The 56,905-nt window shown below is 70.6% G+C and carries 55 protein-coding genes (1 of these 55 cut by a window edge); 19 read left to right on the top strand and 36 right to left on the bottom strand.

Annotated elements, in window-relative coordinates; all coding sequences use genetic code 11:
• Positions 1-304, bottom strand: the beginning of a protein-coding gene (locus AB0B68_RS26585; protein ID WP_357263480.1) for an acetoin utilization protein AcuC. 878 nt of this gene lie to the left of the window's left edge; 304 of the gene's 1,182 nt are visible here — the first part of the coding sequence; the start codon lies at positions 302-304; the stop codon falls past the left edge of the window.
• 48 nt (positions 305-352) lie between these two features.
• Entirely contained in the window at positions 353-1,213 is an 861-nt protein-coding gene (locus AB0B68_RS26580; RefSeq protein ID WP_357263477.1) for a sulfurtransferase, read from the bottom strand.
• A gap of 100 nt (positions 1,214-1,313) precedes the next feature.
• Here AB0B68_RS26580 and AB0B68_RS26575 point away from each other — a divergent pair, with 100 nt between their 5' ends.
• On the top strand, positions 1,314-2,003 hold the full coding sequence (locus tag AB0B68_RS26575; protein WP_355009892.1) for a metal-dependent transcriptional regulator: 690 nt from the start codon (positions 1,314-1,316) through the stop codon (positions 2,001-2,003).
• A 19-nt stretch (positions 2,004-2,022) separates the two neighbouring features.
• Here AB0B68_RS26575 and AB0B68_RS26570 read toward each other — a convergent pair whose 3' ends face one another.
• Both AB0B68_RS26570 and AB0B68_RS26565 read right to left on the bottom strand, forming a co-directional pair.
• Positions 2,023-2,571, bottom strand: a complete 549-nt coding sequence (locus AB0B68_RS26570) for a hypothetical protein (RefSeq protein WP_357263474.1) — start codon at positions 2,569-2,571, stop codon at positions 2,023-2,025.
• Between the two features lie 98 nt (positions 2,572-2,669).
• Positions 2,670-2,924, bottom strand: a complete 255-nt coding sequence (locus AB0B68_RS26565) for a DUF5522 domain-containing protein (RefSeq protein WP_355009894.1) — start codon at positions 2,922-2,924, stop codon at positions 2,670-2,672.
• A gap of 139 nt (positions 2,925-3,063) precedes the next feature.
• On the opposite strand from AB0B68_RS26565, the gene AB0B68_RS26560 reads away from it, so the two are divergent.
• From AB0B68_RS26560 to AB0B68_RS26550, 3 genes are read left to right on the top strand one after another with little or no spacing between them, the layout of a single operon-like run.
• A complete protein-coding gene (locus AB0B68_RS26560; RefSeq protein WP_357263470.1) occupies positions 3,064-3,627 on the top strand; it encodes a dihydrofolate reductase family protein in 564 nt (187 codons plus the stop codon).
• Positions 3,628-3,630: 3 nt separating this feature from the next.
• Positions 3,631-4,488 (top strand): alpha/beta hydrolase, encoded by an 858-nt coding sequence (locus AB0B68_RS26555; RefSeq protein WP_357263467.1) that lies wholly within the window; start codon positions 3,631-3,633, stop codon positions 4,486-4,488.
• Between the two features lie 33 nt (positions 4,489-4,521).
• Positions 4,522-5,463: a MerR family transcriptional regulator gene (locus tag AB0B68_RS26550; protein ID WP_357263463.1), complete on the top strand. Its 942-nt coding sequence runs from the start codon at positions 4,522-4,524 to the stop codon at positions 5,461-5,463.
• Positions 5,464-5,511: 48 nt separating this feature from the next.
• Here the strand turns inward: AB0B68_RS26550 and AB0B68_RS26545 are convergent, their stop codons facing one another.
• Entirely contained in the window at positions 5,512-6,447 is a 936-nt protein-coding gene (locus AB0B68_RS26545) for a DUF2332 domain-containing protein (protein WP_357263460.1), read from the bottom strand.
• 144 nt (positions 6,448-6,591) lie between these two features.
• Here AB0B68_RS26545 and AB0B68_RS26540 point away from each other — a divergent pair, with 144 nt between their 5' ends.
• On the top strand, positions 6,592-7,704 hold the full coding sequence (locus tag AB0B68_RS26540; RefSeq protein WP_357263457.1) for an FAD-dependent monooxygenase: 1,113 nt from the start codon (positions 6,592-6,594) through the stop codon (positions 7,702-7,704).
• Between the two features lie 23 nt (positions 7,705-7,727).
• On the opposite strand, the gene AB0B68_RS26535 is transcribed toward AB0B68_RS26540, so the two are convergent.
• Entirely contained in the window at positions 7,728-8,693 is a 966-nt protein-coding gene (locus AB0B68_RS26535; RefSeq protein ID WP_357263454.1) for a CU044_5270 family protein, read from the bottom strand.
• A 15-nt stretch (positions 8,694-8,708) separates the two neighbouring features.
• Entirely contained in the window at positions 8,709-9,278 is a 570-nt protein-coding gene (locus tag AB0B68_RS26530) for a sigma-70 family RNA polymerase sigma factor (RefSeq protein ID WP_357263451.1), read from the bottom strand.
• 280 nt (positions 9,279-9,558) lie between these two features.
• Between AB0B68_RS26530 and AB0B68_RS26525 the strand changes: the two genes are divergently transcribed.
• Complete coding sequence (locus tag AB0B68_RS26525) at positions 9,559-10,458, top strand: bifunctional 5,10-methylenetetrahydrofolate dehydrogenase/5,10-methenyltetrahydrofolate cyclohydrolase (protein ID WP_357263448.1); 900 nt, start codon at positions 9,559-9,561, stop codon at positions 10,456-10,458.
• Between the two features lie 61 nt (positions 10,459-10,519).
• Here AB0B68_RS26525 and AB0B68_RS26520 read toward each other — a convergent pair whose 3' ends face one another.
• Positions 10,520-10,702 carry a hypothetical protein gene (locus AB0B68_RS26520; protein WP_357197090.1) on the bottom strand — a complete coding sequence of 61 codons (183 nt, stop codon included), beginning with the start codon at positions 10,700-10,702 and terminating at the stop codon, positions 10,520-10,522.
• Between the two features lie 211 nt (positions 10,703-10,913).
• Complete coding sequence (locus tag AB0B68_RS26515) at positions 10,914-11,093, bottom strand: hypothetical protein (protein ID WP_357263445.1); 180 nt, start codon at positions 11,091-11,093, stop codon at positions 10,914-10,916.
• Positions 11,094-11,401: 308 nt separating this feature from the next.
• Here AB0B68_RS26515 and AB0B68_RS26510 point away from each other — a divergent pair, with 308 nt between their 5' ends.
• The 3 genes from AB0B68_RS26510 (at position 11,402) to AB0B68_RS26500 (ending at position 12,775) form a co-directional block, all read left to right on the top strand.
• A complete protein-coding gene (locus AB0B68_RS26510) occupies positions 11,402-12,259 on the top strand; it encodes a DUF5753 domain-containing protein (protein ID WP_357263442.1) in 858 nt (285 codons plus the stop codon).
• Positions 12,260-12,269: 10 nt separating this feature from the next.
• Entirely contained in the window at positions 12,270-12,452 is a 183-nt protein-coding gene (locus tag AB0B68_RS26505; RefSeq protein ID WP_357263440.1) for a DUF397 domain-containing protein, read from the top strand.
• Between the two features lie 113 nt (positions 12,453-12,565).
• Entirely contained in the window at positions 12,566-12,775 is a 210-nt protein-coding gene (locus tag AB0B68_RS26500; protein WP_357263437.1) for a DNA-binding protein, read from the top strand.
• Positions 12,776-13,054: 279 nt separating this feature from the next.
• On the opposite strand, the gene AB0B68_RS26495 is transcribed toward AB0B68_RS26500, so the two are convergent.
• Together AB0B68_RS26495 and nrdR are read right to left on the bottom strand one after the other, a co-directional pair.
• A complete protein-coding gene (locus AB0B68_RS26495; protein ID WP_357197075.1) occupies positions 13,055-15,961 on the bottom strand; it encodes a vitamin B12-dependent ribonucleotide reductase in 2,907 nt (968 codons plus the stop codon).
• Positions 15,962-15,996: 35 nt separating this feature from the next.
• Complete coding sequence (gene nrdR / locus AB0B68_RS26490) at positions 15,997-16,497, bottom strand: transcriptional regulator NrdR (RefSeq protein ID WP_124854399.1); 501 nt, start codon at positions 16,495-16,497, stop codon at positions 15,997-15,999.
• A gap of 538 nt (positions 16,498-17,035) precedes the next feature.
• Between nrdR and lexA the strand changes: the two genes are divergently transcribed.
• Positions 17,036-17,821 carry a transcriptional repressor LexA gene (lexA, locus tag AB0B68_RS26485; protein WP_091400540.1) on the top strand — a complete coding sequence of 262 codons (786 nt, stop codon included), beginning with the start codon at positions 17,036-17,038 and terminating at the stop codon, positions 17,819-17,821.
• Positions 17,822-17,894: 73 nt separating this feature from the next.
• Here the strand turns inward: lexA and AB0B68_RS26480 are convergent, their stop codons facing one another.
• Together AB0B68_RS26480 and hflX are read right to left on the bottom strand one after the other, a co-directional pair.
• Complete coding sequence (locus AB0B68_RS26480) at positions 17,895-19,637, bottom strand: hypothetical protein (RefSeq protein WP_357197071.1); 1,743 nt, start codon at positions 19,635-19,637, stop codon at positions 17,895-17,897.
• Between the two features lie 50 nt (positions 19,638-19,687).
• Complete coding sequence (hflX, locus tag AB0B68_RS26475) at positions 19,688-21,142, bottom strand: GTPase HflX (protein ID WP_357197068.1); 1,455 nt, start codon at positions 21,140-21,142, stop codon at positions 19,688-19,690.
• 183 nt (positions 21,143-21,325) lie between these two features.
• Between hflX and AB0B68_RS26470 the strand changes: the two genes are divergently transcribed.
• On the top strand, positions 21,326-22,792 hold the full coding sequence (locus tag AB0B68_RS26470; protein WP_357197065.1) for an NAD-dependent malic enzyme: 1,467 nt from the start codon (positions 21,326-21,328) through the stop codon (positions 22,790-22,792).
• A 138-nt stretch (positions 22,793-22,930) separates the two neighbouring features.
• Here the strand turns inward: AB0B68_RS26470 and dapF are convergent, their stop codons facing one another.
• Genes dapF through AB0B68_RS26455 form a run of 3 tightly spaced genes read right to left on the bottom strand, consistent with a single transcriptional unit; the run spans position 22,931 to position 25,450 of the window.
• The gene (gene dapF, locus AB0B68_RS26465) at positions 22,931-23,767 is read right to left on the bottom strand and encodes a diaminopimelate epimerase (protein ID WP_357197062.1); all 837 of its coding nucleotides are present in this window, start codon (positions 23,765-23,767) and stop codon (positions 22,931-22,933) included.
• Positions 23,768-23,774: 7 nt separating this feature from the next.
• Positions 23,775-24,677, bottom strand: a complete 903-nt coding sequence (miaA, locus tag AB0B68_RS26460) for a tRNA (adenosine(37)-N6)-dimethylallyltransferase MiaA (protein ID WP_357197133.1) — start codon at positions 24,675-24,677, stop codon at positions 23,775-23,777.
• A gap of 5 nt (positions 24,678-24,682) precedes the next feature.
• Positions 24,683-25,450, bottom strand: a complete 768-nt coding sequence (locus AB0B68_RS26455) for a hypothetical protein (RefSeq protein ID WP_357263434.1) — start codon at positions 25,448-25,450, stop codon at positions 24,683-24,685.
• A gap of 150 nt (positions 25,451-25,600) precedes the next feature.
• On the opposite strand from AB0B68_RS26455, the gene AB0B68_RS26450 reads away from it, so the two are divergent.
• From AB0B68_RS26450 to AB0B68_RS26440, 3 genes are all read left to right on the top strand, one after another.
• A complete protein-coding gene (locus tag AB0B68_RS26450) occupies positions 25,601-26,809 on the top strand; it encodes a DUF349 domain-containing protein (protein ID WP_355009914.1) in 1,209 nt (402 codons plus the stop codon).
• Between the two features lie 724 nt (positions 26,810-27,533).
• Positions 27,534-29,117: a cellulase family glycosylhydrolase gene (locus AB0B68_RS26445; protein WP_357263505.1), complete on the top strand. Its 1,584-nt coding sequence runs from the start codon at positions 27,534-27,536 to the stop codon at positions 29,115-29,117.
• Positions 29,118-29,423: 306 nt separating this feature from the next.
• Positions 29,424-30,770, top strand: a complete 1,347-nt coding sequence (locus AB0B68_RS26440) for a cellulose binding domain-containing protein (RefSeq protein WP_357263431.1) — start codon at positions 29,424-29,426, stop codon at positions 30,768-30,770.
• 40 nt (positions 30,771-30,810) lie between these two features.
• On the opposite strand, the gene miaB is transcribed toward AB0B68_RS26440, so the two are convergent.
• From miaB to AB0B68_RS26410, 6 genes are all read right to left on the bottom strand, one after another.
• A complete protein-coding gene (gene miaB / locus AB0B68_RS26435) occupies positions 30,811-32,304 on the bottom strand; it encodes a tRNA (N6-isopentenyl adenosine(37)-C2)-methylthiotransferase MiaB (protein ID WP_357263429.1) in 1,494 nt (497 codons plus the stop codon).
• 159 nt (positions 32,305-32,463) lie between these two features.
• Positions 32,464-36,330 carry an FxSxx-COOH system tetratricopeptide repeat protein gene (gene fxsT, locus AB0B68_RS26430; protein WP_357263426.1) on the bottom strand — a complete coding sequence of 1,289 codons (3,867 nt, stop codon included), beginning with the start codon at positions 36,328-36,330 and terminating at the stop codon, positions 32,464-32,466.
• Complete coding sequence (locus AB0B68_RS26425) at positions 36,327-37,598, bottom strand: TIR-like protein FxsC (protein ID WP_357263423.1); 1,272 nt, start codon at positions 37,596-37,598, stop codon at positions 36,327-36,329. The genes fxsT and AB0B68_RS26425 overlap by 4 nt, the downstream gene beginning before the upstream one ends.
• A gap of 123 nt (positions 37,599-37,721) precedes the next feature.
• Complete coding sequence (locus AB0B68_RS26420) at positions 37,722-38,546, bottom strand: AAC(3) family N-acetyltransferase (protein ID WP_357263420.1); 825 nt, start codon at positions 38,544-38,546, stop codon at positions 37,722-37,724.
• Entirely contained in the window at positions 38,530-40,836 is a 2,307-nt protein-coding gene (locus AB0B68_RS26415; RefSeq protein ID WP_357263417.1) for an FxsB family cyclophane-forming radical SAM/SPASM peptide maturase, read from the bottom strand. Before AB0B68_RS26415 ends, AB0B68_RS26420 begins: the two co-directional genes overlap by 17 nt.
• A gap of 63 nt (positions 40,837-40,899) precedes the next feature.
• Positions 40,900-41,088 (bottom strand): hypothetical protein, encoded by a 189-nt coding sequence (locus AB0B68_RS26410; protein ID WP_357207928.1) that lies wholly within the window; start codon positions 41,086-41,088, stop codon positions 40,900-40,902.
• 139 nt (positions 41,089-41,227) lie between these two features.
• Between AB0B68_RS26410 and AB0B68_RS26405 the strand changes: the two genes are divergently transcribed.
• Positions 41,228-41,464 carry a DUF2277 family protein gene (locus tag AB0B68_RS26405; protein WP_355009924.1) on the top strand — a complete coding sequence of 79 codons (237 nt, stop codon included), beginning with the start codon at positions 41,228-41,230 and terminating at the stop codon, positions 41,462-41,464.
• Positions 41,465-41,512: 48 nt separating this feature from the next.
• Here the strand turns inward: AB0B68_RS26405 and AB0B68_RS26400 are convergent, their stop codons facing one another.
• The 8 genes from AB0B68_RS26400 to AB0B68_RS26365 form a co-directional block, all read right to left on the bottom strand.
• A complete protein-coding gene (locus AB0B68_RS26400) occupies positions 41,513-41,992 on the bottom strand; it encodes a hypothetical protein (RefSeq protein WP_355009925.1) in 480 nt (159 codons plus the stop codon).
• 230 nt (positions 41,993-42,222) lie between these two features.
• A complete protein-coding gene (selD, locus tag AB0B68_RS26395; RefSeq protein WP_357263412.1) occupies positions 42,223-43,212 on the bottom strand; it encodes a selenide, water dikinase SelD in 990 nt (329 codons plus the stop codon).
• A gap of 79 nt (positions 43,213-43,291) precedes the next feature.
• Positions 43,292-43,585: a hypothetical protein gene (locus AB0B68_RS26390; protein ID WP_357207922.1), complete on the bottom strand. Its 294-nt coding sequence runs from the start codon at positions 43,583-43,585 to the stop codon at positions 43,292-43,294.
• A gap of 113 nt (positions 43,586-43,698) precedes the next feature.
• Positions 43,699-44,244 (bottom strand): hypothetical protein, encoded by a 546-nt coding sequence (locus AB0B68_RS26385; RefSeq protein ID WP_357207919.1) that lies wholly within the window; start codon positions 44,242-44,244, stop codon positions 43,699-43,701.
• A gap of 18 nt (positions 44,245-44,262) precedes the next feature.
• The gene (locus AB0B68_RS26380; RefSeq protein ID WP_357207917.1) at positions 44,263-44,403 is read right to left on the bottom strand and encodes a hypothetical protein; all 141 of its coding nucleotides are present in this window, start codon (positions 44,401-44,403) and stop codon (positions 44,263-44,265) included.
• 76 nt (positions 44,404-44,479) lie between these two features.
• The gene (locus AB0B68_RS26375) at positions 44,480-44,974 is read right to left on the bottom strand and encodes a hypothetical protein (RefSeq protein WP_357263409.1); all 495 of its coding nucleotides are present in this window, start codon (positions 44,972-44,974) and stop codon (positions 44,480-44,482) included.
• Positions 44,971-45,465 carry a hypothetical protein gene (locus AB0B68_RS26370; protein ID WP_357263406.1) on the bottom strand — a complete coding sequence of 165 codons (495 nt, stop codon included), beginning with the start codon at positions 45,463-45,465 and terminating at the stop codon, positions 44,971-44,973. The genes AB0B68_RS26375 and AB0B68_RS26370 overlap by 4 nt, the downstream gene beginning before the upstream one ends.
• 50 nt (positions 45,466-45,515) lie before the next feature.
• Positions 45,516-46,247 carry a hypothetical protein gene (locus AB0B68_RS26365; protein ID WP_357263403.1) on the bottom strand — a complete coding sequence of 244 codons (732 nt, stop codon included), beginning with the start codon at positions 46,245-46,247 and terminating at the stop codon, positions 45,516-45,518.
• A 371-nt stretch (positions 46,248-46,618) separates the two neighbouring features.
• Between AB0B68_RS26365 and AB0B68_RS26360 the strand changes: the two genes are divergently transcribed.
• The 4 genes from AB0B68_RS26360 to AB0B68_RS26345 are packed head-to-tail and all read left to right on the top strand — an operon-like array spanning position 46,619 to position 50,032.
• On the top strand, positions 46,619-47,374 hold the full coding sequence (locus tag AB0B68_RS26360) for an amino acid ABC transporter ATP-binding protein (protein WP_357208139.1): 756 nt from the start codon (positions 46,619-46,621) through the stop codon (positions 47,372-47,374).
• Between the two features lie 56 nt (positions 47,375-47,430).
• The gene (locus tag AB0B68_RS26355; RefSeq protein WP_357208137.1) at positions 47,431-48,306 is read left to right on the top strand and encodes a glutamate ABC transporter substrate-binding protein; all 876 of its coding nucleotides are present in this window, start codon (positions 47,431-47,433) and stop codon (positions 48,304-48,306) included.
• A gap of 41 nt (positions 48,307-48,347) precedes the next feature.
• On the top strand, positions 48,348-49,055 hold the full coding sequence (locus AB0B68_RS26350; protein ID WP_357208135.1) for an amino acid ABC transporter permease: 708 nt from the start codon (positions 48,348-48,350) through the stop codon (positions 49,053-49,055).
• Positions 49,052-50,032: an amino acid ABC transporter permease gene (locus tag AB0B68_RS26345; protein ID WP_357208133.1), complete on the top strand. Its 981-nt coding sequence runs from the start codon at positions 49,052-49,054 to the stop codon at positions 50,030-50,032. The genes AB0B68_RS26350 and AB0B68_RS26345 overlap by 4 nt, the downstream gene beginning before the upstream one ends.
• 102 nt (positions 50,033-50,134) lie before the next feature.
• On the opposite strand, the gene rny is transcribed toward AB0B68_RS26345, so the two are convergent.
• The 6 genes from rny to AB0B68_RS26315 form a co-directional block, all read right to left on the bottom strand.
• A complete protein-coding gene (gene rny, locus AB0B68_RS26340; RefSeq protein WP_357195141.1) occupies positions 50,135-51,901 on the bottom strand; it encodes a ribonuclease Y in 1,767 nt (588 codons plus the stop codon).
• A 554-nt stretch (positions 51,902-52,455) separates the two neighbouring features.
• Positions 52,456-53,160: a 3-keto-5-aminohexanoate cleavage protein gene (locus tag AB0B68_RS26335; protein ID WP_357195144.1), complete on the bottom strand. Its 705-nt coding sequence runs from the start codon at positions 53,158-53,160 to the stop codon at positions 52,456-52,458.
• Between the two features lie 37 nt (positions 53,161-53,197).
• Positions 53,198-53,896 (bottom strand): regulatory protein RecX, encoded by a 699-nt coding sequence (locus tag AB0B68_RS26330; RefSeq protein WP_357263399.1) that lies wholly within the window; start codon positions 53,894-53,896, stop codon positions 53,198-53,200.
• Positions 53,897-53,910: 14 nt separating this feature from the next.
• Positions 53,911-54,957, bottom strand: a complete 1,047-nt coding sequence (gene recA, locus AB0B68_RS26325) for a recombinase RecA (protein ID WP_124778261.1) — start codon at positions 54,955-54,957, stop codon at positions 53,911-53,913.
• Between the two features lie 184 nt (positions 54,958-55,141).
• Complete coding sequence (locus AB0B68_RS26320; RefSeq protein ID WP_030489422.1) at positions 55,142-55,342, bottom strand: DUF3046 domain-containing protein; 201 nt, start codon at positions 55,340-55,342, stop codon at positions 55,142-55,144.
• 5 nt (positions 55,343-55,347) lie between these two features.
• Positions 55,348-56,739, bottom strand: coding sequence for an MFS transporter (locus tag AB0B68_RS26315; RefSeq protein WP_357263396.1), 1,392 nt, complete (start codon positions 56,737-56,739; stop codon positions 55,348-55,350).
• Between the last annotated feature and the right edge of the window lie 166 nt (positions 56,740-56,905).

The raw sequence follows: 56,905 nt of genomic DNA, 5'->3' as shown, positions 1-56,905 counted from the left end.
GCGCGCTGGACTCGTGCATGCCCTCGAAGACCGGGTTGTCGGAGGTGCCCAGCCCGTACCCGGCGAAGAGCGGGTCGCGCGGCGCGTTGCGCACGGCGGCGAGGTAGGCCGGCGCGTGCACCCGGGTGAGCAGGGCGTCGTCGGCGGGCTCCGGCTTGACCATCCGCACCCCTGGCCGATTCAGGATGCCCAGCTCGCGGGCGAGCGCGATGGTCAGCTCCACCCGGACCGGGTCGAGTGGATGGTCACCCATGTCGTAGGCGAGCAGCGACTCGTCCCACACCACCACAGTGTCGTCGGACATGAGCCCATCGTCGCACGAGGATCGGCGCGGGCCCACCGCACGCGCTGGTCAGCGACCGGGTGTCGACCCCGAGGCGACCGGTCGGGCCGGGTCCGCCACCCAGTTGCTCCACGATCCAACGTAGAGCGCGGCGTCCGTCCGGCCGGCCAGGTGCAGCGCCAGCACCGCCTGGGCGGCGGTCACCCCCGAGCCGCAGTACGCCGCGACGGCCCGCCCCTCGGTCACCCCGGCGGCGGCGAACCGCTCACTCAGCACGTCGGCGGGCAGGAAACGTCCGTCCGGGCCGACGTACTCCCCGGCGGGCAGGTTCGCCGCTCCCGGCACGTGCCCGGCCACCGGGTCGATCGGCTCGACCTCGCCCCGGTAGCGGGGCGCCGCCCGTACGTCGAGCAGCACGGCATCGTCCGCGGCGGCCAACGCGGCGGCCTGCCCGGCGTCGAGCACCGGGAGATCCCCGGGGCGCACCACGATGTCACCGGGCGGTGGGGCGGGCGCGTCGGTGGAGACGGGTCGGCCGGCGGCGACCCAGGCCGGATAGCCACCGTGCAGCAGGCGCACCGGCCGGTGGCCGGCCCAGCGCAGCGTCCACCAGGCCCGCGAGGCGGCCATGCCGTCGCCGCCGTCGTACACCACCACGGGGTGACCGGCGCGGACGCCGGCGGCCCGCAGAGCCGCCTGCAACGCTGCCGGGTCGGGCAACGGGTGCCGGCCGCCGACGCCCGGCACCCCACAGAGCGCGGTGTCCAGGTCGACGAAGACGGCCCCCGGCAGGTGGCCGGCGAGGTAGTCGTCGTGCCCGGGCGGGCCGATGAGCCGCCAGCGGACGTCGAGCAGGGTGGGCGGGTCGACCTGGTCGAGCTCGGCGGCGAGCCGGTCGACCTCGACCAACGGCTCCTGGGTACCGGACATGGCGACATCCAACACCATTCGGCGGGACGGCATGCGGTTCGGCGACGGTCGTCGGCCGTTCACCCGAGGTACCATCGTGCACCGGAGGGCCGCTGACGTTATGAAGTCTCACGACCTGGTCGACACGACCGAAATGTACCTGCGCACCATCCTCGAACTCGAAGAGGAGGGGGTGCCGCCGCTGCGTGCCAGGATCGCCGAGCGGCTACGACAGAGCGGCCCCACAGTGAGCCAGACCGTCGCCCGGATGGAGCGCGACGGCCTGCTCACCGTCGAGGGTGACCGACACCTCACGCTCACCGCGCTGGGTCGCGGCTCGGCCGTTTCCGTGATGCGCAAGCACCGCCTCGCCGAGCTGCTGCTGGTCAACGTCATCGGGATGCCCTACGAGGAGGCCCACGAGGAGGCCTGCCGCTGGGAGCACGTGATGAGCGACGCGGTGGAGAAGCGGGTCTACGACCTGCTCAACCGGCCGACCCGCTCCCCGTACGGCAACCCGATCCCGGGTCTGGAGGAGCTGGGCTCCCCCGAGGCGGAAGCGACCGAGGCCGCCGAGGGTGAGCGCAACCTGGCCTTCCCCGGCCTCTCCGGGCCGGTGGTGGTCCGCCGGATCTGCGAGAGCGTGCAGACCGACGGCGACGTGCTGCGTCAGCTGCACGCCGCCGGTGTCGACCCGGGCGCCACTGTGACAGTGGCCCAGGAGCGCGACGGGGTGTCGATCGACCGCTCCGGTGACCGGGTGCGGCTGCCCCGCGAGGTCGCCTCCCGGGTCTTCGTCGCCGCCAACTGATCAACCGGGCATCCGGGCGTCACAACGCCCGGGTGTCCACCTTTTTCGCCAACGCGGTCAGGTCACCGGTCAGCTTCTCCGCCGCCGAGCGCTCACTGCCACGGGCCGTGGTCCAACTCACCGTGGCCAGCCTTCCGTCGCCGGCCAGCCAGCCGACTTCGGCGACCGGCCCGTGCCCGCTCGCCGCCGCGGTGGTCCGCTTGTACGCCTGCTGACCCAGCCCGGTGACCTTCGCCGCCTTGTCCGGCACCACGTCCGCGCCGAAGGTGGTCTTGTCGATCGTGGTCTCGGTCACGCTGAGCGCCAACTCCGGCAGGGTGGCACCCGCGGCCCGGACCACACAGGTGTGGGTGTCGCCCTGCTCGCTGGCCGCCGCCACGTCGAAGCGGACCTTCACCACCTGCTCGATCACCGCGAAGTCCAGCAGACGGCAGGCGCCGCCCGAGGAGGCCGCCGCCACGTCCACCGCGATCGGCACCGGCGGCGGCACCGCCACCGGCTCCGCCTCGTCGGCGCACCCGCTCACCAGCAGCCCGGCCAGCCCGGCGACCATGATCCGCCCGCGCACGTTCCACCCTCTCGCCGACCGACGGCGGAAGGCGCCCGCCAGGTGTCCGTCGGACACCGTACGGGGTGTCGGTGTCGGGCGAAAGCCCCCGCTGACGCCTATTCCGACGGTGGATCGTCCACGTACGGACAGTGCCGGCAGCCGCGCCCGCAGCACGTGCCACGACGGGCCAGGAAGCCGGCGCTGAGCACGAACAGCCCGCTCGCCGGGTCGAGGTAACCAGCCTCACCGGCGGCCAACGCGGCGGTGTGCGCGGCGAGGATCCGGGCCCGGTCGGGGTGCTCCGGGGACAGCCGGGAGGGGTGCGGCTCGGTGAGCGGCCGGCCGGCCAGGGGTTTCCGCTCTTCGCTCACCGCAGCAGTCTAGGGACGGTGCGGTGTCGGCCTCCCGCTGCCTGGAATCCGGCGACATGCCCCCGGCGTGGTCGCGTTTCGTCGTACGGTCCGACGACGATCGAGGTCGACAACCATCGGATCCTACGGAGGAGACGCGATGCGGAAGATCGTTGTGCAGATGAGCCTGTCGTTGGACGGGTTCTTCGAAGGCCCGGGTGGCGACATCAGTTGGCACCAGGTCGACGAGGAGTTGCACCAGCACTTCAACGACGTGATCGCCCCGATGGGCGGGTTCCTCAACGGCCGGGTCAGCTACGAGCTGATGGCCGCCTACTGGCCGACCGCCGATCAGGACCCGACCGCCAGCGGCCCGGAGCGCGAGTTCGCCCGGATCTGGCGGGACATGCCAAAGATCGTCTATTCGCGCACCCTCGACCACGCCGACTGGAACTCCACAGTCGTGCGCGAGGTCGACGTGGAGCAGGTCCGCAAACTCACCGCCGAACCGGGCGGCGACCTGGCGCTCGGTGGGGCCGACCTGGCCGCGACGTTCGCCCGACACGACCTGATCGACGAGTACCGGATCTACGTTCACCCGGTGCTTGTCGGTCGGGGCCGCCGACTCTTCCCCGACGCCGAGACCCCGACTGGTCTGCGGCTGGCGGAGAGCCGCGTCTTCGGCAACGGCGTGGTCCTGCTCCGCCACCAGCGGGTCCGCTGACCGATGATCAGCACCTTCGCCGGGATCGACGGAACCACCCTCGCGTACCGGACGGTCGGGGTTGGAGACCCGCTCGTCTGCCTGCCGGGCGGGCCGATGCGCGACGCCGCGTACCTCGGTGACCTCGGCGGTCTGGGCGCACACCGGACGCTTGTCATCCTCGATCCGCGGGGCACCGGCCGCTCGGAGGCCCCAGCGGACGTCTCGACCTACCGCTGCGACCGCATGGTCGACGATGTGGAGGCGCTACGCGGACACCTGGGCCTCGACCGGCTGGATCTGCTCGGGCACTCCGCCGGCGCCAACCTGGCTCTGCGATACCTGACCCGGCACCCCGATCGGGTGGGCCGACTCGCGCTCATCAACCCGAGCATCCGAGCGGTCGGGCTGGAGGTGACCGCTGCCCAGCGCCAGGAGGTCATCCAGCCCCGGGCCGACGAGCCGTGGTTTCCAGCGGCGGCAGCGGCGTTGGAGTCGGTCCTCTCAGGTCAGGCCGACCCGGACGCCCGGCAGGCAATCGCGCCGTTCCTCTACGGGCGGTGGGACGAGACGGCACGGGCGCATCAGGCGGCCGAGGATGGTCAGCGCAACGACGAGGCGGCAGGGGTCTTCAGCTCCGAAGGCGCCTTCGATCCGCCGGCCACTCGTACGGCGCTCGCCGCGCATCGAGGCCCGGTGCTGCTGCTCGCCGGTGCGGTCGACCTGGCCGCGCCGCCAGGACTGGTGGCCCGGTTCGCCGAGCTGAGTCCGCGCGCCACGCTGGTCGTCCAGCCGGGCGCCGGGCACTACCCGTGGCTCGACGACGCCGAGGTGTTCACCGCGACGGTCGCGGCATTCCTCGCCGGCTCGGATGGTGCTTGAGTCTCCACCGGGGGGAGGCGCGAGGGTGGGGGCATGAGCGGGGAGACGCGTCACACGATCGGCGAGCTGGCCCGACGAACCGGCCTGAGCGTCAAGACCATCCGGTACTACGCCGACAGCGGGATCGTGCCGCCGACCGATCGGAGCCCGGCCGGCTACCGGCGGTACGGCCCGGCGGCCGTGGCCCGGTTGGAGCTGGTCCGGACGTTGCGTGACCTGGGCCTGGACCTGGCCACCATCCGGCGGGTGGTCAATGACGAGGTGCCCCTGCACGAGGTGGCCGCCGCGCACGCCGAGGCGTTGGCCGTGCAGATCCGGGTGCTGCGGCTGCGCCAGGCGGTGCTCACCGTCGCGGCGAAACGCGGGTCGAGCCCGACCGAGGTGGATGAGCTGCACCGGCTGGCCCAGCTCAGCACCCGCGAACGCGGGCAGTTGGTGGCGGAGTTCCTGGACGGCGTATTCGCCGGCCTCGGCGACCAGACCGCGTACCAGGGTGTGATCGTCTCCATGACACCGGAGCTTCCCGACGACCCGAGCACTGAGCAGGTCGAGGCGTGGCTGGAGCTGGCCGAGTTGTGCCGGGACCGGGAGTTCCGGGCCCGGATGCGACGGCTCGCGCGGCAGCACGCCGCCGACCACGACATCCCGGGGCTGCCCCGCCCGGACGCCGTCGCGCTGGTCCGGGACGCGGTGGCACCCGCCCTCGCGGCCGGTCTCGACCCGACCAGCCCGGACGCCGGTCCGGTGGTCGCGGCCGTCACCAACCGGTACGCGAACCTGCACGGTCACTCCGACGAGGCCGACCTGCGTCAGCGGTTGCTCGACCGGCTGGTGCCTGCCAACGACCCCCGCCGGGACCGCTACCTCGACCTGTTGGCGGTGCTCAACGGCTGGTCGACAGGCGATGCGACGACGCCTGCGGTGGACTGGTTCATCCGGGCCCTTCGCCACCGGATGTCCGAGCCGGCCCGCTGAGCTGACCGGGTCGAACCAACGGCCTGGCCGCCGGTCGGCCCGGTGACGTCAGCCGAACCAGGTGAGCGACTGACCGTGGCCTCTGGTCCAGGCCAGCGGCTTTCCGTCGAGCGCGAGGACGTTGTGCAGCGCGTCGCTCGGCGGGGCGGGCAGCCCGTCGTACCGGAGCACCGTTGGCGCCTCGTTCGCCACCCAGTGCCCCGGCAGCTCGCCGACCAACCGGACGAACGCGTCCCGGCGCGGGGACGGCACCTGATAGAGCACGGACGTGTGGAAGACCACCAGCGTCGCATCGGTCGGCGCCCGCGCGGCCAGCGCCGGCAGATCGTCCACCAGGTCACCGCGGACCAACAACGGCGGGTCGGCCGCGGCCACCGCCGCCGCGGCGCGCAGCCGGGCCCGCCGATGGGCCTGTTCCGGCCAGATCAGCGCGTCCAACCAGGACACGTCGTCGCTGTCGGTCACGTCGAGCGGGTTGAGGTCGAGCCCGGCCCGCCACACCACCCGGGGTACGCCTGCCGGCGGCACCAACCCGCTGGCCGCGCAGTCGAGAAGCGGCTCACCCGAGCCGACCTGATGGTCGCCGTAGCGGTACGCGTACCGGTCGGGGTAGAGGCAGAGCCCGGCCGACGCACCGACCTCCAGCAGGGCGAGGGGCTGCGGTAGCGCGGCGAGCACCGGCAGCAGGACCGCGCATCGGCCCGCCTCGTTCGTCTGGGTCGCCCGGGTGAGCATCTGCGTCTCGATGGCCGGCCAGTGCGTCACCACGTAGTCGTGGAACGCGGCCGGGTCGTCGACCGGGCCACCGAGCCAACGGACGACGCCGAACAGCAGATTCGGCTGCCGCTTGGCCGGCGGCAGCCCGTCGAGCAGGGTGAGCAGGTCATCGTCGCGGGCGACCGCCTGCGACAGGCGCTCGTACGTGGGCGACACACCGCGCGCCTCGCGGCTGCCGAACTCGGCGTACGTCTCAGCGGTCGTCATGGCCTCATCGTCGCAGCCCATTCCTCGGTATTTCAGCCCCCGTTCCCGTGCGCCGGCTCACCCGCCTCGTAGAGTGCTGCCGCGGCTGGACCATTGAGCAGCAGCTCAGCGGGGTCGCGCAGGGGCAACGGGGAGGAATGTGTCGTGCGGGGTGACGGCGTCCGGGTACTGATCGTCGGCGGAGGTGTCGCCGGGCTTGCGGCGGTTGCCGCGCTGCGCGAGTGGGGTGCCACTGTCGACGTGGTCGAGCGGGCATCCGGGCCGACCGACTCCGGCACCGGGATCTACCTGACCGGCAACGCCACCCGGATGCTCGACGTACTCGGTCTGCGGGAGCCGGTCGCCGACGTCTCCGTGGAGATCACCCGGCAGCGCAGCGCCAACCAGCGCGGGCGTCGCCTCTTCGACATCGACGTGGCCGCGCTGTGGCGGGGCGTCGGGCCGTGCGTGTCGCTGCCGCGGGCACAACTGCACCGGGCGCTGCTCGCCGGCGTCGGCGACACCCCGGTCCGCTGGGGTCGCCAACCGGTCGCGCTCCTCGCGGAGGGCGACCAGGTCGCCGTCGAGTTCGACGACGGCGCCACCGAACGGTACGACCTGGTGCTCGGCGCGGACGGGGTGAACTCGACGGTCCGCCGGCTCGCCTTCGACGGGCAGGCGGCCCGCGACCTCAGCCAGTACGCGTATCGGTGGGTCGCTCCCCGCGTCGACGACGAGCCGGTCTGGTCGGTGCAGTTGGGGCGCGGCAGGCAGTTCCTGACCATCCCGATCAGCGCCGAGCAGACGTACTGCTACTACAACGACGGTCCGGTGGCCGACCGGCCCGGCTGGCGCGACGAGCTGGCCGAGACGTTCACCGAGCCGGTGGCCACCATGCTCAAGGCCCTCGACTACGACGACAGCACCCTGCACTCCGGGCCGAACCAGGAGGTCGTGCTCGACTCCTGGTCCCGGGGGCCGGTGCTGCTGATCGGCGACGCCGCCCACGCCACCTCACCGAACATGGCCCAGGGCGCGGCGATGGCCCTGGAGGACGCTTTCGTGCTCGCCTCCTCGTTGGCCACCGCCGGGTCCGTTGCCGAGGCCCTGCGCGGGTACGAGGCGCGGCGCCGCCCGCGTACCGACTGGGTGCTCAGCCAGACCCATCGCCGCGACAAGGCCACCGGGCTCCCACCCGCGCTGCGCGACCTGGTGATGCGCCGCCTCGGCGAGCAGATGTTCCGCTCGAACTACAGCCCCCTGTTCGCCCAGCCCTGACCGACCGGCCGTGACCGGCTCGCTCACGGCACCTGGCCCGGCCGGTCGACGATGGCGACCCGCAGGAGCGCGGCAGCCGACTCCAGTGACTCCTTGCCGTTGCGTATCACCGAGTGGCGGCGCCCGAGGAAGACGTGGGTGTCGCGGTCGAAGAGCAGGTCCACGTTGCCACCGATCACACCGGGCATCCGGATCGCCACCCCGTGCCGGCCTGCGGCGTCCACCACGTCGGCGGAGATGACTGTCGCGCCGGGCTCCCGGGCCAGCACTTCATACAGCGCCGCGAGCGCGCGGGGCGGCACGTAGCCGTCAAGCATCGACCGCGCGGTGGTGTACGCCATGCTCTCGTCCGCGTAGAGGGCCTCCTCGTCGGCCCCTTCGGGGAGATGCAGGTCGACCGGGTGTTCCCGAAGGTAGCGAAGCAGCTCGTCCGGGTCGGTGGGCAGGTCGCCGTGGTACGCCGGCGGCTGGAACGCGTCGAGCTCCTTCGTGGGATCGGCGGCATCGTCCATCCGGAGCTCCCTCAGCTCGCCCCACCCGTTCGGGTCGCTCTCCGGTCGGTAGCGTCCCTTCGTGTACGCGACTCCGCCAGCTGACTGCCACAGCTGGTTCCGGATGGTCTGGTAGGGCCCGCTGTCCGGCAGGTCCCGGATCGTCGCCAGGGTTTCGGTGAAGACGTACTGGTCGGGTCGGGCGGTGAGTTCCGGCTGTTGTCGAGCCGCGTCGGCCGCCAGGTGGAAGATCTCCGACGCGCTGGCAGTCGGCGGCGGCTGATCGCCCAGCCTCACGGTCTGGACCGCCAGCGCACCGGCGGTCAACGTCACCACCAGTCCGAGCGCTCCGACGAGACGCCAACCGCGCAGGAACTGGGTATGGCGTCCGGCGGGACGGACCGCCGACGCCTCCTCGGCCCGTTGGGCGACGTGTGCGGTCAGATCCCTGAGAAGCTGCTCCTCGAACCCCTGCGGCGACCGTTCGGTCTCGTTCATCGTCATCTCCGTCTCTCAGGCGAGGGTGGTGACCGGGCGGGCGAGCACGGCGCGGACGATGCGGCGGGCACGATGCAGGCGGACCCGAGCGGCCACCGGTGACATCCCCAGCACTGTCGCCGCCTCCGCGACGCTGAGGCCGTCCACGGCGACGAGTTCGACAAGCGTCCGGGTGCCCTCGGGCAGCTCGCTCAGCGCCCTGTGGGTGCGGCGGGCCGCCGACTCGGCGTCGATCCGCTCCTCGATGCGCGCGATGTCATCGGGGCCGAGGTCCCGTCGTCCGGCCAGTCGGCCGGTCACCCGCAGCCGTTGGGCAGCCCGACGCCGCTCGTCGCCGATGACGTTGCGGGCCACCCCGTACAGCCAGCCGATCTGGCTGCCCCGCTCCGGCCGGTAGCCCGCCGCCGATTCGATCACCGCCAGGAACACGTCGGCGGTCAGGTCGGCGGCGAGATGCGGGTCGTCGACCCGCCGCGCCACGAACCGGCCCACCGCCTCCAGGTGCCGGCGGTAGAACACCTCGAAAGCCACCGGATCGGCTCCGATGCCGGAGATGTCATCGTCGGCTCGGCTCGGCTCATTCACAGGCCGTCCTCCCTCGTAGCCTTCACACCCCTTCTTCGTCAGGCGGAGCACGAGTGTTACCGAACATCCGGCCGTAGGGTGACGGCGTGATCACCTGCGTCGTGCACTACACCATCGATCCCGCGCAGATCGAAGCGTTCGCTGCTGGTCCAACTGGGCAGTTGCCCTGGTGATGGGGCATGATCGAGGCACCGGCGACTGGCGGCACGGGGATGGTCAAAACCATCGGGGAGCCTCTCGCGGGCGTCGACCGCCTGGGCGCCTGCGTCGAGGAACCGTCATGACCACGACCAGCCCATCCGCCGAGCACCACACCTCATCGGGCGCGGCACGGCTCCTGCCGGGTGCACCCGTCGCCGAAGCCGTCCTGGCCGAGACCGCCGCCGCAGCCGCCCGGCTGCGCAGCCGCGGGATCACACCGAGCCTCGCCACCATCCTCGTCGGCGACGACGACGCCAGCGCCGGTTACATCGCCATCAAGCAGCGTCAGGCCGCCGCGCTCGGGTTCGCCTCCCCGCACGTGCATCTGCCGGCCACCGCCACCCAGGCCGAGCTGCACCAGGCCATTGCCCGATTCAACACCGATCCGGACGTACACGGGCTGCTCGTGCAGTACCCCGTGCCGGGGCATCTGGACTACGACGCGGCGTTGCAGACCATCGACCCGGACAAGGACGTCGACGGCATGCACCCACTGAACATGGGGCGTCTCGCCGTCGGCCTGCCCGGCCCGCTGCCGTGCACCCCTGCGGGCATCGAAGCCCTCCTGGCGTACTACGAGATCCCCGTCGCCGGCCGTGAGGTCGTCATCCTCGGCCGCGGCGCCACCCTGGGCCGCCCTCTGGCCATGCTGCTCGCCCAGAAGCGCCCGACAGCCAACGCCGCCGTCACCGTCGTCCACACCGGCGTGCCCGACTGGGATCGCTACACCCGCCGCGCCGACATCCTCGTGGCCGCCGCCGGCGTACCCGGGATCGTGAAGCCTGAGCACGTCAAGCCCGGCGCGGTCGTCATCGGCGCCGGCGTCCGCTACGACGGGCGGCGCCTCCTACCGGACGTGGACGAAGCGTGCGCCGAGGTGGCCGGCGCGATCACCCCCCGGGTCGGCGGGGTCGGCCCGACCACCGTCGCGATGCTGTTCCGCAACGCCGTACGCGCCGCCGAACGAGCAAACCAGTAGCCCGGTCCGCCCGACTCCAAGATCAAGTGATGAAAAGTAGGTCCCAGGGCCATCTTCAGACCTACTTCTCATCACTTGATCGAGGCGGCCTCCTGCGGTTGGAGATCTCCTCCAGGTGCTGGAGCTGGTGCTGGCGGACCATCTCGTCCCAGACCTCCTGGTCGTAGTCCGGGTTCGGCGGGATCCACTTGTGCGAGTTGTCGCTGTAGTGGAACCGCTCATCGCCTCGCCGGATCAGACTCACCGGACCCAACCCAGGAAACGTCGGTGCAGCATCCCGGCAGGCACCCAGGTCAGATCCTCGGCCGCCCAGACCAGGTAAGAGCCCATGTAGAGGGCCAATGACACGGGTGCACCCTCGAACTCGGCATGCAGCTCCGTTCGCCGAGTCCGGCAGGGCCAGGGCGCGGCGCAGCCGCCGCAGGTCCACACCGGAAGGACCGGGCCGTGGGTGGTCACGACAGACCATCCATGAAGCGCCAGGTGACCGACCGGGCGTGCCAGCGGGCCGCCCATTCCGCCTGATAGCAGAGGTACGGCGACAGCCGTGCCCACCACCAGCGACAGCCTGCGCAGAGCCCGTCGACGCCGGGAAGGTGCACGGACAAAATTCGTCCGGCCTGATCCTCGGTCACTCCTACTCCTCCCCCGGCCAGTGGCCTCGTCGGATCGGGATGCGGTGCCGGACTCGGCACGGCAGATCGGCCCCACACCGGCAGACCCACCGCCACCGCCGCCACGACCAGACCGGCCGATGCCGCCGAGCCAAGGTCAGCGCCACCGCCAGCAGGTAGTCGTCGTACGGCACGTGCGACCCCATGACACCCCAAACTTGGACTCCTATTTTGGAAGTACAACCACGCTAGAGTTGGACTCCTATTTTGGGAACCTCTTCGCGGCGTGTCGCGGTATCCAGCTAGGGCCACGCCGTAATCAGCCGGTGGTGAACCCGACGATCCAGCGACGGCGTCTCGGTCTTGCCCTCAAACGGGCTCGTGAAGGTGCAGGCAAGACGCAGGACGAAGCGGCTGCCGTCATCGACGCAGCAGCCAGCAAGATCAGCAGAGTCGAACTTGGACAGTCGGGCATCAAGCTCACCGACCTGAACCTGCTACTCGACCTCTACGGGATCCGGGGCGATGACGCCGAGCCGCTACGCGACCTTGCACGAGCAGGGCGGCAACGCGGGCGCTGGAGCACCTACCGAAACGCCGTGCCGGACTGGTTCCGCCAGTACCTGGACCTCGAAGGTGACGCGTCAGAGATCCGCTGGTATCAGCCTGAAGTTATCCCCGGAGTCCTTCAGATCGAGCCGTACATCCGCGCCATGAACGCGATCGCCCACCCACGCCCGCCGACTGACGAGGTCGACCGGCAGGTTGCCGTACGCATGGAACGGCAGTCGATTCTGCAGCAGGACGAGGGGCCTGACCTGAGCTTCATCCTCAGCGAGTCGGCGCTGCGCCGAAGCATCGGTGACGCGACGACGATGCGCAACCAACTCCTGCACCTGGCAGAGGTCAGCGAGCAGCCCAACGTCGCGCTTCAGGTGTTTCCGTTCAACGCACAGACCTACGAGACGGCGTCGTTCAGCTTCATCATCCTGCGCTTCGGGGACGACGCGGCATCGGACGTGATCTACGTCGAGACCTTCACCGACGCCGACTACCTTGACCGGCCGGACGCCGTACGGGCCTACACTCGACTGTGGGACCGACTCCGGGCAGCCGCTCTCGGGCCGGTAGAGTCGCGCAAGCTCATCCTGGGGATGGCGGACGACGTAGAGCGGCAACAGACCTGAGAGAGTGATCATGGAGACTTCGGATCGCCTGGTCTGGCGTAAGTCGAGCTACAGCGACAACAACGGCGGAGCCTGCGTCGAGGTAGCTGTCGTCGACGAGGGAATCGCAGTGCGTGACAGCAAGAATCCGAGAGAATCAACTCTTCGCTTCACGAGAGACGCATGGATGGGATTCGTTCGGAGGGTCCGCTAGCTCAGACCTGCAGACGCCCAGATCAGGAGAGGCGCCGCCGCCTCGCAATGGCGCGAGGGCACCCGTATAGGCAAGAGGAATAGGATGCTCCGCCGTCACCCGATGTCGAGCAGATGAAGCGACCGCGCTTGTACGGGCCCGGCGAGTTGGCCGCCCTGTTCAACGTGTCGCGCCAGCGGGTACTGCAGATCACCCGTCGCCCCGGCTTTCCTGAGCCGATGGCTCGCCTCATCGGGACGACCATCTGGGACGCGGACGAAGTGGACGATTGGGCGAAGCACAACCGCCCGCCTCGCCCGACCGAGGGCGACGACGACCGCTGACCCGGCGTCCTGTTCACGGCTCCCGGTCGCCAAGCAGCGGACCTACACCGACTTGCCGTCGTCGCATGCTTGATCCGGCGCAGACAGACCCTCCATGATCAAGTGATGAAAAGTAGGTCGAAGGGCCATCTCTGACCTACTTTTCATCACTTGATCATGCCCAACAGTGGAGGACCGGCTGGTCGTGCCGGAACGGCCAACTGGGTCTTGGACACCGGAAAAGCGGTGCTGCCCCGGCCTCCGTGGAGGAGGCCGGGGCAGCGCCGCGTTTCGCGTACGTCAGCTGCAGCCGCTGGTGGAGCCGCAGCCCTCGCAGACGTAGCAGCTACCGGCGGGGCGCATCTTCGTACCGCAGGTGAAGCAGAGCGGCGCGTCGGCGGCCTTGCCGATCACGGCCTCCAGCAGTTCGGTGCTGGAGCCCACGCTCGGAGCCGGCTTGGCGGCGGCCACGTCGGCCATCTCCTGGGCCGGCTGGGCGACAGCCTCCGGCTTGGCCGGGGTCTCCACCGGCGCGGACGACGCCATCGCGGTGAGGTCGGCACCGGTGACGGCGGCGGCCTCCGCGTCGGCCTCGGCCCGCAGCTGCGCGGCCCGCTCCGACGCGGTGAAGATGCCCAGCTCGGCGCGACGCTCGTAGGGCAGGAAGTCCAGTGCCAGGCGACGGAAGATGTAGTCCATCACCGAGGCTGCCATCCGCACGTCCGGGTCGTCGGTCATGCCGGCCGGCTCGAAGCGCATGTTGGTGAACTTGCTGACGAACGTCTCCAGGGGCACGCCGTACTGGAGGCCGATGCTGATGGCCACCGAGAAGGCGTCCATCACGCCGGCCAGGGTCGAGCCCTGCTTGGACATCTTCAGGAAGACCTCACCGAGGCCGTCGTCCGGGTAGGACGACGCGGTCAGGTAGCCCTCGGCGCCACCGACGGAGAAGCTGACCGTCTCGGACGGGCGCTTCTTCGGCAGGCGCTTACGCACCGGCCGGTACTCGATGACCTTCTCGACCGCGGCCGGCGCGGCCGTTGCGGTCTCGACGGCGGCCGGCTCGGTGGTCTTGTTGGACTTGGCCACCGACAGCGGCTGGCCGACCTTGCAGTTGTCCCGGTAGATCGCCAGCGCCTTGAGGCCGAGCTTCCAGCCCTCGAAGTAGATCTTCTCGACGTCCTCGACGGTGGCCGCCTCCGGCATGTTGACCGTCTTGGAGATCGCGCCGGACACGAACGGCTGGATGGCCGCCATCATCCGCACGTGACCCATCGGGGCGATCGTCCGCTCCCCCATGGCGCAGTCGAAGACCGGGTAGTGCTCCGGCTTGAGGCCGGGGGCGTCCACCACGTGGCCGTGGTCGGCGATGTGCTCGACGATCGCCTCGACCTGCTCCTCGGGGTAGCCGAGGCTGCGCAGGGCGCGCGGCACCGTCTGGTTGACGATCTGCATCGAGCCGCCGCCAACGAGCTTCTTGAACTTGACCAGCGCCAGGTCCGGCTCCACGCCGGTCGTGTCGCAGTCCATCATGAAGCCGATGGTGCCGGTCGGGGCGAGCACGCTGGCCTGCGCGTTACGCCACCCGTTCTTGTCGCCGATCTTGTTGCCCTGGGTCCACTGCTTGGTCGCCTCGCGGACGATCGCGGTGGCCACCGGGCTGGTCGGCTTGATCTCGTCGTTGGCCGCGGCGTGCTTGCGCATGACCCGCTTGTGCGGCTCAGCGTTGCGGGCGTAGCCGTCGTACGGGCCGACGACGCCGGCCAGCTCGGCGGAACGGCGGTAGGCGGTGCCGGTCATCAGCGACGTGATCGACGCGGCGACCGAGCGGCCCTGCTCCGAGTCGTACGGCAGGCCGGAGGCCATCAGCAGGGCGCCCAGGTTGGCGTAGCCGATGCCCAGCTGCCGGTAGGCGCGGGACGTCTCACCGATCTTCTCGGTCGGGAAGTCCGCGAAGCAGATCGAGATGTCCATCGCGGTGATGACGAACTCGACGGACTTGACGAACTTCTCCACCTCGAAGCCACCGTCGGCGCGGAGGAACTTCATCAGGTTGAGCGACGCCAGGTTGCACGACGAGTTGTCCAGGTGCAGGTACTCCGAGCACGGGTTCGACGCGGTGATCCGCCCGGTCTCCGGGCAGGTGTGCCAGTCGTTGATCGTGTCGTCGTACTGCAGACCGGGGTCGGCGCACTCCCAGGCTGCCTGGGAGATGGAGCGGAACAGGTTCTTGGCGTCGACGGTCTCGATCACCGAGCCGTCCAGCCGGCCGCGCAGGTCGAAGCCCTTGCCGTTCTCGACCGCCGACATGAACTCGTCGGAGACCCGGACCGAGTTGTTGGCGTTCTGGTACTGCACGCTGACGATGTCGGAGCCACCGAGGTCCATGTCGAACCCGGCGTCACGCAGCGCGCGGATCTTGTCCTCCTCGCGCGCCTTCGTGACCACGAACTCCTGGATGTCCGGGTGGTCCACGTCGATGATGACCATCTTGGCCGCCCGGCGGGTCGCGCCGCCGGACTTGATGGTGCCGGCGGAGGCGTCCGCGCCGCGCATGAAGCTGACCGGGCCGGAGGCGTTGCCGCCGGAGGAGAGCAGCTCACGGGACGAACGGATGCGCGACAGGTTGACCCCGGAGCCGGAGCCGCCCTTGAAGATCAGCCCCTCCTCCTTGTACCAGTCGAGGATCGAGTCCATCGAGTCGTCGACGGCCAGGATGAAGCAGGCGCTGACCTGCTGCGGCGACGGCGTGCCGACGTTGAACCAGACCGGCGAGTTGAAGCTGAACACCTGGTTCAGCAGCATCCAGGTCAGCTCGTGCGCGAAGACCTCGGCGTCGGCCGGGCTCGCGAAGTAGCCGTACTCCTCACCAGCGGTGCGGTAGGTGGTGACCACCCGGTCGATCAGCTGCCGGAGCGACCACTCGCGCTCCGGGGTCCCCACCGCTCCCCGGAAGTACTTGGTGGTGACGATGTTCGCGGCGTTGACGCTCCACGACTCCGGGAACTCCACCCCACGCTGCTCGAAGTTGATCGAGCCGTCCCGCCAGTTCGTCATCACGACGTCACGGCGCTCCCAGGAGAGCTCGTCGTACGGGTGGACCCCCTCCGTCGTCCACACCCGCTCGATCTTCAGCCCCGCGCCTGCCTTGTTTCGTGAACGGCTAGTTGTCACGCCGTCGCCCCCCTCGTCTGCGCGGTGCCCCACCGCGCGTCCCAATCTCTTTGAAAAACCGTGAAGACTCAGCTGGTACGGCCGGCGGTTTCCACCGCATCGGCCCGGCCCTGCTCCCGGGCTCGCGCCGCGGCCCGCAACGTCTCGATCTCGCGCTCGAAGTCGGCGAGCGAGTCGAACGAGCGGTAGACGCTGGCGAACCGCAGGTAGGCGATCTCGTCCAGGTCGCGTAGCGGACCCAGGATCGCCAGGCCCACGTCGTGGCTGGGGATCTCGGCGGCCCCCTTGGCCCGGACCGACTCCTCCACCCGCTGCGCGAGCAGCGCGAGGGAGTCGTCGTCCACCGGCCGGCCCTGGCACGCCTTACGCACCCCGCCGATGATCTTCGTGCGACTGAACGGCTCGGTCACCCCGCTGCGCTTGACGACAGCGAGGACCGCCTCCTCGACGGTGGTGAACCGCTTGCCGCACTCCGGGCAGGACCGCCGCCGTCGGATGAGCTGGCCGTCGTCGGCCTCCCGCGAGTCGACCACCCGGGAGTCAGCGTGCCGGCAGTACGGACACCGCATCGCCTACCTCCTAATCGTGATCAACCGCGTCGTACCGGGCACACCCGGGCACGACTCACCACGGCGATGTGATGCGCTCACAGCGCCCGCCGTGGTGAACCTTACGGGAGTGCGGTCGGTAGTCAGACCCAACCTGTAGGCAACTTACGCCCGTGTCACTACTACATCTAGGGGTCGACGGTATGTCGCTGCGGAAGCCGGGTCAAGTTGGTCGGCGTGTCCGGCGCGTCACGGACCATCCGGTCATCAACGCACCGCACAACGCCCGAAGACCCAACGTCACGATGCCGCCCGGGTTACCGGCCAGCGGGCCGGACCCAGCCGGAAAATGATGCAGGATCGAACACCAGTGCTACCTGACGTACCATTTATCAGAACATCCGTACGAGCGGAGCGCTTTTTCACCCCGACACGCCGGTGAGAGGTCGTACAGATGTTTGAAAATGACTGATCTCACCTATACGGTCATGAACAACGTGGCACCACCGCACGCACCACGAGCCGACGAGGCACCCAGCGCCGACCAGGGAGGACGGACGTGACCGAGGACCGGGCCAGCCGGCCGAAGAGCCCGCAGCAGATCACCGAGGCGGGCCCCCCGGCCACCCGACGCCGCAGCGCCGCGCGCAGCCGGACGGGTCAGCCCGCCGTGCGTCCGGTCACCCCGGTGGTCAGCGCCTTCCCCGACCCAGCGACGGTCGACCTGACCGCCCGCCAACGGCGCATCCTGGAGTTCATCCGCACCTGGGTGGAACGGCACGGCTACCCGCCGAGCGTCCGCGAGATCGGCGAGGCGGTCGGCCTGGTGTCGCCGTCCAGCGTCGCCTACCAGCTCAAGGAGCTGGAGAAGAAGGGCTTCCTGCGCCGCGACCCGAACCGGCCGCGCGCGGTGGACGTCCGCGCCCCCAGCGAGGCGATCGACGACGAGTTGTCGAGGGCACAGCGGCCCACCCCGGCGTACGTGCCGATGCTCGGTCGGATCGCCGCCGGTGGGCCGATCCTCGCCGAGCAGGCCGTGGAGGACATCTTCCCGCTCCCCCGCGAGCTGGTGGGTGAGGGCGAGGTCTTCATGCTCCAGGTCAAGGGCGACTCGATGCTCGACGCGGCGATCTGCGACGGCGACTGGGTGGTCGTCCGGCAGCAGCCGACCGCCGACTCCGGCGAGATCGTGGCCGCCATGCTCGACGGCGAGGCGACGGTGAAGACCTACCGGCGGCGCGACGGGCACGTCTGGCTGATGCCGCAGAACCCGGCCTTCGACCCGATCCCCGGCGACGACGCCACCATCATGGGTCGGGTCGTGGCGGTGCTACGCCGGATCTGACCGATCGGCGGGTGGGTGCCACCAGCGCTCACCCGCACCGCTCGTCAGACCGGGTGAGCGCTACAGCGTCCGATCAGTAACGGTCGCCCCGTGGGCCGCGACCGCCCCCGGGATACTGCCCGTACGGGTCGACGGGCGCGTCCTCGTCACGTCGCCGGCTGGGCCGCTGACCCCGGTAGTCGGGCTCCTGCCCACCGCGCCGGGGCGGCTCCGCGCGACCGGGCTGACCGCCGTCACCACCGCCGTACACGCCACCGCCAGGACGGCCACCGCCGCCCTGCGGACGACCACCGCCACCCTGGGGACGGCCACCGCCGCTGGCGGGGGGACGACCACCACCCCCGACCGGGGGACGACCACCGCCACCAGCGGGGGGACGACCACCACCGCCGTAAACGCCGGCACCGCCGCCGTCGGGTCGCGGCGCACCGTAGCCGCCGTCAGCCGAGGCCGGCCGGCCGCCACCGCCGTACACCCCACCGCCCGCCGGGGCCGGGCCACCGCGACCCGCGCCACCCGCCGGGGCCGGGCCGCCGCGACCCGCACCACCGCCGTAGACAGCGCCGCCGGCCGGTGCGCCGCCCCCGTACACACCACCCCTGCGGTCATCGTCGGCAGGGAACCCGTCAACGGCACGGCCGGCACGCGGGCCGAACGGCTCATCGTCCGGCTCCGACGGGTCGGACGCGTCAGCTGTCGGCGGCCGACGGCGAGCGCGAACGATGCCGAAGATTCCGGCGGCGACCAACAGCAGGCCGATCAGCCCGACGGCCCCCACCAGGTACGTGATGTCGTCGAGGCTCAGCCCGTCGGTCCAGGACTTCGAGGCGGCCGGTTTGGCACCGTCCTCGGCGGCCAGTGGCGCGGCCGTCGACGTGGACGGGGTGTAGCCGAGGATGTCGATCGGCTCGTCCTCGCTGAACCGGCCCGCGTCGGAGACGGTGAGGAACGACTTTCCGTCCGGGGTGTAGCTGATGGCCTCGCCGAACGGGTCGGCCAGCGGCGTGACCCGCGGCTTGCCGGTGGTGAGCGCACCCACGATGTCGCCACCGGTCACGTCGAACTCGAAGGCGTCCGCGTACGTGCGCAGAACCACCCGGGAGCCGTCCGGTGCCCGGGACGCGCCGGTGATGGCGATCCGGCCGAACGTGTTGAGGGTGTTCTCCGTCTGGGTCTTCGGCAGCGTGAGCTCGCCGGCCTTACGCATCGGCACCGGCTCGGTGTCGCCGCTCTTGAGGGCCGCCGACGGCGTGTAGATCTCGGCCTTGCCGCTGGTCACCTTGGTGATGATGAGCGGTTTTCCGTCGTCGCCGATGAGCAACGCCTCAGCGTCGTGCGGTTTGGCCTCGGGGTAGGAGAGCCGGTGCAGCGTCGGCTGCTTGGCGCCGGTGACCGGCATCGACCAGAGCGCGACGCGGCTGCGGCGCTCCTTCGAGTCGGGGTTGTCACCGGTGTCGGCGATCCAGAGGGTGCGGCCATCCTTGGACAGGGCGAGATCCTCGGTGTCGAACGGACCCTGCCCCGAGTAGCGGACCGGCTCCTTCGAGATCTTGCACTTGCTGTCGAGGAAGAAGACCCGCTTGCGCTCGGCGACGTCGGTGCCGTCGTTGATGACGATGTAGCCACTCTTGGTGGCAACCAGCCCGGACAGCTCCCGTAGGCGCTCGTCGGTGATCGTGCATCGCTTCTGGCCAGGGTTCGCGGCGGGCGGCCCGGACGCCCCAGGGGCGGGAGCCGCCGCGGCGGATCCGGCGAGCGCCACGGTTGCCCCGAGCAGGCCGAGGGCAACCGTGACCGAGGAAACAACGCGGCGCATTCGGCCAGTGTCGCATGCCGCGCGTTTCCGGGGGATGACGCCGTGGCCGCTCAGGATCGGCTGCCGGCCGCCTGCCCCTGCCGTTCCACGTCGAAGGCCGTCAGCTCCGCCGCCAGCTCCGCGCCGACCCGGACGTGCAGCAGAGTGCCCTCCGGCAGGTGCGACGTGCTGAGCACCTCACCCGTACGGTGCGCCCGAGCCACCAGGTCGCCCCGGTCGTACGGCAGCACGGCCCGGACCTCGACGGCCGGACTCGGCAGCCGCTCCTCGATCGCCGCGCGCAGCTCGTCCATGCCCCGCCCGGAGTGCGCGGACACGAAGATCGCGTCTGGCCAGAGCCGCTTGAGCCGCAGCAGAGTGTCCTCGTCAGCGGCGTCGGTCTTGTTGACCACCAACAGCTCGGGGAGCCGGTCCGCGCTGACCTCGGCAAGCACCGTGTGGACCGCCCGGACCTGCTCCTCCGGATCCGGGTGGGTGCCGTCCACGACGTGCACCACCAGATCCGCCTGCGCGACCTCCTCCAGCGTCGAGCGGAACGCCTCGACGATCTGGTGCGGGAGGTGTCGGACGAAGCCGACGGTGTCGGAGAGGGTGTAGAGCCGCCCGTCCGAGGTGGTGGCCTTGCGGGTCGTCGGGTCCAGCGTGGCGAACAGCGCGTTCTCCACCAGCACGCCCGCGCCGGTCAGGCGGTTGAGCAGGCTGGACTTGCCGGCGTTGGTGTAGCCGGCGATGGCCACCGCGGGGACGGAGTTGCGGGAACGGCGGGAACGCTTCGTCACGCGTACCGTCTTCATGCTCTTGATCTCGCGACGCAGCCGGGAGATGCGGTGCCGGATGCGCCGCCGGTCGGTCTCCAGCTTGGTCTCACCGGGACCACGGACACCCACACCGCCGCCGGCGCCGCCACCCCGGCCGGAACCACCGGTCTGCCGGGAGAGCGTCTCACCCCAACCGCGCAGTCGGGGCAGCAGGTATTCGAGCTGGGCCAGCTCGACCTGCGCCTTACCTTCCTTGCTCTTGGCGTGCTGGGCGAAGATGTCGAGGATCAGCGCGGTGCGGTCGACGACCTTTACCTTGGTGCGCTGCTCCAGGTTGCGCAGCTGCGACGGGGACAGCTCACCGTCACAGATGACAGTGTCGGCGCCGGTGGAGAGCACCACCGCGCCAAGATCGTCGACCTTGCCACGGCCGATGTACGTGGCCGGGTCAGGTCGGGTACGACGTTGGATGAGCCCTTCGAGCACCTGCGAACCGGCGGTTTCGGCCAGCGCGGCGAGCTCGGTCAGCGAGTTTTCCGCGTCGGTGACAGTGCCTTCGGTCCAGACGCCCACCAGGACGACCCGCTCCAGCCGCAGCTGGCGGTATTCCACCTCGGTGACGTCGGTGAGCTCGGTTGACAGGCCCGGGACGCGTCGGAGGGACTGCCGCTCCGACAGATCCATCTCGCCGGTGGTGACGTCGTCGAGCTCGTCCTCGACGGGGACAAAGCTCTCCTGGTCTCGCAAGCGGTTCTCCTGTCCGTTTTGATAAGTAGAACGTAATCCTGACATGACACAACGCCGAACGCACCTGCTATATGCCCATGGTGAAGGTCGCCAAAAGTGGGGGCGAATGCTGGTCGGCCGCGACAACCCGGTAGAAATGCGGGCGGCGGCCGAACGGCCGCACAGCCGTTACGGAGGGATCCCGTGGCCATCACCCGACTGCCCAGCGCCGGATTTTCGATCACCATCCGGATCGCCGTGACCGCGGACGCCTCCTCGATCGGCCGGCTCACCACCTCCGTCGGCGAGGCCGGGGCGATCGTCACGGCGCTGGACGTGGTGGACTCGGACCCGACCAACGTGATCGTCGACCTGACCTGCGACACCGCCGACGCCGGCCACGCCGACCAGGTGGTCGACGCGCTGACCGCGCTGGACGGCGTGGACGTGCGCAAGGTGTCGGACCGGACGTTCCTGCTGCACCTGGGCGGCAAGATCGAGGTGACCTCGAAGGTCGCGCTGCGCAACCGCGACGAGCTGTCCCGCGCGTACACCCCCGGGGTTGCCCGGGTCTGCATGGCGATCGCCGAGAACCCGGCCGACGCCCGGCGACTGACCATCAAGCGCAACACCGTCGCTGTGGTCAGCGACGGCTCGGCGGTGCTCGGCCTGGGCAACCTCGGCCCGGCCGCGTCGCTGCCGGTGATGGAGGGCAAGGCCGCGCTGTTCAAGCGCTTCGGCGGGGTGGACGCCTGGCCGGTGGTGCTGGACACCCAGGACACCGACGAGATCGTGCAGATCGTCAAGGCGATCGCTCCGGCCTACGGCGGCATCAACCTGGAGGACATCGCCGCGCCGCGCTGCTTCGAGATCGAGGCCCGGCTGCGCGAGGCGCTGGACATTCCGGTCTTCCACGACGATCAGCACGGCACCGCGATCTGCGTGCTGGCCGCGCTCACCAACGCGCTGCGGGTGGTGGGCAAGCAGCTCGCGGACGTCCGGGTGGTCGTCTCCGGAGCCGGCGCGGCCGGCACCGCGATCATGAAGCTGCTACTGCGCCAGGGCGTCGGCGACATCATCGCGTACGACCGGGAGGGCGCCCTGCACCGCGGGCTGACCGGGCTCAACTCGGCGTGGCAGTGGCTGGCGGAGAACACCAACAAGGAGAACTACTCCGGCGACCTGCCCGGAGCGATCCGGGGCGCCGACGTGTTCATCGGGGTCAGCGCGCCGAACCTGCTCACCGGCGACGACATCGCGCAGATGGCGAAGAACTCGATCGTCTTCGCGCTGGCCAACCCCGACCCGGAGGTCGACCCGCGGGAGGCGCGTAAGCACGCCGCGGTGGTCGCCACCGGCCGTTCGGACCAGCCGAACCAGATCAACAACGTGCTCGCGTTCCCCGGGGTGTTCCGCGGCATGCTGGACGCGCACGCCGAGGAGTTCACCGAGGAGATGGCCATCGCGGCCGCCCGGGCCATCGCGGACGTGGTCGGCGAAGACAAGATCAACCCGACGGTGATCGTGCCGAGCGTGTTCGACTCCCGGGTCGCCCCGGCGGTCGCCGCCGCCGTCCGCGCCGCCGCGCACAACCCCAGCCCGCTCCCGGCCGCCGACCCCGGCCCCGCCGACCTCCCCGAAATCGCCGCGACCGCCAGCGCCACCCCGTAACCCCAACCCCGCCCGGCCCTGCCCGCGCCCGGCCCCGAACCGTCCGTTGATCATGAAGTTATTGCCCCGACACGCCGAGCAGGGTGGCAATAACTTCATGATCGACGGGGCGAACCCGAGGGGCGAACCCGGGGGTGGTCAGGCGGGGAGGGTTACCTCGCCGCTCGCCACCAGGACGGCGGGGCCGGAGAGCCAGCATGAGGTCTCGGTGACGGTCACCGTCAGACGACCGCCGGGCACGTCGACGGCGACCACTCCGGTGTCGCGGCCGGCGTCGCGCAGTGCCACCGCGCCCACCGCGCAGGCGCCGGTGCCGCAGGACAGGGTCTCGGCGCTGCCGCGCTCGTACACCCGCATCAGGCTGTGCTCGTCGGTGCCGTCGACCGGGTCGCCCGCCACGATGAACTCGACGTTCACCCCGCTCGGGAAGACCGCCGGGTCGAACCCGGGCGCGACGGTCAGGTCCAGCGCCGACAGCTCCACGCCGGCCGGCAGGACGCAGACCAGGTGCGGGTTGCCGACGTCCACCACCGCACCGGTCAGGGTCAGCCCGCCGAGTGTGGCGGCAGAACTGTCGTACACCTGGGGTCGACGCATCTCGACGGACACGGCGTCGCCCTCGACCAGCGCGCGCACGACGCCGGCCCGGGTTGCCACCGGCAACGCCGCGCCGGCGGGCGTGGCCAACCCGCTGTCGAGCAGGTAGCGCACGAAGACCCGAGCGCCGTTGCCGCACATCTCGGCGAACGAGCCGTCGGCGTTCCAGTAGTCCATGAACCACTCGGCCTCGCCGGCCAGACCCGCGCCGTCCGGATGCTTGGCCGCGCGGACCACCCGCAGGACGCCGTCCGCGCCGATGCCCCGACGCCTGTCGCAGAGCGCCGCGACCAGCTCCGGGGTCAGGTCGAGCTGACCGTCCGGGTCGGGAAGGAGGACGAAGTCGTTGCCGGTGCCGTGGCCCTTGGTGAACTCCACGCCCCCATCATCGCGCAGCGGCCGGCACCAGACGCAGGGCGGCCCCGATCAGGTCCGGGGTCGCCGAGTCCAGCCAGTGGATCCGCGGGTCGCGGCGGAACCAGGACCGCTGCCGACGGACGAACCGCCGGGTCGCCCGGACCGTCTCGTCGTGCGCCTGCGCCTCGGTCAGCTCACCGGCGAGCAGGCGCAGCACCTGCTGGTAGCCGAGCGCCCGACTCGCCGTCCGCCCCTCGGGCAGCCCGCGCCCGACCAGCTCACGGGTCTCCGGCACCAGGCCGTCGGCCCACATCCGGTCCACCCGCAGCGCGATCCGCTCGTCCAGCAGACCGGTGTCCAGGTCGACGCCGAGCTGCACCGACGGGTAGTACGGCGTGGGCTGTGGCAACGAGGCGGCGAACGGCGCGCCGGTCAGCTCGATCACCTCCAGGGCCCGGACGATCCGCCGGCCGTTGGCCGGCAGGATGCTCTCGGCGGCGACCGGGTCGGCGGCGCGCAGCCGCGCGTACAGAGGGGCCGGGCCGACCTCGGCCAACTCCCGTTCCAGCCGCTCCCGCAGCGCCGCGTCCGTGCCGGGGAACTCGAAGCGCTCCAGCACCGCCCGCACGTACAGCCCGGAGCCACCGACCAGCAGCGGCACCCGCCCCCGCGACAGGATGTCGTCCACCGCCGCGCGGGCCAACCGCTGGTACTCCGCGACGCTCGCCGCCTCGGTGACCTCCCAGACATCCAGCAGGTGATGCGGCACCCCGTCCCGCTCGGCGAGGGTCAGCTTCGCCGTGCCGATGTCCATGCCCCGGTAGAGCTGCATCGAGTCGGCGTTGACCACCTCCCCGTCCAGGGCATGCGCCAACGCGATGCTCAGCGCGGACTTGCCGGCCGCGGTCGGGCCGACCACAGCGACCACCATGCCTGTCACGCCCGCTCCCAGGACGCCACGAAGTACGCAACCCCGTAGGGAGCGGAGTCGTGCAGCAACTCGCCGCGCCACCCACCACCGGCAGCGCGGGCCGCGCCCGCGAGCACCTGCCAGGGGGCGCGACCGGCGGCCTTCAGCTCCGTCGACACCACCGGGTCGAGGTCGAGCAGGGCGTCCAGGTCCGCGTCGGCCAGCGCTTCGGCAACCCTCTGGTCGTACGGGAGGGCACGCGCGTCGTCGTACCCGGGTGCTTTCTCCCCGCGGCAGGCCGACCCGTCCCCGAGCACCAGCGACGCCACCCGGTCACCGGCGGCACCGACCTCGTCGGCGAGCACGGCCAGCTCGGCCGGGCCGGCGTCGGCGGCCACCTGCACGGCCGTCACCGGCGGTCGGGTTTCGTGCCGGGCCAGCAACCACGCGCCGATGGTCAGGCTCAACGGCAGCACCGCGCCCCGGTCCGGTTGGCCCGGCACCAACGGCACGTCCAGGTCGACACCCCACGGCTGAAGGGAACCGGTCGCCGGGGTGCGGATCGGGCCGGTCACCGGGCCGGTGCCCACCAGGACCACAATGTCCGGATCGGTGGTCAACAGCCGGCGTACGGCGGTGTCACAGGCCGCCCGCAGATCGTCCAACTCCGGGGCTGCGGAGCCGGCCACCTCGGGCACGAGCAGGGGCGGATGCGGGCAGACGGCGGCGGCGACCAGTGGCACCCGTCCACCGTAGCGGGAATCCCCGGTGCGTCTCCGCGCCGATCCGGTCATTCGGCCCCTAGGACACCGTATGGTCACGGTCGGCGATAGGCGCTCGACGCGGACCGGGTCGGACCTGTGACAATGCCGGAAGCAACTTGGCTGCGCCGTGGCGGCGACGGGGGATCGATCCCTCGACGCCGGGAGAACGAGGATGGGCACATGAGCGACTGGACTGCCTTCGGACGGGTGGACGCGGACGGCACCGTGTACGTCAAGACCACCGAGGGAGAGCGGGTGGTCGGATCCTGGCAGGCGGGAGCACCGGAGGAGGGCCTGGCACACTTCGCACGACGCTTCGCCGACCTGGTGACCGAGGTGGACCTGACCGAGGCGCGACTCAAGTCGGGTGCGGCGGACGCCGGGCACTCGCTGAGCACGATCCGGCGGATCCGGACCACGCTGCCCGAGGCAAACGTGGTCGGCGACATCGACGCATTGGCCACCCGCCTGGACAAGCTGGCGACCCTCGCCGAGGAGAAGGCCGGCGAAGCGCGCGCCGCCCGGGACGCCGCTCGAGGTGAAGCCCTGGCCCGCAAGACCGCGCTGGTCGAGGAAGCCGAAAAGCTGGCCGCCGAATCCACCGGGTGGAAGACCGCCGGCGACCGGCTCAAGGAGATCCTCGACGAGTGGAAGACCATCCGCGGGGTCGACAAGAAGGCCGACGGCGAGCTGTGGAAGCGGTTCGCCGCCGCTCGGGACGGCTTCACCCGCCGCCGGGGCGCCCACTTCGCCTCCCTCGACTCGCAGCGCAAGCAGGCCCAGACCGCCAAGGAAGAGTTGGTCGCCGAAGCGGAGAAGCTCGCGGACTCCACCGACTGGGCCGCCACCGCCAACCAGCTCAAGGATCTGATGACCCAGTGGAAGGCCGCCCCGCGCGCCTCCAAGGAGGCCGAGCAGAAGCTCTGGGAACGGTTCCGGGGTGCGCAGGACGCCTTCTTCAGCCGGCGTAGCGAGGTCTTCTCCGCCCGGGACAACGAGCAGCGCGGCAACCTGGAGCGCAAGCAGGCCCTACTCGCCGAGGCCGAGGCGTTGGACATCGACGCCGACCCGAAGGGCGCCCAGGCCAAGCTGCGGGAGATCCAGGCCCAGTGGCACGAGGCCGGCCGGGTGCCCCGCGAGGCGGCCGCCGGGCTGGAGCGTCGACTGCGCGTCATCGACGACAAGGTCCGTGACGTGATGGACTCGGCGTGGCGCCGCACCACCAAGGAGGACAACCCGCTGCTCGCCCAGATGCGGGCGCAGGTTGCGGAGGCCGAGGACCGGCTGGCCCGGGCGCAGAGCGCCGGGGACGCACGCCGGATCAAGGAGGCCGAGCAGGCCCTCGCCTCCAAGCGGCAGTTCCTCCAACTCGCCGAGCAGGCCGGCTGAGCTGACGACGTCCGGAGCCCCCGGCCCTTAACGGGACCGGGGGCTCCCGCGTGTCCGGCCTCCGGCATCCGCGCCCACACGGGCCCGCATCCCCCGCGCCCCGCGCTCCGCGCTCCGAACACCCGGGCCCGCGTCGCCGCTACCGCGTCAAGATCCGCGCAATTTCCCGGATGTTGCTGCCTCGGGCAGGCGGGAGACAGCAACATCCCTGATGGTGCGCGGATCTTGACGACCAACAGGGTCCTGGGAAGCCGGGAGCGGGGTTTGGGGCATCCGCGCCCGTCAAGGTCATGCTCGATCCAGGATGTAGTGGCCACCTAGCGCCGGGAGACCACTACATCCCTGTTGGAGCACGATCATGCGCTGGGGAGTGCGTTGTGGCGGACGCTCGGCGCGGGCAGTGCCACGCCACGCCTCCGGGGCGCGGGCGGGGCGGCGCGGCGCGGCGGGACGGGCGGGGCAGGCCGGTGCCGATGGGCAGGTTGACGCATTGACGCGGGCTGATCAGAATGAGCGACGGAGCCAGGTAGGGCCACCGGCACGAGGGCGACGAAGGCGGAGCATCCGCCGTCGAGGGTCGCCGGTGAGCTTCCGCGAGTGACCACGTCCGCGTGACATGGTCCGTCGCGTGCTGTCCGCGTACCCCTGAGGGAGCGTGACGTGCGGACGGCCGCCCGCCGGCGTCGTTTCTGGACGGCGTCGGATCTCCGAAGTGGAGCTTGAATTGTTCCGTCCGAAGGCTCTCGGCGGCGCGCTCACCGCGCTCGTCACCGTCGCGGCTGGCGTCTTCCTCGCCACCGCTGTCAGCACCAGCCCGGCCGTCGCCGCCGGCACCGGTACGGGCTATCTGCATACCAGCGGCAACCAGATCGTGGACAGCACAGGTGCGACGGTCCGGTTGACCGGCATCAACTGGTTCGGCATGGAGACCGACAACAAGACCTTCCACGGGCTGTGGTCGAACAACCCGTGGCGGGGGCAGCTCGACACGATGGCCCGGTTGGGTTACAACACGTTGCGGGTGCCGTACTCGAACGACGCGCTGAAGCCGGGTGCGACCGCCAGTGGGATCAACGACTTCGTCAACCCGGACCTGATCGGGCTGTCGCCGTTGCAGATCCTGGACAAGGTGATCGACTACGCCGGCAGCAAGGGCATGCGGATCATCCTGGACCGGCACCGGCCGACGGCGGCCGGGCAGTCGCCGCTCTGGTACACGTCGACTGTTTCCGAGGCGACCTGGATCAACGACTGGAAGATGCTCGCTCAGCGGTACGCGGGCAACCCGACGGTGATCGGCGCCGACCTGCACAACGAGCCGCACGCGGAGGGCACCAACCCGGCGGCCACCGGCGCGTGCTGGGGCTGTGGCGATACGACCCGGGACTGGCGGCTCGCCGCCGAGCGGGCCGGGAACGCCGTCCTCGGTGTCCAGCCCAACTGGTTGATCTTCGTGGAGGGTGTGAGCTGCCCGAGTGGTGGCCTCTCCAACGTCTGGGACGGCGACACCAGCAACGACGAGGACTGCGGTTGGTGGGGTGGCAACCTGTCGAAGGCGGGTCAGTTCCCGGTCCGGCTGAGTGTGGCGAACCGGTTGGTCTACTCGCCGCACGAGTACGCCACCTCGGTGTACCGGCAGACCTGGTTCGACGCCCCGGACTACCCGGCGAACATGCCGGCCATCTGGGACAAGTACTTCGGTTACCTCTACAAGCAGAACATCGCCCCGATCATGATGGGCGAGTTCGGCAGCACCCTGGTCGACCCGAAGGACAAGGTGTGGCTGGAGAAGTTGATGGCGTACACCGGGACCGGGGTGACCGGGATGTCCTTCACCTACTGGTCGTGGAACCCCAACTCGGGTGACACCGGCGGCATCGCGTTGGACGACTGGACCAATGTCAACACCGTCAAGCAGGCGATCCTCCAGCCGTACCTGATCGCGCCGTCCGGTGGCGGCACCAGCGGGCCGCCGACCGGCGGGCCGACGGACCCGCCGACCGGCGCCTGCACGGCCACCTACCGGCAGGTCAACGCCTGGCAGGGCGGCTTCCAGGGCGAGTTGACGGTGAAGAACACCGGCTCGGGCGCGGTGAACCCGTGGTCGGTCACCTGGAGTTGGCCGTCCGGGGTGACGTTGGGCAGTGGTTGGAACGCCACTGTCACGCAGTCCGGTACGACGGTGACCGCGGCGGCTCCGAGCCACGCTCCGTCCCTGCCGGCGGGCGGGTCGATCACGGTGGGCTTCACCGCCAACGGCACGGCGAGCGCGCCGGGCACTGTGAAACTCAACGGCACCGCCTGCTGATCCACCAGGACGGCCGGTGCGCCACTGCCGGGACGGCCGGTGTGCTGCTTGCCGGGGCGGCCGGTGCATTGCTGCCGGGACGGCCGGTGCGCAGCGCATCGGCCGTCCCGGCCATTTACATTCAGATTCTTCTATGTTCTTATCGGGAAAGCGCTTGCCTCTTCGTTGGTGGGTGCGAGCGCGGGAGCCGCTCTCCTTCACGAACCTGCACCGGCGGGCCCGAGGACCACTGGTCCCGGCCGAGATTCGCCGCCCACGGGCATGGGCGTCGCGACACCTCCGTCCGCCTCACCGAAAGGAAGCAGCATGCGCACAGGACGGCGTCGAATGACGCTGATCGCCACCACTGCCGCAGCCACCGCCACCCTGGTCACCGCCGGGCTCTTGACCTCCGTGTCGGCCCAGGCGGCCGCCGGCTGCCAGGTGGCCTACTCGGTCGCCAGCCAGTGGCCGGGCGGATTCACCGGCAACGTCACAGTCACCAACCTCGGCGACCCGGTCTCCGGGTGGACGCTGCGCTGGTCGTACGGGGCCGGTCAGCAGACCAGCCAGGCGTGGGGCGCCACAGTCACGCAGAGCGGCAGCCAGGTCTCCGCGACGAACGTCGACTACAACGGCAACCTGGCGACGAACGCCAGCGCCTCGTTCGGCTTCAACGCGAGTTGGAACAACTCCAGCAACCCGGCTCCGAGCAGCTTCAGCCTGAACAACGTCGCCTGCACCGGCAGCACCACACCGACCACACCACCGCCGACAACCCCGCCACCGTCGAGCACTCCCCCGCCCGGCCAGCAGCCGTCGGCGCTGGTCGGCTGGGCCACCCAGAACGGCGGCACCACGGGTGGCGGCAACGCCGCCACGACCACCGTCAGCAACGCCTCGGGCCTGACCAGCGCGCTGAACGCCACAGGCGCCGCTGTCATCCGGGTAACCGGGACGATCACCTGCTCGGGGATGCTGCGGGTCCGGTCCAACAAGACCATCATCGGCAACTACGGGGCGACGATCGTCGGTTGCGGGCTCAACATCAACGGTGACCGCAACGTGATCATTCGCAACCTGACCTTCCGCAACTGGAACGACGACGCGATAAACGTGCAGGAGTCGGCCACCAACATCTGGATCGACCACAACAGCTTCAGCAACGGGTACGACGGCGCCGTCGACATCAAGCGCGGCTCGGACTTCGTCACCGTCTCGTGGAACCGGGTCTTCAGCCACGACAAGACCATGCTGCTCGGTCACAGCGACGACAACGCCAGCCAGGACGTCGGTCACCTGCGGGTGAGCTACCACCACAACTGGTTCGACGGCAGCAACCAGCGCAACCCCCGGGTGCGCTTCGGCAACCCGGTGCACGTCTACAACAACTACTACCGGGCCAACGGCGGCTACGGCGTGGCGTCCACCGAGAACGCCGGCGTGCTCGTCGAGGGCAACTACTTCGAGAACGTCGACGACCCGTACCACCTCGGCGAGGGGGACTCGGGGCCCGGCAGCCTGGTCGCCCGCAACAACCACTTCGTCAACTCGCCCACCGGCCAGACCGGCGGCAGCGTGGCTGGCATCCCGTACTCGTACCAGCTGGACACCGCGAGCAACGTCAAGTCCATCGTGACGGCGGGTGCCGGCGCCGGCAAGATCACCGTCTGACCACGAAGGGGCCCCTCGACGAGGGGCCCCTTCCGGGCGGTCAGTGGGTGGCGCAGCCAGCGGCGGGGGCAACCACGACCGGCGGTGCGCCGATCGTCGGCAGACCGAGCAACACCCCAGGGGTACGCGGGGAGCGCCCCGCCTCGGCCGCGTCACCGGCCCGGGTGCGACGGTGTGCCACCGGCGCGCCGTCGGCGTTCAGGTGGTGCGGTGCGGCGTACGTGACAGTGGTGTGCACGATGTCGCCCGGCCGGATCTGACCGGCGAGGGACTTCCCGTCGGCGGTCTCGGTCGCGAAGTGCACAAGTCGACCGTCGCGGGCCCGACCGGACATCCGGCCAGTCCGCTCGTCCTTGCGGCCCTCGCCGACCGCGACCAGCACCTCGACGGTCTCACCGACGAGGCGCTTGTTCTCCGCCCAGGTGATCTCCTCGACGCATGCGATCAACCGCTCGTAGCGTTCCTGCACCACCTGCTTGGGTAGCTGGTCGTCCATCGTCGCGGCGGGCGTGCCGGGCCGCTTCGAGTACTGGAAGGTGAAGGCCGAGGAGAACCGGGCCTCCCGGACCACGTCCAGGGTGCGCTGGAAGTCGGCCTCGGTCTCACCGGGGAAGCCGACGATGATGTCGGTGGTGATCGCCGCGTCCGGCATCGCCGCGCGGACCTTCTCGATGATCCCCAGGTAGCGCTCGGAGCGGTAGGACCGGCGCATCGCCCGGAGCACGTCGTCGGAGCCGGACTGCAACGGCATGTGCAGCGAGTGGCAGACGTTCGGCGTCTCGGCCATCGCGGCGATCACGTCGTCGGTGAAATCCTTCGGGTGCGGGCTGGTGAACCGCACCCGCTCCAACCCGTCGATGTCGCCGCAGGCCCGCAGCAGCTTGCCGAACGCGTACCGGTCGCCGAACTCCACGCCGTACGAGTTGACGTTCTGCCCGAGCAGGGTCACCTCCAGCACGCCCTCGTCGACAAGGGCGCGCACCTCGGAGAGGATGTCGCCGGGGCGCCGGTCCTTCTCCTTGCCGCGCAGCGCCGGCACGATGCAGAACGTGCAGGTGTTGTTGCACCCCACCGAGATCGACACCCAGCCGGCGTACGTGGACTCGCGGCGGGTGGGCAGCGTGGACGGGAAGACGTCGAGGGACTCCAGGATCTCCACCTCGGCGGCGGCGTTGTGCCGGGCCCGCTCCAACAGCACCGGCAGCGCGCCGATGTTGTGAGTGCCGAAGACGACGTCCACCCAGGGTGCCTTGCGGACGATGTCGCCCCGATCCTTCTGGGCGAGGCAGCCGCCGACAGCGATCTGCATCCCGGGGTGCTTGTCCTTCACCGGGCGCAGGCGACCGAGGTTGCCGTAAAGCCGGTTGTCCGCGTTCTCCCGCACCGCGCAGGTGTTGAAGACCACGATGTCCGGGGTGTCGTCGCCAGCGGGTGCACGCTCGTATCCCGCCTGCTCGAGCAGGCCGGAGATGCGTTCGGAGTCGTGCACGTTCATCTGGCAGCCGTACGTGACGACGTTGTAGGTCCTAGCCACCCTGTTGGTGCCCCTTCCCCTCGGGCTACCAGGGTAGCGGCCCGGTCCGGGGGGACCTCCGACCGGCTTTGTCCGGTCCAGCGGCGTCGACCCGGCGGCCCATGGTGAGGGTTTACGGCCCAGGCCGGCGAGGACCCGCCCCCGGGCTGACGCCTCCGATCAGAACAGGTGCGGGTCGATCACCCGGACCACGAACCGCCGTTCGCGCAGGGTCTGCACGCTGGGGTACTCCGGGCTGATCACCTCCGCCAGTCGGTCCGCCACGACGCCGACGTCCTCGGCGCTGCCGTCGCCGGCCCGCTTGGCCACCAGGGCGAGATCGCCGAGGCAGCGCAGCGTGTCGGGATGGTCCGCACCGATCACCGTGGCCAGCCGGCGGGCGGTCTCCCGTAGCCGGTCCCGCGCCAACTCCCAGTCACCCTCCTCGGCGAGGCACACCGCCTGGTTGACCTCAGCCGCGAGCGTGTGCGGGTGGTCGGGGCCGAGTACCTTGCGCAAGTCACCGACCGCCCGGGCCGCCGACGCGAGCGCGTCCGATCTGCGTCCGAGGGCCCGCTCTGCCGCCGAGATGTTGCTCACCGTCGCCAGGACGTGCGGGTGCTCCGGGCCGAGCTGGAGCTGCTCCTCGAACGCCTGGCGCACTGCGTTCATCTCGGTCAGCGCCTGTGCCGCGTCGCCGACCGCCAACAGGTTCGCCGCCCTGCTCGCCCGGCACGCCACCGTGTTCGGGTTGTCCGGCCCGAAGCGTTCATCGAGTTCGCGGTAGGCCGTCTCGAACATCGGCGCGGCCTCGCTGCCCCGCCCGGAGCTGCGCAGGGACACCGCCAGGTTGATCTGGGCGACGAGAGTCTGGCCGTCATCCGGCCCGAGCACCTCGCAGTACGTGTCGTACACCGTGCGTAGCAGGGTGTACGACCTCTCGTACTCGCCCGCATCCCGAAGGTCCATGCCGAGGCGCATGGCGGAGACGAGGGTGTGGGGGTGGTTGGGGCCGAGCACCAGCCGCCGCCGCCGGTGCACCTCGTCGTCCCAGCGACGGGCCGACCGGTAGTCGCCGACCAGCCGGTACGAGACGGCGAGGTCGCTTGCCGCGCTCAACGTCCGTGGGTGGTCCTCGCCGAACACCTGGAGCCAGGAGGCGTAGGTGGACCGGTCCCGTTCCAGAGCCTCGGCGTAGCGGCCGAGCGCCCGCAGGTCAGCGCCGAGGCTGCCGGCGGTCATCAGACTGTGCGGGTGCAGCGGGCCCAGCAGCCGGCGTTGCTCGGCCAGCACCGCCTCGTCCAGGTCTCGGGCCTCGTTGAACCGGCCCAGGCTGCGCAGGATATTCGCCCGGTTGAACCGCAGGTGCAACAGTTGGCGGCCCAGCGCAGACGCCTCGACCTCGTCGTGCGTGTCGCCGAGCCTGGCGCTCCAGGTGTCGTCCACCTCCTGGCTGAACACGTCGGCCTGGTCCAGACCGCCGCGCTGCCACAGATAGCGGACCCGGTCGATCAACAGCTGGCACACCGACTCGTCCGGACAGGTCAGCGCCTCGGAGACCTCCAGGTGCGGCCAGAGCATGCGCAGCCGGGCCCAGGTGGTCGGGTCGTCCACGTCGCCACGGGGTCGGGACGCGGCCAGCACCAGGTGCACCTGGTGTCGAGCGGCGTCGATCTCGTCGTCGGTCATCCGGTCGCGGACCACCGCCTGCAACAGCCGGTGCACCTGGACGTGACCGCCCTGAACGTCCAGTTTCAGCAGTGCCAGGCGGTTGATCTGCTGGACCAGGGAGCCGCGCACCAGCCGCTCGGAAACGGACGGGTCGAACGGCACGAGAGCAGCCGCCATCTCGTCGCTGTAGATGAGTTCGAGGGCGATCTCCGGGGCCAGCACCGAGCAGAGCTGCAACAGCCGGTACGCGGCCGGCGCCTGCTCCAGCAGCCGGTTCAGCGACAGGTCCCAGGTCGCTTCCACGGAGAGCGCGCTGGGGCCGTGTCGCTCGATCTGCCGCAGGTAGTCGGCGACGGACGTGCCGGTGTCAGCGAGCCAGGCCCCCGCCGCGGCCACCGCGATCGGCAGGTCGCCGAGCGCCTCGGCCACCCGGTCCGCCTCCTCGGCGCTGATAGTGGGCACCCGCTGGGCGAGGTGCGCCACGCTCTCGGTGCGGTCGAAGACGTCCACCTGAATCGGGTTCGCCCGGTCACCCCAGGCGCGGTTGCGGGAGGTCAGGAGGACGTGCCCGGGGCCCTGCGGCAGGAAGGGCTCGATCTGGTCGAGCTCTTCGGCATTGTCCAGCACCACGAGCCACCGCTCGTACGGCTCACCGCGCCCGAGCACCTGGAGCACCGACCGGACCGTGTCGGGCAGGGTGGGCCCGACGAGGATGCCGAGACGGCCGGCGAGGTCGGCGAGGGCGGTGTCGACGAACTGCGGCGGGTCCGCCACGATCCACCAGACCACGTCGTACGCGGCCTTGAACCGGTGGACGTATTCCAAAGCCACCTGTGTCTTGCCGACGCCGCCCATGCCCTGCAGAGCGACCGGCAGCACCACCGCGCTACCCCCGCTCTGCAACTGCGCGCGCAGCCGCGCCAGGTCGTCCTCCCGGCCGGTAAACCGGGCGTTCCGGTTGGGGGCGTTGAAAATCAACGGCTCGGTGCCGGGGTAGCGGGCACTCCCGCCCGCCGGGCCGTCCGCCGACGACGGCACCGGCCGGCCCACCAGCCGCAACACCCGTTCCACGGCGGTCGCGGCGCTCACGTTGACGAGGTTGGTCGAATTCTGCGACGGGAACTCCGCAAGCGGGCGCAGGTCGGCGACGTACACGGCGAGGGCAGTGGAGCCGGTGCTCAGGTCCCGGTCGGGCAGACCGTCGGACGGCGTCGCCACGTACGCCGGCGAGAGCACTGTCAGCGTGCGCGGGGCCGGCGTGCCGGCGGACCCGACGGCAGCCGTGGGCTCCACCACCCGCAGCCCGGCCGAGTTGAGCACGCGCTCCAGCCACTCGGCCCAGATGGCGTCCTCCGGTGCGCACCGGAGCATGATCTGGTCGTCGATCGCCTCGGTGCGGCGGCGGAAGCGGGCCTTGCCCCGCTCCCGCACCGACTCGTCCATCACCGGCAGCGCGGTCACCGCGCCGTCGGTGAGGATCCCGGTCAACGTCTCGTACGCGGCCAGCAGTGACGTCGGCGAGCCCGGTGGGTCACCGAACGTCGCAAGTGTCTCCTCGTACGCGTAGAACGGTCGGTACGGCACCTCCACCGCGGCCCAGTAACGCCGCCGTTCCGCTTCGGTCATGCCGGCCGGCAACCCGGCGAACCGCCGCATGGCCAGCAGGCGACCCGCCTCGACCCGCTCCTTTTCGGCCTGGTCGACCCGCATCGGCACCGGCAGGACCCGGATGTCGCGCCGCCGGTACCGGTCCCGGACCGAGTGCGCCACCCGGGCCGCGCCGTCAATGCCCTGGTCGCTGAGACTGAAGCAGTCGACAAGGGTGTCCGGTAGGTGCAGGGTGCAGATGTCGGCGACGTCGCTGAGCCCCGTCCGGCTGTCGATCAGGGTGAAGTCGTACTGGCGCTTCATGTCCGCCCGCAGCGCCTCGAAGAACTGCGCCCCACCCAGCCGGTTGTAGAAGTTGTCCCAGTCCAGCCCGCTCACCGAGACGGCGTAGTCGCTGTTCTGCCGGCCGGCGGAAAGGAAGTCGAGACCACCGCCGTCGGGAAAGTTCCAACGCAGCGAGAACGCGTGCCGCCCGACCCGGGCGTACTGCTCCATCCAGCGGTCCGGTCGGTCGTCGACCCGGGTGGTCTCCCACTCGTAGTCACGGATCATGTCGATCACACCGCTGGTGCCCTGGATCGCCTCGGCGTCGAGAAACGGGTGGAAGAAGCGGTGCAGACCGGGCGACTCGAGGTCCCAGTCCGCGACGAGCACCCGCCGGCCGCTGGCCGCCAGGATCCAGGCCACGTTGGCCAGCGCCATCGTCCGACCCGTTCCCCCCTTGAACGAGTAGAAGGTGACGACCTGGCCTTCGCGATCGTTGTTCATCGGTCTTCCCCGGAGGGACGCGGTGGGCCCAGATCATCAGGCGGGGACGCGGGGTCGGTCGAAACGGTCGAGCCGGCGGTGGGCAGGCCGTCACGCAGGCTCGGCACCGGCTCCGGCTGTGGTTCGAAGGGGACGACCGGGCCGTACTTGAGGAACTGCCGGCGCGCCTCGGTGACCAGCGCGGGCATCAGGTCGACGAACTCCGACATGCTGCACGCGCGCTTCACCTGGGGCAGACCGGCGTCGTGCAGCAGCTCGGTCACCTCGGTGGCCCAGCGGGTGGCGTTCTGGCTGTCGTCGTCGTCGGTGACCACCAACGGCACGACCCATTCCCGCAGGCCGTGCAGCATGCGGGCGAGCACTGCGGCCGCGGCCGGCGCCGCCGCGATCCACGGGTCGACAAGCAGCACGGCCGGCCGCCGGTCGAGCAGCGCGGAGGCCTGCGCGAAGTCCTCGGTGCGGGCCGAGAGCCCGAGCCGCTCGGCGGTGCTGGCCGCGTACTCGGCGGCGGGTAGCTGCTGGCGGCCCCCGTACGGCCGCCAGAGCCGGCCGCTGGAGGCGTAGCCGGCGGGGTCGCGATCGTTTGGCAGTCGGTCCCGGGTCGGAGCCAGGACGGCCACGACGAAGTCCGGGTCGGTCGGCGCCGGGCGGACGACCTCGTCCAGGCCGGGCGCCCTGGACGGGCCGATCGGTTGTCGCTCGGCGGTGTGCACGATCCGGCTCGCCAGGCGGCTCAGCAGCAGCTCGTACTGCGTTCGGTAGGGGGCCAGCATGCAGAACGCGCGCAGGCCGTCGGCGGCGTATTCCGGGACGTCCCGGCCCAGGTCCAGGGCGCCATCCAACTCCGGATGGGCCTCCCACGGCGGGAACGGGATCCACAGCACCGGAGTGAGGTGGCCGGCGGTGACCCGGGCCGGCCCGGCGGCGGCCAACCGGGCGCGGAAGGACTCCTGCTCCCCCAGCGCCCAGGGGCGACTGAAGTAGCCGGGTGAGTAGAGCGGGACGAAGACCTCGGCGTCACCGAGCGCCTCGGCGAGGGCCGCCTTCCAGTCGGCGCCCAACGGGATGTGCTGGTCGAAAAAGCCGATCCGCATGCCGGCGACGGGTCGAGCCTGACGCCGAACCTCGTCGGTGAGGTCGGCGAAGAACTGACCGACCCAGACGTCGGCGCCGGCACGGGCGCCCGGCGGCGGCGCCGAGTGGGCGTAGCTCAGGAAGAAGTACGTCCCGCGCGCTCCCGGTGCGCGCCGGTCCGTCGGCGGGCTCACTCCTGCTCCCGGCCACACCAGGCACTGCCGATTGGGGCGCGTGCGCTGGAGGGTGCGTCCACTGTGCTCACCGCTGCCCCTCCGCCCTCCCCACGCGGCCGGAACCACAGCCTAGTCCCCGCGTCAACGTTGCGCTGCCAACCGGTTCGTGGCGAACCAGGCAGTCGCGAAGTCGACAGTGGCTCGCGCCGGCAGCAGGCGGGCGTCGGCCCGCCCCACCCGGCCGTGCCGCACCAACGGTGTCTCGTCGAGCGCGGCACCGACCTGTGGGAAGTCCCGGTCGTCCAGGTCGAGGGCCCGGAAGTCGAGGCGAACCCGCCGTCCGTCGATGAGCCGAAAGCAGTGGTAGTCGCGCTCGGGCGGCGGCGCCGGCAGCCGGTACTCGGCCAGGTGCAGTGCGGTGCACGCCTCGTAGCCGAGGCCGAGCAGCAGGATCTGCCCGTCCGCCGCGTAGAGGCCGCCGATCGGTGACCGCTCCCCCAGGTGGCAGGTGAGGTCATGGCCGTCGGTGAGCTGCCGGGCCCTCGCGCCGAGCGCGGCGAACGAGGTCTGCGGATGGTCACTGCGGATGGCGTCGGGACTGCACCGGACGTACTCGGCGAGCGCCCCCATCCGCTGGGAAGGGGTGGTCCGGCGGTCCCAACCCGGTAGCGCCGCCTCGTACCGTTCGCGCTGCTCCGGGCCCATGCCTGCGACGGCCGCCAGGTGGGCCCGGGAGGTGGTCGAGTTGCCGTCGTTGTGGGTGGGCACCAGCAGCGTGCCAGCCGGGCCGAGGACGTCGCGCAGCGCACCAGCGAGGGTCGCCGGGCCGTGCTCCAGCGGACCCATCCGACGGAGGCCGCAGTGCACCAGCAGGCACACCCCCTGGCGTAGGCCCAGCGCCCGCAGGTCATCGGCGAGGCGGAGACGGTCCGGTGTGGATCGCAGACGCTCAGCCGGCCCCGGCACGGGTTTCCTCCAGGGCGTGGCGCAGCCGGCCGACGAACCGCTCGCCCGCCGCGGTGAGCGACCGGCTGGCCAGCAGCGCGTCCGCACCGTCCCGGGTCCATGCCAGGAAGTGGGCAGCGTGCGCCGACGCGTCGCCGCCGTCGGTGACCGCCCGGGACTGCCAGACCTGGGTGATGGCGAGGTGGGCGTAGACGCCCTGGAGGACGCCCTCCGGTGGCCTCGGGTCCGGGCGCCAGGGCACCCTGATCCGGGTTCCCTCACCGGGTTCCACAAGGTCGCAGAGGTCGAGGGCCGCACCCAGCTTCGCGTGCTGCCACTCGTGCACGAGCAGCACCGCCATCGTCTCCGGGTCGGGATGGGGCGTGACGGCGACCGCGCCGAACGCGTGCCGGGCGGTGGCGCTCCGCAGGGGTCGCGCAGGGTCGGGCGCCAATGGCACGACAGCACGCAGGCCGCCGTCGAGCGCCGCCGCGTGCGCCGGCACGTCCCGGTGCACGACCCGCCAGGCTTCGGCCAGGGTACGGCTCAACGCCCGCGCGGCCGGCAACTCCAGGCGGGGTTGGACCGGCTGGCCGTAGCAGTCGCGGTACGGGTCGCCGTCCTCGACGAGCAACCGGCCACCGGGCACCGACACGTCGCGCGTCGGTTGCCAGCCGGGCGACGGTGGTGCCGTCGGATCGAGCAGCACCATCTGCTCGACCGACCCACTGCGGACCTGGAACTCGCCGGGCCGTGCGGTCACCCAGGTGCTCCCACTGAGACCGGGCAGCACCAGGCTGCCGAGCGTGGGCACCGTGATCGTGTCGGCCCGCACCGGGACCCGCACCGCAGCCGCGACGCCTGCCCGCAGGGCCGCGGCGAGGGCGAAGGCCGGCAGGGGGTCGCCCGGCGCGCTGGGGCCGGTCAGGGCCGATGTGTCGAGGTGATGCACCAGCGCGGGCCGGGCGAAGGGGTGCGCCAGGACTGCCCGGACCGCCTCCGGCGCCGCCTGGTCGAGGTGAACGAGCAACTCCCAGGCGGCGGTGGCGCCGGACCGGTCGCGGCAGGCCGCCAGCAGCGCCCGGGTGAGAGAGAGCTGGGTGGCGGCGAGCAGCCCGAGCGTCTCCGCCGACCCGTACCCGGTGGCGAGGTCGTCGAGCACCTCGTCAACGGGCGAGGTGGTGGACTCTGCGCCCGACAGCGATGAGCTGGCCTGCCTCTGCCGCGGCACGGGTGCGGTGGGCGGCGGGTGGGCGCCCACGGTGTCGACCAGTCGGAGCAGGTCGGCGCAATACACCGAGGGGTTGTCGAAGCCGGAGCCGGTGCGCCAGCGGTGGGCGTACAGGCCGCCGCCGCACCTGTCGACCACCGGGCAGGCCCGGCAGGTCGCGCAGAGCCCGGCCACGCCGTCCTGCCGGACGGCGACCCCGGGGTGCCGTGTGACGTCGTCCACCGAGTGGTCGAACACGTCGAATCCGGTGCCGGCCGCGCCGTGGTACGCGGTCTTCAGTGAGTCGACCTGCTCCCAGGTGCCGTCCGCCTCGACGACCAGCACGTCGGCCGGGGCCACGCCGAACGCCTCGGTGCCGCCACCTCCCGGGAGCAGCGCCTCGAACATCCGGATCGACACCGGACGCCCATCGTCCACCCACCGCCGGTGAATCCGCCCCAGCCAGTCCGCGTACGGGGTCGGCTCGGGGCCAGGGCGCTCTGGCGGATGGTCCCAGGTGGCATGGGGCAGCAACAGGTCGACGCGGGGCGGGCTCTCGGCCAGCAGCGCCTCGTACACCCGGTCGGGATCGTTGCGGACGTCGATCGTGCAGAGGATGCCGGCGTAGCTGGCGCGGTGTTCCGGCCGACGGAGCAGGGCCAGCGCCCGGCGGACGTGCTCGTGGCTGCTGCCGCCGTGGGCGAAGACCCGGTGGCGGTCGTTGGCGGCCCGGTCGCCGTCGAAGGACACACCGACCCGCACGTCGTACTCGACGAACAGCCGGCACAGCTCCTCGTCGAGCAGCACGCCGTTGGTCTGCATGCGCAGGTCGAGCAACGCCCACGGGGTGATCGTCGTGCGCAGCTCGGCCAGCACCTCCCCCAACGCGGCGGCCCCCAGCAGCAACGGCTCACCGCCGTGCAGCACCACGTGCACGACCGGCAACCCGTGCTCGCGGGCATGCTCGGCGATCCGCTGCGCGACGGCCCGAACCGTGGCCGGCGGCATCCGCACCGGTCGACCACGCCAGGTCTGGTCGGCGTGCTGGTAGACGTAGCAGTGGTCGCAGCTGAGGTCGCAGCGGCTGTGCACCTTCAGCACGAACTGGCTGATCCGTCGGCATGATCCATCCGCTCCGGAGGGACCACACCGACAGGCCACCATTCAGATGGCCGAGTTGAAGGCGGCGACGGGCACCGTGCCGGAGGGCACTGGCTCATCCGCGACGACATGCCGCCGGACCGCCTCGACCAGATCAGCGTGCCTGACGACGAGCAGGTCCAGCGGAGTGTCCAGGCTATGGGTGAAGTCGTCCAGGCCCGGACGGGATGGGCGGGTGGGTGCGTTGTCCACAAGGATTCTCCGGGTCCCGCGGACGCGCCACGGGAGGTGTGATGGACGGCCCGAGGGCCCTGACGCGCCACCAGAATAGGCAACAGCCCCAACGATGTCATCGTTGGTCAAGTAGCGCACCAACCGAGGAGGAACTCACATGTGCCGGAGCATCAAGACGCTGCGTGAGCCGTTCACCCCGCAGGTGACCGACGCCGACGTCGAGGCGGCAGCGTTGCAGTACGTCCGGAAGATCTCTGGCTTCCGGGCGCCCGCCGCGCACAACGCCGCCGCGTTCGACGCCGCGGTGGCCGCCGTGGCCGAAGCGACGCGCGTCCTGCTCGACCAACTGGTGGTGCGGGGCACCACCGACCGGTCGGCCACCGCCGCCAGCTGATCGCCGCTGACCGGCACGGCACCCGGCCGGGCCTGACCCTGGGAAGGGTCAGGCCGCGGCGAGCACCGGTGCGACAGTGTCGGGTGCCCAGCGCGAGCGGTGACACTGCGACCAGCCCCGACAACCCGGGTCACCCAGCGAGCAGAGCCGCAGCCTGCTGAGCACCTCACCGTCCTCGGTGTCCCGCACGTCGAAGTGCACCGGACGGACCGTGCCGTCCGGAGCGACGAGCAGGTGCCGGCCCGCGTCGAGCGTGTCGTCGCGCAACAGGCAGTTGCGGCCCAGCAATCGGGCCAGTGCGGCGATGCTCGCGTGCTCGGAGAGCTGCTCGGGCACTCCGTAGCAGTCGACCACCGTCGCGAATTCGCCCGGCGCCTGCCAGACGTCACACACCACCGCGTACGCCGGCAGCCGCGCCGGGTCGGCCACCGCCAGCGGCATCACCACCCGACCAAGCGCCTCTGCCAGCGCCGGGTAGACCTCCACGGGTTGAGCCCCGTCGATTCTCCAGTTCCACAGCTCGGTCATTCCGCCTCCTCGCTGCGTTCGTCCCCACCGGCCTCCGGATCGGGCCTTACACACGATGGTGGGGGGCATTTGACCCCAGCCGGGGGCAAGTTACCGGTCTGTGACCATTCCGGGCAAAATTTCCCTGAGCGGCATTGCTCGGAGTAGCGGGAAGGTGACAGTTTATCGGGTATCGTGCGGCATTCGCACCACCGCCACCGCGTGTCCCGCAGCGGGTCGACCGCCCCCGGTCAGCGCAGGACGACCAGGTGTTCCCCGCGGGGCAGCAGCTCGCCCACCACCACAGCGCCGGGCACCTCGCCGGCGACCAGCAGGCCACCGGAGGTCTGCGCGTCGGCCAGCAGCAGCCGCTCCGCCTCGTCCGCCGCGCCGAAGTCGGTCCACTGGGTCACCCACTCCAGGTTGCGCCGGCTGCCGCCGCTGACGAACCCGTCGCGCAGCGCCTCCCGCGCGCCGGCCAGATAGGGCACCCGGGCGGTGTCGATGGCCACCGTGACCTGGCTGGCCCGGGCCAGCTTCGAGGCGTGCCCGAGCAGCCCGAACCCGGTCACGTCGGTGCCGCACCGGATGCCGGCGGCGACCGCCGCGCGGGCGGCCTCCCGATTGAGCGCGCTCATCGTGGCCACCGCCTCCGGGAAGCTCTCCCCGGTCGCCTTGTGCCGGGTGTTCAGCACACCCACCCCGAGCGGCTTGGTCAGCGACAACGGCACTCCGGCCCGACCGCCGTCGAGAGTGATCAGCTCCTCGGGGCGAACCGTGCCGGTGACCGCGAGACCGTACTTCGGGCCGTCGTCGTCCACGCTGTGCCCGCCGGCCAGGTGACAGCCGGCCTCCCGCGCCACGTCCTGGCCGCCGCGCAGCACCTCACGGGCCAACTCCAGCGGCAGCACGTCGCGCGGCCAGCAGAGCAGGTTGAGCGCCACCAGCGGGGTGCCGCCCATCGCGTAGACGTCGGAGAGCGCGTTGGCCGCGGCGATCCGGCCCCAGTCGTACGCGTCGTCGACCACCGGGGTGAAGAAGTCGGCGGTGCTGACGAGGCCGGTCCGCTCATCCAGGCGCACCACCGCCGCGTCGTCGCCGTGGTCCAACCCGACCAGCAACTCGGCGGTGCCGGTCGCCGGGCCCAGACCGGCCACCATGATCTCCAGCTCGCCCGGCGGGATCTTGCAGGCGCAGCCACCGCCGCGGGCGTACTTGGTCAACCGTACCGGTTCCATCACGCTCCTCAGGAAACATCAGGTGGTCCGTCGGATGGGAGCAGCCGAACGGCGCCACCTGACGTCACCAACGGTGATCAATCTACGTGCCGCTGATCCAACCCGGGTGCCCTGGGCGGCGAGGCGGCCGTTGTCGTGTCGCCATCAGGCGGGCCACCCGGAACGCGAGCCGAAGCGCCGGGAACCACCGTGCGGGATGGACCAGCCGGGCAGCGTGCCACCAGAGGAGAAGGCCGGCAACCTCGACGAGGTCACCGTCCTCCATCTCCAGCACGAGCAGTGGACGGCGGCAGTTGGGCCTGTCGGCGGCCACCGGCTGCGTCCGCCAGTCGGGGTTCGGATCATGGCACGACCGCAACGCAACCGGCCGTGCCATGACGTGCTCCGCCTGGGCCGCGACGCCGCGGCAGTCCCCGCACCGGCTGTCGTACACGAGGTAGATGCGCCGTGGATCCATGCGTCGCCACCCAGCTGGGAACGCTGCCAGTCTCACATCAATCCAATCACGCCCATGATCACGACAACGACGGCCATCGCGGCAACCAGCAGACGTGCGTACCGAGCCCACAGCAGGCTCCACGTACCGTCTTCGTCGTATCCGACGCTGCCCGCCGCCATGATCCAGCGTCCGACAGCAAATCCGAACGCCAGGCACAGCGCACCAATGAACGGAACCACGAGCAAGATCGCGATGAGCAAGAGGTGCGGCAGTGCGGACGGTGAGTAGGTCCGCATTCCCGTGCCCATCTCGAACCCAAACTGGAATCCACCCACCTCGGGCCCCCGACTGGTCACCGACTCGGGCACCAGGCGTCGATTCTCCGGGATCCGGAAGGACACCAGTCCGAACTCACGGGCAAGTATCACCGCTGCGATCGCCCCCAGTAGAATCCATCGAAGGATCCCCGGCATGACAGACTGCGCAATACCACCGACGACTGCGGCGATTACCGCTACAACAACAGCTCCGGTGAACAGGCCGATTCCGAAATACAACAACGGACTCTTTCCGCGCCAGACCGACGCGGTCAGCAAGAATGCTGAATTGTGGCTTCAAGTGGAGCCGGAGTTGGCGTAGCCGGCCGCCGCGCCGGCGACAGCCAGCGCGGCCAGCGCGGGGAGGCGGGAAGGGTCAGGCAGCATCTGACTCAATGCCAGCGGCGCGGCCGCCGCCAGCAGGATCAAGGCTGCCAAGGTCCGAGGGTCCAGAAGGTGTCGGCGGAGCGCTGGACGCTCCGCCGAATCCCCGTACTTGTTACGTGTCACGTTGTTACACCGCGCACTGCGCAATGGTCAGGTCGTAGTGACGCTCTCCGCTGTTCCACACGGTGGTGGTCATCGCGTCCGAGCACCGGTAACCGTTCCACCGCCACGCGTTCTTGCTGCTGCAGTAGGTGGTGACGCGGTTGGAGGTGTAGCCCTCGTCGCTGTACGAACGGAAGCCTTCGAAGTGGTATTTACTGGCGCAAGGCCACGAACCCCGACGCCAGCCACCCGTGCACTGCCCCGTACCGCTCCACCAGTTCGCCGACGAGGGCGTGTAGTCCCAGGGACAGGACGTGTGCTCGCTCGTGGGGCCGGCGAAGGCGGCTCGTTTGTTGATGGCCCAGTCCAACGGCACGAGGGTGCTTGCCATGGCGGAGACCATGAGGCCCTTGAACACCGTCCGTCGCGACGGCTTGATCTGTCGAAGACGCGCGACCAGGACGCTCGAGACGGCGTCGGCAGGCATGTCATCGGCGGACGGAATGACGCTGAGATTCATACTGCCTCCCGGGAGGGTGCACCCTTGCCCTGCGTGAGGCTCACGGCGCTCGCCTCGGCAAGAAGTTCGGTCAGGTTCGTGTCGGCGTAGACAAAACGCCGGAAGATCACTTCGCCAGCGGCGTTGACGACGGAGAGCGTGGGGTTGTATCCCTCGTAGACCGCCGCCCAGACGTCCGGATCCGCCACGGTCTCCATGGCGACCACGTCCGGATGCCGGTCCCTGGCGTCGATGCTGCTGAAGACCCGCACCACACGCAGCCCGGCCCAAGCGGCAGTCGCCATCTCCTCCTCCACCGCCTTGGCGAGTCGGTGACAGATGGGGCACTCCCCGTCGAGGGTCAACAGGACCGTGGCGGACTCCCCGGGCCGCGGCCGCAGCGATGCGGGCAGGGTGTCCCGCCGGCCTCCGCCGACCGTCAGGTCGGCGATCACTTGTTCGACCTGCCTGAGCCGGGAGTAGACCCCGGCGACCGCGACAAGGGCGAACACTGCGACGAGTATCGCGAGCAGGGCCAGCGCGGCTGGCAGCGAGAGAGCCACTACCCGGCCCAGGTGGCACGGAGTCCGTCGAGCACAGCCGACGCCCGACGATCGGGATCGTCGGAGAGCACCTGGGGGCGAAGCGGGCTCCCCGGCGGATGGAAGGTCAACTCGGTCACCGTCTGCGGGCCGGCGACGACATACCGCCACTGATAAGCCGTGCCGGCCAAGCGCTCGCCCTCGGCACCCTCAAGGCCACGGTCGCTTCGCCAGATCTCCTGATCGTCGCGCACCAGCCCTCGCCACTCCGGCAGGACCGCGGCAGCCTCCTCGGCGGGACGGATGCAGAGGAACGCCCACTCGCTCCAGGCCGCGACGAGCGTCCCATGCTGCTGACTCATCTGCGGGACGCTGGGCCTGACCTGGGCGCCGTTCTCCGAGTCCTCGAAATGGATCGAGTTGATGAGGGAGGCGAGCAGTTCGGACCGCGGAGCGGCGGCTCCGAACCAGGTGGTCGCCTCGTGGTAGGGGCCAACCCAGACCAGGCAGCTGTCGGAGCGGTCGACCGCCTCGTACAGGTGGACGTCGTATCCCTTTCGGGCGAAGACGCGCTTGGATGCACCTGGCATCATCTTCTTCTGAATCACCTGGTACTGGCCGACTGCCGTCACGTGGAAATCCCGCTGGACGCGCACACCGGAAATACGCGTCACACAGACCCAGTCCGGTTTGCCGAATTCTTGAGGAAGATCGATGTCAAGCCGCGCCCCATCGGGCGCAATGCGAATCATCCCGACAACCTCCAAAAACAATAGATAGGTGGATGTCGATATAAAATACTTGACTATCGGATCTACCACAAGACGCTATCACCACCTAAAGCCGCCTGTGATCCGGCCGAGACAACACGGCCCGGTTCGGGGCGAAGCCCGCAAAAGGGACGGCCGCCCCCGCATTGCCGGAACCTCCAGCCGGGAAATCCCATTGTCGTCGAACGATAGGTATCGCCATCGCGAACTAAAGGCGTCACAACAGCTTGCGCTCAGACCACGCGGGGTGTTACCGCTCCGTGACCAACCGAGTTGCACTTCGCCACTTCAGGCCGCCTACAGTGGCCGCACCGGGGGTCAACCGACCCCGATCCGGGAGACGACAGGGGACGGTGGACGACGTGACGACGGGCGAACCGCTCATCGTGCTGGACGCGGTCAACAAGTGGTTCGGGCCGCTGCACGTGCTGGACGACGTCTCACTGTCGGTGGGGCGGGGCGAGGTGGTCGTGGTGATCGGCCCGTCCGGCTCCGGCAAGTCGACGCTGTGCCGCACGATCAACCGACTGGAACCGATCAACTCGGGCACCATCACCTTCGACGGCCAGCCGCTGCCAGCTGAGGGCAAACCCCTCGCCAAGCTACGCAGCGAGGTCGGCATGGTCTTCCAGTCCTTCAACCTCTTCGCACACAAGACCATCCTGGAGAACGTCACCCTCGGCCCGATCAAGGTCCGCAAGGAGAAGCCGACCGCCGCCCGCGAGCGCGGCCTGGCTCTGCTCGACCGGGTCGGCATCTCCAACCAGGCCGACAAGTTCCCGGCCCAACTCTCCGGCGGCCAGCAGCAGCGGGCGGCAATCGCCCGAGCGCTGGCCATGCAGCCCAAGGCGATGCTCTTCGACGAGCCGACCAGCGCCTTGGACCCGGAGATGGTCGGCGAGGTGCTCGACGTGATGACCTCGCTGGCGAGCGACGGCATGACGATGGTCGTGGTGACCCACGAGATGGGCTTCGCCCGGCACGCGGCGAACCGGGTCATCTTCATGGCCGACGGGCAACTGGTCGAGGACGCCCCACCGGCGGAGTTCTTCGCGAACCCGCGCAGTGAGCGGGCCCGAGACTTCCTCTCCAAGATCCTCACGCACTAGGCGTCCGTAGTGGAGCGCGCCGTACTCGGTGGGCTCCGTCGAAGAAGGAGAAGAGTATGCGTATCAAGCGCGTTGCGGCAGTCGCCGCGGTCGCCGCTCTGGCGCTCGGCCTCACCGCCTGTGGTGGCGACGAGGGCGGGGACACCGGTGCTGGCAGCAAGTCCTTCGCCGCCGGCAGCACCATGGAGAAGCTGAACAAGGCCCAGAAGATCAAGGTCGGCACCAAGTTCGACCAGCCGGGCTTCGGTCAGAAGGGCCTGTCGGGCAAGCCGGAGGGCTTCGACGTCGAGATCGCCAAGATCATCGTCAAGGAGCTCGGCATCCCCGAGGACAAGATCGAGTGGGTGGAGACGCCCTCCAAGGTGCGCGAAGACGTAATCGTTAACGGCACTGTCGACCTGGTCGCCGCCACTTACACGATCAAGGACGAGCGCAAGGAGAAGATCTCCTTCGCCGGTCCGTACTACGAGGCTGGCCAGAACATCATGGTCCGCAAGGACGACGCGGCGATCACCGGGCCGGACTCGTTCAAGGACGGCAGCAAGAAGGTCTGCTCGGTCACTGGCTCCACGCCGGCCGAGGAGATCAAGAAGCACGTCAAGGACGTCGGCAGCCAGCTGGTGCTCTTCGACACGTACGACAAGTGCCGGGACGCGCTCAAGGGCAAGCAGGTAGACGCGGTCACCACTGACAACGTGATCCTGCTCGGCTACATCGCCAAGGACGAGGCGTCGTTCAAGATGGCTACCGACAACTTCACCAAGGAGCCGTACGGCATCGGTGTCAAGAAGGACGACACGGCCTTCCGTACCTTCATCAACGACCTGCTCGAGAAGATCTTCACGGACGGTCGCTGGAAGAGCGCCTGGGACGAGACCGCCGGCAAGTTCGGCGCCACGCTGGGCACGCCGCCGACCATCAACCGCTACTGATCTGATCCTTCGATCTGGAGGGTGGGGAGGAACGCCGACCCGTGAACGTGCTCATCGACAAGTTCGACGTCTTTGCGGGTGGTTTCTGGCTCACCCTCCAGATCTGCGTCCTCGCCGCGATCGGCGCCCTCGTCCTGGGCGCCATCGTGGCGGTGCTGCGCATCTCACCGGTGCCGCCTCTCCGCGCGCTCGGCACCGGCTACGTGAACGTCTTCCGCAACATGCCGCTGACCGTGGTGATGTTCTTCGCCGCGTTCGGCCTGCCGGCGCTCGGCTCCAACGCGGACTTCCTCCGCGTCCCGGTGCTCGACTCGCTGTTCACCCGCCTCGGCACCGATCTTCCGTACTTTCGGTTCGCGCTGATCGCCCTCGTGCTGTACACCGCCGCGTTCGTCTGCGAGGCGCTGCGCTCGGGGGTGAACGCGGTCCCACCCGGACAGGCGGAGGCCGCCCGCTCAATCGGGTTGACCTTCGGCCAGAACCTGCGGCACGTGGTTCTGCCGCAGTCCTGGAAGGCCTCCGTGGTGCCGCTCGGCTCCGTGATCATTGCGATGATCAAGAACTCGGCGCTGGTCGGCTTCTTCGGGGTGGTCGGTGATTTGTCGCAGAGCGCCGATCAACTCACCTCGGCCGAGGGCTACGCCTTCATCCCCGTCGCCATCGGCATCTCGATCGGATATCTGATCATGACAGTGCCGCTCGGCGCCCTGCTGGACCGGCTGGAGAAGCGACAGGCGGTGGCACGATGACCCGGCAGACCAGCGTCCTGTACGACGTTCCCGGCCCCCGCCAGCGGCGGATCACCCTCATCAGCAGCCTGGTCGCCAGCGTGGTCCTGCTGATCGGGGCGTACTTCCTGATCTACCGGCCACTGGAGGACAAGGGCCAGTTCTCGCTGGAGTTGTGGGGGCCGCTTGTCGATCCCTCCAACGAGAACTTCTCCCAGGTCTGGGATCGGATCGGCCTCGGCTTCAAGAACACCCTGTTCGCGGCGGCGCTGGCCATCGTGGCTTCGCTGGTGGTCGGAACGCTGCTCGCCGTCCTGCGGATCCAGCTCAAGAGCCTGACCCGACGGCGGTTCGTCGGCGCGGCGACGCCGCTGGCGTACCTGCTGCGCGGGCTGAGCGCGGTGCTGTCGGCGATCACCCGCGTCTGCGTCGAGGTGTTCCGCGGCCTGCCCGTCGTGCTCACCATCTTCTTCGTGGCCCGCGGCTTCCCCGAGTTCGGCCTGTACTTCGACAACCTCTGGTACCTGGTCATCGGCCTCACCATCTACAACTCGGTGGTGATCGGCGAGATCCTCCGCTCCGGCATGGAGGGGCTGCCGGGCGGCCAGGCGGAGGCCGCTGCCGCCATCGGGCTCTCCCCGACCCAGACCACCCGGATGATCCTGCTGCCTCAGGCCTTCCGGATCATGCTGCCGGCACTGATCAGCCAGCTTGTCGTGGTGCTCAAGGACACCTCGCTGGGGTTCATCATCAGCTACGAGGAGACGCTGAACATCGGCAAACAGATCATCGGCGTGCTGGGCAACCCGATCCAGGTCTACGTCGTGATCGCCGCGCTCTTCATCGTGGTGAACTACTCGCTGTCGAAGCTCGCTCAGTACGTCCAAAGGCGGCTCGCCCGGGGCCGCAAGACCGCGGGCACCCCGGCGCAGAACCCGCCGCCGGCGGCCCTGATGTCCCAGGCCGAGGGTGCGGGCGGAGGCGGCGGGGGCGTCTGAGCCACGTCACACCGACCAGAAGGCCCGAAGGCCGCCCCGAGCAGTTCGGGGCGGCCTTCGGTCGTCTGTCGGTATCCGCTCGGCGAGCGCTGCCGGGCCGACTCAGCGGGCGATCTCGGTGACCCGGGACTCGCGGACCACTGTGACCCGGATCTGACCCGGGTAGGTCAGCTCCTCCTCGATCTGCTTGGCCACGTCGCGGGCCAGCACCGCCGCCCCGATGTCGTCCACGTCGTCCGGCTTGACCATCACCCGGATCTCGCGGCCGGCTTGCATGGCGAAGACCCTGTCCACGCCGAGCTTGCCGGCCGCGATCTCCTCGATCCGCTCCAGCCGCTTGACGTACGCCTCCAGGCTTTCCCGGCGCGCGCCCGGCCGACCACCCGAGCAGGCGTCGGAAGCCTGGGTGAGCACGGCCTCGATGGTCTGCGGGGGCACCTCGTTGTGGTGCGCCTCGATGGCGTGCACCACGTCCTCGTGCTCGCCGTACTTGCGGGCCAGGTCCGCGCCGATGATGGCGTGGCTGCCCTCCACCTCGTGGGTGAGCGCCTTGCCGATGTCGTGCAGGAACGCGGACCGTTTGATGATCGGCACGTCCAACCGCAGCTCGGCGGCCATGATGCCGGCGATGTGGGCGGTCTCGACCAGGTGCTTGAGCACGTTCTGCCCGTACGAGGTGCGGTAACGCAGCCGACCGAGCAGCGTCACCAGCTCCGGGTGGATCTCGGTGATGCCGACTTCGACGAGGGCGTCCTCGGCGGCCCGGAGGCAGAGCTGCTCCACCTCCTGCCGGGCCAGGTCGTAGACCTCCTCGATCCGGTGCGGGTGGATGCGCCCGTCCAGGACCAGCTTCTCCAGGGTCACCCGACCCACCTCCCGACGAACCGGGTCGAAGCAGGAGAGCAGCACCGCCTCGGGGGTGTCGTCGATGATCAGGTTGACGCCGGTCACCGACTCGAAGGCGCGGATGTTGCGCCCTTCCCGGCCGATGATCCGCCCCTTCATCTCGTCACCGGGGAGGTGCAGGACGCTGACCACGCTCTCCGCGGTCTGCTCGCTGGCAACCCGCTGGATCGCGTCCACCACGATGTGTCTGGCGCGCTGCTCGGCCGTGTTGCGCGCGTCGGACTCGATGTCCCGCACGAGCAGCGCCGCTTCCCGCTTGGCAGACGTCTCGATGGCGTCGACCAGCTCCAGACGCGCGGAGTCGGCGGTGAGCCCGGCGACCCGCTCCAGCTCCCGGCGGCGCAGCTCCTCCGACTCGGCCAGCTCGGCCTCGCGCTGGGCGAGCGCGGCCTCCCGGGCGGCGAGGGCGGCTTTCGCGGCGGTGAGCTGCCGCTCCCGCTCGGCGAACCGCTCCACCTCCTCGGTGTGCATCCGCTCCCGCTCGTCCATCCGAGCTGCCCGACGTTCCACCTCGGCGGCCTGCTCGCGGGTGGTGGCGGCGAGTACGGCGACCTCCCGCTCGCCGCTGCGCCGGGCTGCCGTCCGCAACTGTTCGGCGTCCGCCTCGGCCTGCTTGTGGGCGCGCTCCAGAACGGTGTCCGCCTCGGCCCGGGCGTCGTCGAGGACCCGCCGTGCCTCGGCGCGGGCCGCCTTCGCCTCGGCCTTCGCCGCCGCCGCCTCGGTACGGGCCGCCGCGGCCGCTGACTTCGCCACGTCGATCGTGCTGTTCGCCTCGTCGGCCGCGGTCCGTAGGGCAGCCAGGGACTGCTCCTGGCGGTCCTTCTCGGCGATGAAGGCGGGATCCTCCGGTGCCGGCGCGGCGCCCATCCGGCGCAGTGTCCGGATGCCGACCAGCACGGCCCCGATCACCACCACCGCGAGGACGAGGACGGCCGCGAGGAGCACGACGTCGAACGCGTTCATGCCGGGACCCCGTCGGGTCTACCGCTGAACCTGTGCCGCCGCCCCGCCATGGCCGCCTCCCCTAACGTCGAGACCGCAGCGACCGTGCCGGGGGCACACTCCTGCGGCTGTGGACGCCCGACCGGAGCGGCTGGCCGTGGGTAGCTTTCTCCGCCGGCGGTGCCCATGGGGCAGCGTCGGCGGCCGGGTGCAGTTGTCGCAGCGTTCCGGACCGGCCTGTCCGGAACTGCCGCCAAAGGCCGCGGAGTCGGCCAAAGTGATGCTGTTCTGTTACGCGATCTATGTTGTGCGCTTAGCCTGCGCTGGTCGGGCAATGTGAGCCTGTATGGCGAGGCTAGGTCTCCGGGGGTGTTCTGGTCAAGGACTCATGATCAAACCCCCCGAACGGAGAGAAGTTGAACCGTCACCGCGCGCTGATATCTCGGCGGACAGGAGGGGACAAACTCCGCGAGGCTGCCGAGGCCTTGACGTGTCGAGCCTGCTCAGCGCCGTCCAGCCGACTGTCAGACGCGGCCGACGACAAGCGAGGTGTGACGGAACCGTCTCACCAGACGTCAGTCGGCTCCGACCGCCACCGCCGCGACGACCAGTGCCGCGTTGCCCCCGGCGGGTGAGCCGTCCGGCAGGCACAGGGTGTCCTCGAGCCCGATTCGGGTGTCCAGACCCCGGCGCACCGCCTCGGCGAGGACCGGCCAGGTCGCCGGACCCTCGCCGTGCAGCAGCACCGACGGCGCGCCCGCCGGCAGCGCGGCGAGAATCCGGGAGGCGTCGGCCAACGCGACAGCCACGTCCTCGGCCATGCACTCGACCAGAACCCGCCCGGCCGGCACCCGCCACCGCCGGTACGCCGCGACCGCGTCGAGCGTCCACAGCCCTGCCTCGACGAGCACACCACGCTCGTGCAGGGCAGCCGCGACCGCCTCGGCACCGGGCTCGTGCGCGTTGACCGAGGCGAAGTCGGGCAGCACCGGCCAGGCCCGGACGGCGGCCACGCGGGCAGCCGGATCCGGCGAGATCCAGGCGCCGGTGCTCACCCCGACCGGCAGCCCCGGCCGAGCGGCACGGATCGCGGTCAGCGCGTCGGCGATCACCGCCGGCCGCAGCGACTCGGCACCGGCCTCGTCCCGGGGATGGACATGGACGGCCGCCACGCCGAGCGCCGCGCAACGGGCCGCGTCGGCGGCCAGCTCCGCCGCCGTCAGCGGCACGGCCGGATGGGCCTCCCGGCCGTGCCCGCCGTTCAGACATGCCTTCAACATCGGGCCCGCACCTCCATCGGGAGTCGCAGCGGACCGCTCACTCGACCAGACGGTTGTCGCGCTCCAACTCACCCTCGGCGTCGGCGAGAGCGTCGGCGTCGATCTGCTCGGCAAACTCGGCCGCCTCGGCGCTCTGCGCGGCGAGCGCGTCCTTCACCGCCCGGATGGCCACACCGGGTGGGTAACCCTTGCGGGCCAGCATGCCCACCAGCCGGCGGAAGACCGCGTCCGGCTCGCCTCGGGCGGTGCGCAGCTTGCGCTCCACCAGACCACGGGCGGTGTCCGCCTCGGTCTCCTCGTCCAGCTCACCCAGCGCCTCGGTGGCCACCTCGCCGTCCACGCCCTTGCGGCGCAGCTCGTTGGCGAGTGCCCGGCGAGCGAGGCCGCGGCCGTTGTGCCGGCTGGACACCCAGGCCCGGGCGAACGCGGCGTCGTCGATGATGCCGACCTCGTCATACCGGTCGAGCACCTCGGCCGAGACCTCCTCGGAGATGCCCCGCTTCGCCAACGCCCCGGCCAGCTCGGCCCGGGTGCGGGGCCGGACGGCAAGCTGGCGCAGACAGATCTCGCGGGCCACCTCGGACTCGTCGCGGGGAGGGGCCGGAGACTCGACGGAGTCGGCCTCCTCGGACCGACCCCGGCGGCCTCGGCGAGGGCGGGGTGCATCGGTGGCGTCGCCCGTACGAGGCGGACTGGCATCCCAGCCCCGCCCCGTACGAGCGCGTCGTCCTGCCATGGGTCAGCGACCGGTCAGAAGTCGACCGGCGGCAGCTCCGGGCCACCGGCGGCGTCACCCGCGCCGACCCCGACGCCGAGCTTCTCCAGGATCTTCTTCTCGATCTCGGCGGCCACGTCCGGGTTTTCCTTCAGGAACTCCCGGGCCTTCTCCTTGCCCTGGCCGAGCTGGTCGCCGTCGTACGTGTACCACGCTCCGGACTTGCGGATGATCGCCTGCTCCACGCCGACGTCGATCAGCGAGCCCTCACGCGAGATGCCCTTGCCGTACATGATGTCGAACTCGGCCTGCTTGAACGGCGCGGCGACCTTGTTCTTCACGACCTTGACCCGGGTGCGGTTACCGACCACGTCGGTGCCGTCCTTGAGGCTCTCGATGCGTCGCACGTCGAGCCGGACCGAGGCGTAGAACTTCAGCGCCCGACCACCGGTGGTGGTCTCCGGGCTGCCGAACATGACACCGATCTTTTCCCGCAGCTGGTTGATGAAGATCGCCGTGGTGCCGGTGTTGCTGAGAACACCGGTGATCTTCCGGAGCGCCTGGCTCATCAGCCGGGCCTGGAGGCCCACGTGGCTGTCGCCCATCTCGCCCTCGATCTCGGCGCGTGGCACCAGGGCCGCCACCGAGTCGATCACGATGATGTCCAGAGCGCCGGAGCGGATCAGCATGTCCGCGATCTCCAGCGCCTGCTCGCCGGTGTCCGGCTGGGAGACCAGCATCGCGTCGGTGTCGACGCCGAGGGCCTTCGCGTACTCCGGGTCGAGCGCGTGCTCGGCGTCGATGAAGGCGGCGATGCCGCCGTTGCGCTGGGCGTTGGCCACCGCGTGCAGTGCCACAGTGGTCTTACCGCTGGACTCGGGACCGTAGATCTCGACCACCCGGCCACGGGGCAGGCCGCCAATGCCGAGGGCCACATCGAGCGCGATGGAGCCGGTCGGAATGATCGCGGTCTGGATGACCGGCCGATCACCCAACCGCATCACCGAGCCCTTGCCAAATTGCTTGTCAATCTGAGCGAGAGCAAGGTCGAGTGCCTTCTCCCGGTCAGGCCCTGCTGCCATGGTTGCCACCCCTGCCTTCGCCGGCGTCTTTGCTGAGCTTCGCGTCACGCGGACACGCTAGGCGCTAGGTCCGACAGAAAACCAGCCGACGGGCCGCGAGCTGTGGACGAGCACCCCGCTGTGGACAATAGCCGAACAGGTGTACGACTCGACAAGCGACACGCGGAACCGGCAAAAAGGCTGCTCAGCGTAGTCGCGCGGGCACGCGGTCGGGGTACGCGGCACAAACCGCCCGCCACACCACGTGCGTCTGCTCCCCCGATGCCAGGGCCTGCTCGATGGTCCGCCCGCCGAGCTGGGACAGCACCTGATCGCGGGCGATGCTGGCCGCGTAGCCGGGCCCGAACGCCTCGTCCAGCCGCGTCCAGAAGTCGGTCAGCCGCACAGTGATCAGCCCTCCTCGTCCGGTGCCCCGGTCGGCACCGGGCGCAACGCTAGCGCCACCAGGGGCGCCGCCGCGACCGCCGCGAGCAGGGTGAGCACGGGATAACCGGCGAACTGCATGACAAACCCGCTGACCACGGCAGCCCCGGCCCCGGCCAACCCCATGATCAGGTCGGACAGCCCCTGGACGCTCGGCCGCACGGCAGCCGCCACCGACTCGGACAGCAGGGTCGAGCCGGCCACCATCGTCCCCGACCAGCCCAACCCGAGCAGAACCAGACCGACCGAGAGCCGAGGCGTGTGGTGCCCGGCGGTGCCGGCGACCGCGCAGGCGGCCAGCAGCAGGCCGACCCCACCGAGGATCACCGCCCGTCGACCGAGCCGGTCGGTGAGCCAACCCACCACCGGGGAGAACGCGTACATGCCGGCGATGTGCAGGCTCAGCACGATGCCGACCAGCCGCAACACGTCGGCGTCGGCGTGCGACTCACCGAGCCGGACCGGAGTCATCGCCATCACCGCCACCATCACCAGGTGACCCACCGCCACGGCGGCGATGCCGAGTCGGGCGGCGGGCTGTCCGCGTACCACCGACCAGGCCGCACGCATCCCGGCGCCGCGCGGCACGCGCACCTTGACCGGCGCGGCGGCCGGCGTCGCGTCGCCACCCGCCGCCGGCGCCTCGGCCGCCACAGCGGTCGCCGTCGCGTCGGCGGCCGGCGGCAGATCGGCGGCCGGTGCGTCGGCCGCCGCGAGCCGCCGCGCCGTGAGCAGCGGGTCGGGCCGGAGCAACCCGAGGAGTACGACGGCAGCCAACACGAACGCGGCCGCGCTGAACGCGAACGGGCCGGCCAACGGGGGCAACCCCCAGCCGGTGGTGACGCGGTCGGCCAGCGCGGCGAAGTTCGGCGCGGCCACCGCACCGATGGTGGTGGCCCAGACGATCAGGGAGAGCTGCCGCCCTCGGCGGACCGGCTCGGCGAGGTCCACGGCCGTGTAGCGGGCCTGGAGGTTCGCCGCGGTGCCCCCGCCGAAGAGCAGCATGCCGAGGAAGAGCAGCGGCACCCAGCGGGTGGCCGCGGCCAGCACCACCAGCAGACCACCGACGGCGCCGATCGCGTACGCCAGCACCAGGCCCGGCCGGCGGCCGTGCCGCGCCATGATCCGGGTGACCGGGACGGCGAGCAGCGCAGCACCGACCACCCCGGCGCTCTGCGCGACACCGGCCACCGCGGTCCCGGCGATCCGTGCCGCGAGCAGCGCGCCCACGGCGATGCCGATGGTCACGCCGATCCCGCCGATGATCTGGGTGGTGAAGAGCAGCCGCAGGGTACGCCGCTGAATCGACGCGACGTCGGGTCGGGCGACGGTACGCGGCGCGGTCAGGTCGGTCGCCATCGGCGCTCCTGTCGGAAGGGGTGGCTCATCCTCGCGCACCCACACCTACCAGCGGCAGTGGGTTTTGCCGACAGCCGAACCGACAGCCGGTTCCCGGCGGGCGGCGGGCGGCGGGCGGCGGGCGGCGGGCGGCGGGCGGCGGGCGGCGGGCGGCGGGCAGATGGGG

Source organism: Micromonospora sp. NPDC049049 (assembly GCF_040649115.1).
GTDB lineage: Bacteria > Actinomycetota > Actinomycetes > Mycobacteriales > Micromonosporaceae > Micromonospora.
This window is presented reverse-complemented; position numbering and strand designations above follow the sequence as displayed.

Excerpts from the sequence above, each read along its gene's own strand:
- AB0B68_RS26580 (WP_357263477.1), bottom strand. The coding sequence starts at position 1,213 with ATGTCCGGTACCCAGGAGCCGTTGGTCGAGGTCGACCGGCTCGCCGCC.
- AB0B68_RS26575 (WP_355009892.1), top strand. The coding sequence starts at position 1,314 with ATGAAGTCTCACGACCTGGTCGACACGACCGAAATGTACCTGCGCACC.
- AB0B68_RS26560 (WP_357263470.1), top strand. The coding sequence starts at position 3,064 with ATGCGGAAGATCGTTGTGCAGATGAGCCTGTCGTTGGACGGGTTCTTC.
- AB0B68_RS26555 (WP_357263467.1), top strand. The coding sequence starts at position 3,631 with ATGATCAGCACCTTCGCCGGGATCGACGGAACCACCCTCGCGTACCGG.
- AB0B68_RS26550 (WP_357263463.1), top strand. The coding sequence starts at position 4,522 with ATGAGCGGGGAGACGCGTCACACGATCGGCGAGCTGGCCCGACGAACC.
- AB0B68_RS26545 (WP_357263460.1), bottom strand. The coding sequence starts at position 6,447 with ATGACGACCGCTGAGACGTACGCCGAGTTCGGCAGCCGCGAGGCGCGC.
- AB0B68_RS26535 (WP_357263454.1), bottom strand. The coding sequence starts at position 8,693 with ATGAACGAGACCGAACGGTCGCCGCAGGGGTTCGAGGAGCAGCTTCTC.
- AB0B68_RS26525 (WP_357263448.1), top strand. The coding sequence starts at position 9,559 with ATGACCACGACCAGCCCATCCGCCGAGCACCACACCTCATCGGGCGCG.
- AB0B68_RS26505 (WP_357263440.1), top strand. The coding sequence starts at position 12,270 with ATGGAGACTTCGGATCGCCTGGTCTGGCGTAAGTCGAGCTACAGCGAC.
- AB0B68_RS26500 (WP_357263437.1), top strand. The coding sequence starts at position 12,566 with ATGAAGCGACCGCGCTTGTACGGGCCCGGCGAGTTGGCCGCCCTGTTC.
- nrdR (WP_124854399.1), bottom strand. The coding sequence starts at position 16,497 with ATGCGGTGTCCGTACTGCCGGCACGCTGACTCCCGGGTGGTCGACTCG.
- AB0B68_RS26480 (WP_357197071.1), bottom strand. The coding sequence starts at position 19,637 with ATGCGCCGCGTTGTTTCCTCGGTCACGGTTGCCCTCGGCCTGCTCGGG.
- miaA (WP_357197133.1), bottom strand. The coding sequence starts at position 24,677 with ATGGTGGTCGCTGTGGTCGGCCCGACCGCGGCCGGCAAGTCCGCGCTG.
- AB0B68_RS26455 (WP_357263434.1), bottom strand. The coding sequence starts at position 25,450 with ATGACCGGATCGGCGCGGAGACGCACCGGGGATTCCCGCTACGGTGGA.
- AB0B68_RS26450 (WP_355009914.1), top strand. The coding sequence starts at position 25,601 with ATGAGCGACTGGACTGCCTTCGGACGGGTGGACGCGGACGGCACCGTG.
- AB0B68_RS26440 (WP_357263431.1), top strand. The coding sequence starts at position 29,424 with ATGCGCACAGGACGGCGTCGAATGACGCTGATCGCCACCACTGCCGCA.
- fxsT (WP_357263426.1), bottom strand. The coding sequence starts at position 36,330 with ATGAACAACGATCGCGAAGGCCAGGTCGTCACCTTCTACTCGTTCAAG.
- AB0B68_RS26405 (WP_355009924.1), top strand. The coding sequence starts at position 41,228 with ATGTGCCGGAGCATCAAGACGCTGCGTGAGCCGTTCACCCCGCAGGTG.
- AB0B68_RS26400 (WP_355009925.1), bottom strand. The coding sequence starts at position 41,992 with ATGACCGAGCTGTGGAACTGGAGAATCGACGGGGCTCAACCCGTGGAG.
- AB0B68_RS26390 (WP_357207922.1), bottom strand. The coding sequence starts at position 43,585 with ATGGCACGGCCGGTTGCGTTGCGGTCGTGCCATGATCCGAACCCCGAC.
- AB0B68_RS26375 (WP_357263409.1), bottom strand. The coding sequence starts at position 44,974 with ATGAATCTCAGCGTCATTCCGTCCGCCGATGACATGCCTGCCGACGCC.
- AB0B68_RS26365 (WP_357263403.1), bottom strand. The coding sequence starts at position 46,247 with ATGATTCGCATTGCGCCCGATGGGGCGCGGCTTGACATCGATCTTCCT.
- AB0B68_RS26355 (WP_357208137.1), top strand. The coding sequence starts at position 47,431 with ATGCGTATCAAGCGCGTTGCGGCAGTCGCCGCGGTCGCCGCTCTGGCG.
- AB0B68_RS26345 (WP_357208133.1), top strand. The coding sequence starts at position 49,052 with ATGACCCGGCAGACCAGCGTCCTGTACGACGTTCCCGGCCCCCGCCAG.
- rny (WP_357195141.1), bottom strand. The coding sequence starts at position 51,901 with ATGAACGCGTTCGACGTCGTGCTCCTCGCGGCCGTCCTCGTCCTCGCG.
- AB0B68_RS26335 (WP_357195144.1), bottom strand. The coding sequence starts at position 53,160 with ATGTTGAAGGCATGTCTGAACGGCGGGCACGGCCGGGAGGCCCATCCG.
- AB0B68_RS26330 (WP_357263399.1), bottom strand. The coding sequence starts at position 53,896 with ATGGCAGGACGACGCGCTCGTACGGGGCGGGGCTGGGATGCCAGTCCG.
- recA (WP_124778261.1), bottom strand. The coding sequence starts at position 54,957 with ATGGCAGCAGGGCCTGACCGGGAGAAGGCACTCGACCTTGCTCTCGCT.
- AB0B68_RS26315 (WP_357263396.1), bottom strand. The coding sequence starts at position 56,739 with ATGGCGACCGACCTGACCGCGCCGCGTACCGTCGCCCGACCCGACGTC.